This is a genomic window from Cellvibrio sp. ARAG 10.3 (genome assembly GCF_051846955.1).
GTDB lineage: Bacteria > Pseudomonadota > Gammaproteobacteria > Pseudomonadales > Cellvibrionaceae > Cellvibrio.
In genome coordinates, this window is record NZ_JBPYCU010000016.1 from 57,672 (window position 1) to 113,297 (window position 55,626).

Below are 55,626 nucleotides of genomic sequence, written 5' to 3' on the forward strand. Positions count from 1 at the left end.
CCTTGATGGCAATACCGTGCATATCTGGGCGGTTGGCGACAACGCGCTGCTCATCCGCGTTGCCGTCACCATCTGTGTCACGCAACATGATTACATCACCAACGGAACGGCGCGTCACGTAGATGTCGCCGTTCTGCGCTACCGCCATCATACGCGGATTGATTAAATCGCTCGCAAATACACTGACCTCGAAGCCCCGTGGCACACGAATTTTATGCAGATTGTTATTTACTTCGACTTGCTTCGGTTCCAGTACATGCCCAATAACCGTTACGTCTGCTGCCTCAGGATTTTCCAATTGCTGCGACACTGGCTTAAAAGCTTGTGCACTATTGATGATAGAAAAATTAATGCATCCGATAGCGCATAGATATAAAACCCGGTTCATCATCCTCACTCCCGTCTTAGCGGTACAACATCAAGAAAATGTATTACACGATTGTGTCTTGCGCGCGATCAACATTGCACTGCAAAGCCTGTGCCTGTCGTTAAATTGCATTGTGCTGCACCTAACGAAGCGACAATATGGCACCTACTTTTTAATAACCGGAAAAAATAAAACGTTTGCGGTTGCGCTTGTTGCAGGACGTATTTTTTATTCTGTAATTCTTACAGGCGCCTTGTAAAAAACTAGGAATAAATTATCGGAATTGGCGCATAGGCTATCAAAAGGAACGGTAGATTTATGGGTATAAGGTGCTTTCGTTGTGGTATAGCGATTGCAATGAGCAATTTCCCACCGAGTGACTTTCTCTCAAGTGACTTTCTCTTAATAGAAATTTTCGAGGACCACTGCATGAGTATCAAATTATTTGACAACCGTGGAACACCCCTGGATCGCCAGAAATTTACCTGGCGAGAATTAGCCATTAAACCTCTGAGCAAATTGGACGACGATGCATTTACCCGCGTACGGGTGATACTGATGAATGGTATTGAACAGCAGGTGAATCGCTTTCAACATATGTGCGGACAATTCAACGGACAACTCCGCCTGCCATTGGCAGAAATTCGCCGCGTTGAACATCACCAGCAAACCATGATCAACTGGCTGATCGGTTCAGATCACTCTCCGCTGGAAACCACCATAGGTTACGAGCAAGTCGCTATCGAAGTGACAGCCGCCATCGCCCAACAGGAACCGGACGAATACCTGGCGCAAACTTACCGCTACGGTTTATTGGAAGATTTTGATCATATGTATCGCTACTCGGCACTGATGGATCGTGTGGAGGGGAAAGACGCCAATAATATTTTGCAGAGTTACACCGATATCTTACCCGGACGACCCACCATTGATGAGCACCGCGCACCGGAGGACGACCTGCGTGACCACTACGATCACAAAGCAACGTTTCCCGTATCAAAGCTCAATGCCCTGACCATTTTTTCCGGTGAATATCAGACGCGTGACTACTATATGAATATCGGACCCACCTTCAGCGATCCGGTAGCGCGCGCATTGTATGCGGAAATTGCTTCTATTGAAGAACAGCACGTTACCCAGTACGGATCTATCATTGATCCCAACGAAACCTGGCTGGAAAAATGGTTGCTGTACGAAGCGAATGAAGTTTACAACTACTACAGTTGCGTTGCGTCTGAGACCAATCCGCGCATCAAGGCTATCTGGGAACGTTTTCTTGACTATGAGCTGGGCCATTTACATATCGTGACCGAACTCTTTAAAAAATACGAGCGGCGCGACCCTGCTGAAGTACTTCCTGATGCCCTGCCTGATCCTATTGCGTTTGAAAGCCAACGGGATTTTGTACGCCAGGTACTCACTGAAGAAATCAACCTGCGCTCCGTCGGCCCTAATTACGTTGATAAGAGCCAGGAAAGCCAGAAGTCTAAAAACTACCGCGACCACATGAACTCCACCGGCTCGCCATCAGAGATGGTAGCGGAACAATACCGTTGGCAACCCGGCACTGAACTGAGCAAAAAAATCGCCTGATAATCTTTCACATTAAGAGGATTTTTTTATGGACCCGAATACCAAGATGGGCAGCAATAAAACTGGCATCGACATGTCTCCCATACTCAGCAAGCAAATGATTGAAGGCAGCAAAAAACTTCAACTCGACGGGGAAGATGGTTATACCAACCTGACATTACTGGAACAATTTTATCTTGATAATGACGATCCCCTCGGCTCTGTGCCCATGCCAGGCAGCGTCAAAGGTGTGGTGAAATCCGCCGCCAAGATGCTTACCGGACATCATCCCGAAGTCTTTCTCAACAAATTAGGCGAACGCCTGGCCTTTGAGCGAAGCGGCGTCAGGATTTATGAACAGCTGATCCTGAAATGTGAGCATATGGCGGCAAACGCCATGGATGGACTGAAATTACCTATCGAAAAATTGCAGGAATTTCATGATCAGGAAGCGGAGCATTTTTACCTGCTGGTGGAGTGTATGGAAACCCTTGGTGGAGACCCGACGGCGCAAACACCGGACGCGGATGCCTCCGGCGTAGCGGCATCCGGATTGATGAAAGTGATCATGGATCCACGCACATCAATCAGTCAAAGCCTGGAAGCCATGTTATCGATTGAATTAACGGACAACGCAGCCTGGGAGTTACTGATTAAACTCGCTGAAGACATGGGACTGGAGGAAATGGCGGACAAATTTCGTCATGCCTTGCAGCAGGAAAACCTGCATCTGGAGCAGGTAAAGCAATGGTATGAAGAAAGCGTACGTTCGCAAGGCACTATGCGTTTGTCCTAGGGACGGAATCAATAACATGCGCAATACTTCGCGTTCGCGCTGGGGCGGTGTTCTCATCGGTATAGGTTTGATGACCGCCGTCGATGAAATTATCTTTCACCAGCTATTGGGGTGGCATCATTTTTACGATGGTGCTACTCCCGCCCTAGGCTTACTTTCTGATGGACTCCTGCATGCCGGTGAAATCATCGCCTTGGTGAGCGGATTTTTTGTGCTATTGGAATTGCGTCACCAACGCGCGTTACATGTTACTTTCGCCTGGGCTGGTGGATTTTTGGGTGCTGGAGGTTTTCAGTTATTCGATGGAACTATAAACCATAAGCTCCTGCGCTTGCATCAGATTCGTTATGATGTGCCCCTGCTGCCCTACGACATTTTCTGGAATCTCTCCGCGGTAATATTGATCCTGATCGGCTTGTGGCTACTAAGTCGTGCGCGCAAGCCCATCTTGAAAGTTTGATTTTCCACCATGCACGCAGCTGAAACCCACACATTAATTACTTCAATCTCCTGGCTGCTGCTATCGTTGGTTACGCTTCTTTACTACCTGGCCGCACGTCGCCATCGCTCAATCCGTTTTTTGCGGCGCCTGCCGTTATTTGTTGCCGGTTCCGCGCTTATGATGCTGGCGTTCTCTCCCCCCATCATGGCTTGGGCTCACCATGATATTCGCGGCCACATGGTGCAACACTTGTCCTGGGAATGTTCGCGCCGCTCGCCTGGGTCCTCGCATCACCCATGACGCTGGCTTTGTATTCTTTACCGGTTCGCTATGCGCGGTGGAGCAGTAACCTGTTACATCATTCCTTCTTTTTCTATTTGACGCACCCGATTACCGCCACGCTGTTAAACATCGGCGGAATGTATCTCCTTTACGCCACGCCACTCTATCAAGCCAGTCTGAATAATTTGGCATTGCATCTGATGATCCACGTGCATTTTATTTTCGCGGGCTATCTGTATTGTTGGTCCATCGCCGGATGCGAACCCAGCTTTCATCCTTTCTCCTTCAAGATGCGTTTAACGGTTCTGTTGTTGGGGATTGCCGCTCATAGTTACCTCGCCAAGCTGATGTACATCAACCTCTGGCCGAGCCTGCCTTTTTATTCGAGTGATTCCGCTGACAACATACAAACCGCCGCAAAAATTATGTATTACGGGGGTGACCTGGCTGAAGGCTTACTGGCGATGGCGCTGTTTAACGTCTGGCTGAACCACCGGAAGCGCCTGGTGAAATGTTCCAAGTCAAACATCCTGTCGTCTGCCTGAGACGCACGACAAACAACTCGTTTACTCCCTTACAGGCTTAACAGATCGGCTCGCCTATAGAGAGCTAACCTTCCCGAAGCGGCTTTGGATGATACAAAGGCTCAGGCACTTCTTCTGTCTCCTCGCCCGTTAGCGCTGTGTTCTTTCCTTTTCTCTGTGCAGCCTTTAATGGATGCTCCGGATTGTTGATAAATAATTCCCTTGGCCCCTCGTCCTGAATATCGTCTCGCTTGGGATTACGTTGTGGATCATCGGCGAAAGTCCGTTGCACTTTTGCTTCATCACGCTCTTCTTTCATCGTTCTTCTCCTGTCTTTTATTAAATGCTTTCCTTCAGACCTCTGTTTTTCCAGATAGTGGCATGTCAGGTTGGCGCCTTTAATTTCATAACATGCTTGTTAAATTTTCTTCAATATATTTTATAAAATAAACTTGCGTGACAGTTCGCTGCTTTTTGTGACCTTGTCTCTATATAAATTCCTTAATTGATTAACTTTGTTACTCACCCAACAGATGCGAACCCTCCACTTGAGCCTATTATCAACTTTGTTCACGACGACACCAAAGATCACTTGCGCGTGACGAACTGAAACCATCTGATCAAACCAGGAGACGTAACATGGCCCACACACCGGCAGAAAATTTATTGGACTGGCTTCGCGATGCTCATGCGATGGAAGAACAGGCGGAAAAAATGCTTAAAGGACAAGCGGAGCGGTTGGAGCACTATCCCAAATTAAAAGCCAGGATTGAACAGCATATTGAAGAAACTTACGGCCAACAAAAATTGCTTCGCTCGTGTATTGAACGGCTCGGCAGCAGCCCATCCACGGTTAAGGATTTATCAGCCAAACTGGTTGCTTTCGGGCAATCGGTATCAGGCATGATGGTTAGCGACGAAGTGGTAAAAGGTGCGATGAGCGGTTATGTCTTTGAACATATGGAAATTGCCTCTTATACGGTATTGATTGCGGCAGCTAAAGCCGTGGGCGATATAGAAACCCAGCGAGCTTGCGAGCAGATATTACCCCAGGAAGTTGCCATGGCTGAATGGTTAAAAGAAAACCTGCCGGAATTAACCCAGGCATTTTTGTCGCGCTCAGCCGCCGACGACAAAACAGCGAAACGTTAATCAAAAATCGACAATTACAGATCAATAGGCGTATGTAATCGGCCCAGGGGAGCTGCGCGTTTATATGACGGAGCATAGTGAATCCGCCTCCATCTGGGTGGGCCTGGGCCGAGCCATCGGCGGCGCGATTATTTTCAGCTTGCCCATGATGATGACGATGGAGATGTGGTGGATCGGTTTTTATATTGATCCACTACGCCTTATTTTTCTGATCCTGCTGAGCCTGCCACTCTTTTACCGCATTTCCACCATGGTAGGTTTTCGCAAGAGCAAAACCGTCGGGGATAATATCATTGATGTGCTGGTCTCCTATGCCGTAGCATTTTTTACCACAGCGATTGTTCTATTTGTTTTGGGCGTGATTAAAGTGGATACCGATCCGGGCTCCGCTTACTCCATATTATTGTTACAGGCAGTACCGGGCAGCCTGGGTGCATTGCTCGCCAGAAATATTGTGGGCGAAAGCAGTGAAGCGCCCGAAGATGAAGGGCGCAATTACAAGGATGATCTGACCATCCTCGCCACCGGTGCACTGTTTTTAGCGTTTAACCTGGCACCGACAGAAGAGATGGTACTGCTATCCTACAAGATGACCAGTTGGCACTCTCTGTCACTCCTGGCCTTGACCTTGTTGGTGATGCATGCCTTTGCTATCGCCAGTTCTCATTGCACGTCAGCTGAATTAAAACGGGGCATTACGCATTGGATAATATTTGTCAGGATCACCTCCACCGGGTATCTGATCGCATTTACTATCAGTTTTTTTATGTTGTGGGTGTTTGGCAGTATTGATGATCAAAGTTTTTACAACACGATCAAGGGTGTTGTTGTATTGGGTTTTCCCGCCGGGGTTGGTGCAGCAGCATCTCGCCTGATTTTATAAGCACACCAGGAATGGTTATGAAAAACCTTGAGCAGAAAACCAGTGATACACAGACTCCACTATGGGAAAAATTATTGGGCATCCTTGGATTATTGTTGGTGCTAACGGGTTTTATTTATCTCGGGTGGATGGCAATTCACCAGGATGCAGCCGCACCGGATGTTTCGTTCAACATCACCAGAATAAGTCAAATCAGCGATGGCTTTCTGGTAGAGGTGGAAGTCATCAACAAGAGTTCACAGAGTCTGGCGGCGCTTTATCTTGAGGGCAGATTGATAACCGGAGACGGTGAACCGGAAATTAATCACGCGCAGGTAGATTATCTGCCGTCGCGCTCCAAAGGCCACACCGGTTTCTTCTTTTCCCGTGATCCACGCGCTGGCACGCTTGAATTCAAACCATCCGGATATCAGGAACCATGAGTAAACCCCACACCGCCGGTCCAACCTCCGCCGAGGTCATGCAAAAGTCTGCTATACAGTGCGGAAAACCCTATCCGATGGGCGCAACCGCCGATAAAGACGGTATTAATTTCGCTATTTTTTCAGCCCATGCGACCAAGGTTGAAGTGTGCCTGTTTGATAAAAAAGGCGAGCGAGAAGAAAGACGCTTTGTTCTGCCCGAATATACCGATGAAATCTGGCATGGATACATTCCGGGTATCGGCAGCGGGCAGGTGTATGGTTATCGGGTTTACGGTCCCTATGAACCGGATGCAGGTCATCGGTTTAATCCCAATAAATTATTGCTCGATCCATACGCCAAACAATTGGTGGGTCAACTGCAATGGACTGACGAAATATTTGGTTACATCCTGGGTTCCGCCGATGCGGACCTCAGCTTTGATGAACGCGACAGCGCGCCTTTTGTCCCCAAGGCACAAGTCATCAGCGACACCTTTAAATGGCACGACCACAAACGAAAAAAAACACCCTGGGACGAAACCATTCTTTACGAAATGCATATACGCGGTATCAGCATGCAACACCCAAGCGTACCGCAAGATCAGCGCGGCACCTTTGCCGGATTGGATAAACCCATCCTTGATCACATTTGCTCCCTGGGCGTGACCAGTATTGAATTATTACCCATCCACAGTTTTATTACTGAGCAATATTTGCTTGATAAAGGCTTATCCAATTATTGGGGCTACAATACCCTGGCATTCTTTGCGCCACATCGCGGCTATTCAGCGAGTGACGATATCAACGAGTTAAAATCCATGATCAACCGCATACATGCGGCAGGCCTGGAGATTATTCTTGATGTGGTATATAACCACACAGCGGAAGGCAGTGAGTTGGGGCCTACGCTTTCACTGCGCGGTATTGATAACGCGACTTTCTACCGTCTCAGCCCGGAAAACAAACGTTACTACATCAACAATACCGGTACCGGTAATACACTGGATTTGAATCATCCCGGAGTGCTGCGGATGGTGACCGACTCGATGCGCTACTGGGCCACCGAGATGCATATCGACGGTTTTCGTTTTGACCTGGGCACCATCCTCGCCCGCGATGAGCAGGACGGTTTTGATGAACGACATGGCTTTCATTTGGCCTGCCGCCAGGACCCGATCATCAATCAACTGAAATTAATTACCGAACCCTGGGATATTGCCGAAGGCGGTTATCAGGTCGGCGCCTTTCCGCCGGGCTGGTCGGAATGGAATGATCGCTTTCGCAATAATCTGCGCGCGTTCTGGCGCGGCGACGATGCGCAACTGACGCAATTGGTGAGTCATTTATCTGCATCCGGTGACCTCTTCAATCATCGCGGTCGCAAGCCTTATGCGTCCATCAATTTTGTCACCGCGCATGATGGTTTCACCTTGCGCGATCTCGTGTCCTACGAACATAAACACAACGAGGCCAATGCTAACGACAACCAGGATGGAGCAGACAATAACTTATCCGGCAATTACGGCTGCGAAGGCCCCACCGACGACCCGGAAATTCGTGCATTACGTCTGCGCCAATGCTGCAATATCCTGGGCACACTGTTGTTAGCCCAGGGAACACCGATGTTACTTGCCGGCGATGAGCTGGGCCACACACAACAAGGCAATAACAACGCCTACTGCCAGGATAACGACATAAGCTGGATCAATTGGGATCTCGACGAAGAACAACGCACGCTGCTGGCTTTTACCCAACGGCTTATTACCCTGCGCCGTCACTTTGCCGCGCTGCGTCACAGCCACTTTTTTACCGGCGAGCGCAATACTCACCTAGGCGTAAAAGATGTGACCTGGCTCGCTCCATCCGCCCGGGAAATGGCAGAAGAGGAATGGCAAGATAACGCAGCGCGTTGCGTGGGCATGTTGATTGATGGCAGAGCCTTACGCTCAGACCCTTGCGACGAAGTGTTGCTGTTAATCCTGAATGCCCATACCGATGCAATAACCTTCACCCTGCCCGAGGTCCCTGGCGGCACTGGCTGGTCCTGCCTGCTTGATACCCATCGACCCCACCACGACACAGAACCCGCCTATCAAATTGGCCACCCCTTTCTGGTTACCCAGCGGTCCTTATTGTTGTTTGAATTGCAAAAACACAGTTGACCGGTTGCACCCTCTTAGCGAGACGGAGCGAGCGACAAACAACAGATCGCCAGCGCTTTTTTGGATATGATTCCGATAGATTTGCCTTTACCTCTAACCACAACGAGGGATCAGATGAATAATCTTCCACCTGCCGATCCGGGTTCCCAAGGGCGTATTGCGGGCATGCTGCAATGGCTGGGCAGCCATGAACTGCCTGTATTGCTGGCGTTCTGTACCATCCTCGCGTCCTTATGGGGTTTTGCTGAACTGGCCGAAGAGGTTATCGAGGGCGATACTCACGAATTTGATCAGGCGTTATTGTTGAGCATGCGCAACCCCGCTGACCTCAGCGATCCCATAGGGCCCGGCTGGGTCGAAGAGATTGGCCGGGACATCACTGCCCTGGGCGGCAATGCGGTGTTGACCTTGCTGACGCTGGCCGTGGTGGGTTATCTACTACTGGATGGAAAACGTCGCATGGCCCTGGTGTTGGTGGTCGCTACGCTAGGTGCTCTCGGCGTCAGCACACTGCTGAAAAATACGATTGATCGGGAGCGACCTGACCTGGTCCCCCACCACACCCAGGTTTATACCGCCAGCTTCCCCAGTGGCCATTCCATGCTATCGGCCAGCACCTATCTCACCATGGGTGCGCTGCTCGCGCGCGTGCAACGCCGCAAACGGATGAAAGCATATATCTTGCTGGTGGCTATTATTGCCACTTTACTGGTGGGGTTAAGCAGAATTTACCTTGGCGTCCACTGGCCGACGGACGTGCTGGCCGGCTGGACCGCGGGGGCTGCCTGGGCTATTGGCTGCTGGTTATTGGCGCGCTGGCTGCAGCGGCGCCACGAGGTGGAAGATGAAGACTCTGCGTAGCCCGATCACCCACGGGGAATTGGGTCCGTGTTGCTGCGAGCGGGATATATGACAAACACATTGCGCACCGCCTTATTGATTGTAAATCCCAACAGCCGATCCGGCAGTGATGCCGACATACAGGAGGGCATCGCATTGCTGGAAGCCGCCGGCATCCAGCTTATCAACACCACCTCCAACAGCGCCGAACAAACCCGGCGGCTCATTGTTGAACATTGCCGCACGATCGATCTGGTTATCCTTGGTGGTGGCGACGGCACCATCAGTTCAGCTGCACCGACGCTTTATCAGCATCAGTTGCCTTTCGCCATCCTGCCACTGGGTACTGCTAATGATCTGGCCCGTTCGCTGGGGATGAGTGGTGATTTGCTGGAAGCTTTTCAATTGATTGTGAAGAACCATCGCAGCCGCATGAATCTCGGCGTGGTGAACGGCCATTATTTTTTTAATGCCGCCAACATCGGCCTCGGTGTTCGGGTAACTCACGAGCTGACCCCGGAGATAAAAAAACAATGGGGGGTATTCAGTTATCTGGCTGCCGTGTTTGCAGCATTGAAAAAAAATCGTAAATTTCGTGCAACGATCCGTGTGGATGGCAAGCCCTATAAAGTCAGTTCCATTCAGTTGGCGGTTGGCAATGGTCGTTACTATGGCGGTGGTAATGTAATTGATGAATACTCCACCATTGACGACGGCAAATTGTGTTTGTACAGCGTTCCCCCACTAACCCTTTGGGAACTCTTGACACTGGCCCCCTTACTGCGTAACGGTAAGCAACGTTTAACCGACAAAATTTTTACCGCGTCAGGACAACACATTGAGATCAACACCTCGCGGTTGCGCGAAATCCATGCCGACGGTGAACCTGTCAGCATCACGCCCGCGTTGTTTGAGGTCATTCCGGAAGCACTGGAAGTGATTCGGCCGCAACCGGATGAGGTTATCCCCTAAGCTTAAAAGCAGGTCTGCGCAAAGACCCGAATGGAGCAACACCATGAATTTATTACGCACCGACAAAGAAGTGGCACTGAACGATCTGCTGGTAGCCAGCCGGGAGACAGCAGATCATTATCAGGACGCGCTTGAATATCTTGATGATCATCCGATAACCCCGGCACTGCGCGACATTATGCAAGAGCGGTTGAGTGTGATTGAACGCATTGAACAAGCCATTCGCGCCTTGGGTGATTTACCCTCAATGCCCGACCCGGATCGGGAAACCGGGGAGATGCTCCTTCATCATGTAACAGCAGCCCTCTCGTCGGATTCAGCCACCGAAATTCTTGAGCAACGCATCAAGGCGGAGCGGCATTTGCTGGCGCTTTTAAAAGCGTGTAGCGATGTCGGCCTGGACAGCGACCAGCCCCAACTACTGCAAGAGATGGCGCAGCAGGTTCATCGGGTTATTACCCGTCTTGAACAATTGGAAGCGTGATGTCGCTACAACGTTTTATGGCCAGATTAAGTGTGATCAGTATTGCCGTCAGTGCATTTGCACTGGGATTTATCGCCAGTGAATACCGTCACAGCTTGACTGATGCCGCACCTCAACCTCAGGTATCGACACCACCGCCCGCCCCGGTAAGCTTTTCTGAACCGCTCAGACTTTCAAACCAACCGACCCTACCCGAAGCAACAACACACGCTGCGTTTTCCTGGGAGCGAATCGAGCAATTAATGTCCCTCGCGCGTTTTGAGGAAGCCATTGCATTGCTGCAGGATTACCTGGCAGAAACACCGACCTCTGCACGCGCCTGGTTTCTGCTGGCGCAATCCTATGAAAAAATCGACAACCACGAAGCCTCACTGGAAGCCTGGTTTCGTTATCTGGACTACGAGGTGGATGCCTTAAAATTTGAACAGGCCATCGCCTATGTTCGCCGCTATCTCATGCAACTTTATCAAAAGCCCACTATGGTCAGTGGAAATGTTCAATGGCTGTTGACGCAACTGAACGAATTGTTGGAATTCAATACCAATGATGCGGAGCTGCATGTGATACTCGCCTCGCTTTACGCGAAACTGCAAGATAATTATCAAGCTCAGTATCACGCCATGATGGCCGTCAATGATCCGGCCATGCAGCAGCGCGCGGAGGATATCCTGGCAGAGTTAAATGGCACCGCCCTGCCCGATGAGCTCAGTATTCCACTGGTGCGTTTCGGTAACCAGTATCTGGTGAATGTCACCCTCGAAGGGTATCCGGCACGGCTTTTGTTGGATACCGGCGCCTCACTGAGCGGTGTATCCAATGTCTACACCGCCAAATATCCCTCCCTCATCAAGTCAACCAAACCGATTCGCCTGAATACCGCGAGCGGAACAGTCGACAGTGTGTTGTTTACCGTTGATAGCTTACGCATTGATGAATTGGCGTTTCACCAGCATATTCTGGCGTTACTCCCCATGCACAACATGACTGAGTTTGATGGTCTACTCGGCGTGGATATCCTCGGTCGGTTTGACTTTGTGATTGACCAAAATGCCGCCGTCCTCCGCCTACAGGCGCGCCAAAAATAATATCTCTCCCTCAGGCTATGCCAGTTTTGGCAGAAGCTTAGAACCACAAAGCCTAAGACAGGCTTTGACAAACCAGACGACTGGTCATATATTTTCTCACATGAGCAAACGTGAACTGAAAAAAGACCATCTCCTCGACGCCGGCTTACAAGTCATGGCGACCCGCGGATATAACGGCACCAGTATCAAGGATATTGTTGATGCTGCGGATGTTCCCAAAGGGTCTTTTTATACCTACTTCAAAAGCAAGGAAGATTTTGCCGTAGAAGCTCTGGAAAAGGTGACCGAGGAACGGATTCAGCACAATCGTCACCTGCTCGGCAACCGCAGTATTCCCCCACTGGAGCGTCTCAACCGTTTTTTTATCGACAATATCGGTGAATGCGACCAAGGCATTAAAGGTGGATGCTTTATCGGCAACATGTGCCAGGAAATGTCCGACTCCAGCGAGGTGATTCGCTTGAAAGTCCGGCAAATGCTGCGTAACAACACCCAGGCTATTGAAGATGTACTGGAAGAAGCACGCCTGGATGGCAGCCTTAACAGTCCTATTGCCTCGGCTGTTCTGGCGGAATTTTTATTTAATGCCTGGGAAGGTACCTTGATGCGCATGAAGGCTTCAAAGTGTCGCGAGCCCATGAATGCTTTCCTTATGCTACTGCCAGAAATCCTTGGCAAACGCGCCTGACGGGTAAATTTTTTACTCGATTTTAAAGACGACCAGTCAATTGTAAGCCGCACTTATGGCAGTTGAATGTCAGCACGTCTGAATCAACACCTAAATCTGCGGCTTTATGTGTGCGGTTTTTTACAGACGACCGGTCATCTAACAGAACATCCAGATCTTTAGAAGTAGCTGCAGGTCTACCGTAAGAGCCGGCAGCTGCGCAGTAACCGAAGGAATTGATGATGAAGAGATTTATACGACTCACAATCAACACCGTCACTTGGGGATTAGCCGCTTTACCGCTTCTGGTGTCTGCCCAGGAAATTGACTACAACCAGCTACAGATCGCCACGCTGATCGAGGAAGAAAAGCGTCCTTATCAAGAAGTCGTGGTACTGCCCTACAAAGAGCCGCTGAAATCCAGTTGGGCATTGGCCATTGATAACGACATTTTTGCACTCGGCGGGCGGGATCAGGATTACACCTACGGCTTCAACTTCACCTACTCCGGACGCAAAGCGCAAGAACTGTGGTTTTCTCTGGATAAACCCTTAAGCGCACTTGATTACTTGTTTGGCGTGGATGACCAGTCCGAGCAAAATATCGATAACCACAGCATCGAAGTCGGCTTGTTTGGGTTTACGCCGGAAGATATCAGTGTTGCCGCCGCAAACCCTGAGGACCGGCCTTACGCGAGCCTGATCTACTGGTCCAATTCTCGCGAGCAAATGGATTTGAACAGCAACGTGTCCTGGAAGACGACCCTCACTGTGGGTGCACTGGGTTTAAATCTGGTCGGTGAATTTCAAAACACCATCCACGACAAACTCAATGGCAACGAAGCTGTGGGTTGGGATAACCAGATCAGTGAAGGCGGGGAATTAACAGCGCGTTATGCGATTGCAAGGCAACAATACCTGGGCAATTTATTCGGCAATATGGAAGTGAAGAGCACTCTGCAAGCATCGGTTGGCTATCTCACGGAAGCGAGCTGGAGCCTGAGTTTTCGCGATGGTAAATACCACACGCCTTGGTCCTCCTTTAATCCAGAGTTGGCGAGTTACGGGGAAAAATCTACCTATAACACCAGCTCAAGGGCCATCCGGGAACATTACTTTTGGGCGGGAATGGCCGTCAAAGCGCGTGCTTACAATGTCTTTTTACAAGGGCAATTCCGCGATAGCCCAGTGACTTACGACCACAACGAGTTAAACCCGATTGTGTTCGAGGCTTGGCTGGGCTACACAATCGCCTTTGCCGAAGGCTACCGGTTGAGCTACGTGCTGCGCGGGCATAGTTCGGAGATCAAACAGGGAGCGGGCGATCGTAACCTGATGTGGGGCGGGATTATCCTGGCCAAAACCTTTGACTGACCGGGCTTCTTATTGATGCAAGTGCTGCGTAGCACTTGCCATTCCATCATTTTCCTTATCGTTAACCTTGCTGTCGAATTTCCTAATGCCCATTCGACTATTCAGCGTAGTGCAGCATTAATCAGGGTCCAGTAACCGTGGCCCGCTGCCTTCCGTCGACAATTCATCCCATGGATTACGCAACGGGCAATCGCGCAGCGATAAACAACCGCAGCCGATACATTTGTTTAATTGATCGCGCAGTTGCGTGAGTCGCTGGATACGTTCATTCAGCTCCTGCCGCCATTGGGCAGATAAACGCCGCCAATCGGCGGCCGTGGGTGCACGTTCATCTGGTAGGGTCTGTAAGGCATCCCGAATGGCAGCCAGCGGAATACCGGTGCGTTGCGCAACCTTGATGAGCGCAACACGCCGCAACACATCGCGATGATAACGCCGCTGATTGCCGGCATTGCGCCAACTTTTAATGAGCCCTTTGGATTCATAAAAATGAATAGCAGAAACCGCTACACCGCTTCGGTCCGCCACCTCGCCCACGCTCAATTCCTGACGAATGTGTTGCGGATTAACCTTTGTCATTTTTTGTTTCACCTATTGACCTTAAGTTAACTTGAGGTTTTAGCATTCCCATCACCATAACGCAATCGAGGGAAAACCATGCTGACACATATTGACACACTGCCCCACCATAATCCGTTGACCGATGAGCACTCTGGCATGATCAAGGCTATTGAAGATATCTTCCGCAGCCAGGCGCTGGCATTTAATCCCGGGGCCTTAACAAACTCGGCTAGTAAAAAGCGTTCTATTACACGGTTACCGGTATCCATGCTGCGGCAATCGGAAAGCCGCATGCATTACGAATTACTCAGTGTCGTGCCGATTAAAGAGAGCCTTGCGGTAGTCAAAATTCTGCAAACGCCGCTGGATAGCGATGGGCGACGGATGGAAGAAGCCACTACTACGCCAATGATGGTGATCGCCAAATCCGGCGACGAATGGGAGATGGTCGGCTTGCCGCTACCGCGCCATTGCTTGTTGTACGCAGGCAACAAGGAGTAGATTGACATGGGCAATAAACCACTGGAAATTAACCGCAACAGGGCTCATTGCCGATACATACATCAACATAAGGAGGTCGTGTGCAAGCGATCATCTCGGTAAATAATCTCACCAAAACCTACGCCTCCGGCTTTAAGGCGCTTAACAAGGTTAACCTCGATATCCGCCGCGGCGAGATCTTCGCCTTACTCGGCCCGAATGGTGCGGGTAAGACCACATTGATCAGTATTATCTGCGGCATCGTCAATCCAGGTGACGGCCAGGTATTGGCTGACGGCCACGATATTGTTCACGATTATCGCGCGGCGCGCGCGAAGATCGGCCTCGTGCCACAGGAGCTATCCGTCAGCATGTTTGAAAGCGTGTGGGACACGGTCAAGTTCAGTCGCGGCCTGTTTGGTAAAGCCCCCAATAATGCCTGGCTGGAAAAGGTGCTAAAGGACCTTTCGCTGTGGGACAAAAAAGACAGCAAGATCATGGCACTCTCCGGGGGCATGAAGCGACGCGTGTTAATCGCTAAAGCCCTGGCCCATGAGCCCCAGATTTTATTCCTCGACGAACCCACAGCCGGTGTCGATGTGGAATTGCGGCGCGACATGTGGGAAATGATTCGGGGCCTGCGAGACGACGGCGTCACCATTATCCTCACAACCCATTACATTGAAGAAGCGGAAGAAATGGCCGACCGTATCGGTGTTATCAACAAGGGCGAAATTATCCTGGTAGAGGATAAAACGACTCTGATGCAAAAACTTGGCAAAAAGCAGTTGTCTCTGCAATTGCAGCATCCATTGACTGCCATTCCTGCCACACTTTCCTCTTACCAGCTCGAGTTGAGCGCCGATGGAAACCAACTGATTTATACCTTCGACAGTCAACAGGAAGCAGACATCGCCGGTCTGCTGCGACAACTGAATGCATTGGGCATTGAGTTCAAGGATTTACAAACAAGCCAGAGCTCTCTGGAAGACATCTTTGTCAATTTGGTGGGAGGAAACGCATGAACATCCATGCCATAAAAGCCATTTATATTTTTGAATTAGCGCGCACCTGGCGAACCTTGATGCAAAGTATTGCATCGCCAGTGCTCTCCACATCGCTATATTTTATTGTGTTCGGCTCCGCTATCGGCTCGCGCATGGTTGAAATTGATGGGATCAGTTACGGTGCGTTTATTGTGCCGGGTTTAATTATGCTGTCACTGTTAACGGAAAGCATCTCAAACGCCTCCTTCGGTATTTATATGCCGAAATTTACTGGCACGATGTATGAAATTCTGTCTGCACCGATTTCGGCGATGGAGATTGTGGTCGGCTTCGTCGGCGCCGCCGCTACCAAATCCATCATACTCGGCCTGATTATCCTTGCCACCGCACGCCTGTTTGTCGACTTCACCATTGTTCATCCTGTCTGGATGCTGGGCTTCCTGGTATTGACCTCCGTTACCTTCAGTTTATTTGGTTTTATTATCGGGGTATGGGCGGATGGTTTTGAAAAACTGCAAGTCATCCCGATGATGATTGTGACTCCCCTGACATTTTTAGGCGGAAGTTTTTATTCCATTCACATGCTGCCACCACTATGGCAAACCATTACGCTATTTAATCCCGTGGTGTATCTGATCAGCGGCTTCCGCTGGAGCTTTTACGGTGTTGCAGATGTTAATGTGGGGATCAGCCTGGGAATGATTTTATTGTTTATGTTGTTGTGCTTGTTTTTGGTGTGGTTGATTTTTAAGACGGGGTATAAGGTTAAGGCGTGATACAAAAAAGGTGCATCGAATGATGCACCTTTTTTGTCGATAATACCTTATCTCGTATCGATCCGGTTACATCCGATAATTTACACCCAAAACAACACGCGGTTCTTGTGATGTGTAAGTCATTGTTTGACCTGCATATCCCAAATAACTGGTTTGCTCTTCACCAGTGATATTGATCGCCTCTGCCGTGAAGGAGAAATTCTCGTTGAAATCATAGGTGACATTCGCATCCCACTGGCCGTAATCGTCGAAGAATTCAGACGCACCATTCTCCAGACCAAGCACCCCAAAAGTTGAACGGAATGGAGAAAGGTATTCATCACGCCAGGTATATGCAATACGCGCACTGATTGAATCGTTTTCATAAAAACCAATCAAGTTGAAAGCATGCTCCGAAATACCGGGCAAACCAAGGTCACTGTGGGTCGAGGAAGATACGTCCGCAGTACTATCTGAAAAGGTATAGTTAAAGGTTGCTCCGAAACCATTTTCAAATGCTTTTTGCGCTGTAAGTTCGAGACCTTTTACACTACCACCGGACCCGTTCACCGTGCGACTTACACTGCCCAGATTTCCGCCGTCCGGACCGGTATCAACACCAAATTCCAGACGCGTTTCACCAGCGAGGAATGAATCAACCGCCTTAACAAAAGCACCGGCAGAAACCAACCCTAAATCATCAAAATACCATTCATACGCGACATCTGCCTGAGTGGCGCGATAGGGATCAAGACCGGGGTTACCAGAAGAACCGCCGGTAAACCGGAAGTATGTACCAAAATCCGGATCATCTTCACGCGTAAAGTTTTTCGCAAAACCTTTACCTAAGGTCTGTAAATCAGGCCGTGCGATAACACGCGATGCCGAGAAACGCAGTTTAGTTTCTTCCGTGGTATCAAGCACAAAGTTTAAGCTGGGCAACACGTCCCAATATTCTTTAGTCTTAACGGTAAATACATTATCGTCGAGCAAAACACCCTGACTGTTCCAGCTGTCTGTTGCGATGGACCACAAGGATGACTCCGGCGTTGTTTCAGCAGATGATACTTCGACTTCGGTTTGCACAACCCGCACACCAATGTTCAAGGTGTAAGGGACGTTATCACCTTCAAAATCAGCTTCACCGTAGAATGCGGTTGTGGATTCTTTTACATTCCACGATTCCAGGGGTACCTGAAACCATTGTCCAGGGGTGTTCGGTGTGATGGCATCAATCCAGCCTTCAACATCGGCAGCTATTTTGTTTGCATCTTCCATCATTACATTGGATTGATACCCACCGGAAGGGAAGAAGTTATTCAGCGCAACGGAACGATCAGGATTCATGAGATAGGTTTCCCACGGAATCACACCCGGCGAACCACCCCAGCGATTAAAATGGTTATTAGTAGCTGTGTCATGAGGGGCATCCTGATCGCCAGTACGGATAGCGGGGCCGTACAAAGCTTCGGCCATATTGATGCCACTGGATGTGGTAAGTTCAAACGCTTTTAAGCCGATGGCAGCATCCATGAAGTAGCCCCAGGGCCCGAAAGGCTGGTTGTCATCCAGGCCATCACCGTCGATGTCACATTCGCGGCCAGCTACGATTCCGCCATTACCACAAAGATCGTGATAAATCGCTTCCTGGATACCTGCTCCACCTAAGCCAGGATTAACACTCGGGTCAAAGGTACTGGCGGCAATCAGGTTGCCGTTTTCGTCGTAACGGTTCGGTGTCATCGCGCCTTCGGTTCTGCTGAAATCACTCAAATAACGCAGTTCGCGGAAATCAGCTTCATCTTCCGCGTAGCGGAAACCAAAGGTAATTTTTTTCAAGTGACCGACTTCAATATCGTATTCAACATCACCACGAACAGCAAAGGACTCTTGCTCAATGTCAGCACCCAGAGCCCAATGTGATTTATAAGTGAGGAACGAAGGATCATTCAACCAAGCCGGATTAGCAAAGGCAAAGGAAGGACGCGAGCCACTATTGAAACTGAACGAACGACTGGCAGTTCCCGTACCGACGTTTGCATTTGAGTGAGACCAGCCATTATCAGTTTCTCCGCTCCAAGTGGTCATTGCGTAGGGAGAAAACCGCGTATCGCTGTAGCCTGCACGCTGCTCCAATTCGGATTCTGCGTAAGCTACATCACCGCTGAAACGCAACTTGCCGCCATTATCATGCTTGAATCGTAAGGCGAAGTTATCAGCCGTGCCCTCACTGACTTCACCTGCTGAGTTGGTTTCTGCTCCAGGAACATTAAAGGTTGCAGATTTAACAATACCGATGGGATTGCTATTATCAATGACGAACGGCTGGCTTTCATCAATACCCGCAGCACCATCAGTATTCATGGGATGCTTCACCGAATATTGACGATTCTTTACCTCCAGTTCTGAATGGAACCAATCCAACCCCAGTTGCATCGCATCGGTAACATTCCACTGTAAGTTTAATGACGCACCGATACGCTCACGCTCAGCTTCGCTGTCAGTAACGTAAAACATACCCGGCGCAAAATAGGACTGACCCGCAGAACACATTATGGTTTCTGGATCAAAAGTTCCGCCTTCTGTACACCTGACAGCAGTATTCTCCCGGGAAAAGCTTTGGATAGAATCGTTATGAACAGTTTTCTTACTGGCACTTACAGAAAGAATCGCTGCGAATTTGTCATCCCAGTTATTTCCCAATACCAGGAAGCCTGAGGGCTGGGCGTCTTCCGCATCCAAGCCATAATCACCTTTAATATTGGCAGCGACCAATGGTTCTCTAAGATCAAATGCATCGCGGGTTTTTAAATTAACAACCCCACCTAAACCACCTTCTACTACCGACGCTTTCGGTGTTTTATAAACCTCAACACCCCCCAACAACTCGGATGGAATACCTTCGAGCGAACTATCGAATTCCTGCTTGGCTTCGCCCAATTGAAAATATTCCATTCCGGAAATAAATGTGCCGCCGTTAAGCAATGTAATGTTTTGGTCCAGCCCGCGGATACGAACTTTTGTACCTTCACCATTATTACGGTCGATCTGAATACCCGGTAAACGCTGTAGCGACTCCGCTATGTTTTGATCGGGCATCTTACCGATATCGTCCGCCGTAATGGCCTCGACTAATTGACTTGAGTTTCTCTTGACATCAATTGAACGCTCTAGAGAACCTTTGATTCCGCGCACTAATACCTCTTCCATCACTCCGGAATCGGTACCTTGCGCTAAAGCAAAACCACTAAAACCGGTCATCGCGGCTATGGTCGTCGCCATAATTTTTTTCTTGAAGTTTATTGTTTGATTCATGGAGCTCTCCTTTATTATTGGTAGGAATTATTTTCCCGGATTACGCACGCTTAACAGCAATGGGAAAGCTGATTAAGCGAGTTCACCTTCTGGGAGAAGGTAAATTCTCAAGTCCGAATAAGGGCCGGACAAACTTCATTATTTGTAACTCTCACCACTGCCCGATTCATCGTCAGTCGGGCTCATCACATGGCGAAAATCATCAGGCAGCGCTGACAGCGCTGTCACTTCAGTCAACAATAAGAAGGTGCGTAAGATAGCGTCCTGCCGTATTTATATTATTAATCTGTATAAAAATATTTTATGCAATAAGAAGCAGATATGAAACCGGTTACTCTGTGGCGCAGTATTAACTCACGCAGCTACTTTGTCAACGTTTTGTAAAATATAGCTTTGCAAACAACATGTTAAGTGCAAAGCGAGAGGAATAGCTTTAGCCAGGCACCCAGAAGGAAAAAGGCGATTGAGTAAACGATTACACGAAGAGATAAAAGGTTTTTAGCAAGGGTAAGAAGAAACACAGAGATATAGAAAGCCATTCATAGTCGCCAAATGGCCCACTACAGAAGAGGCTACAAGCGTTGTAATCCAACTTGGTGAATCTTATTAGTCAGAAACGGTTTGGTCCGGAAGAATTTAGTTCAAACCTGAGCTGATAAACACCTTTAAAAGCCGGTAATTATCAGATCAGGTCTCAGCTAGTACTGCCAATTGCATACTCGATTTCAGCGTGGCGCTCTGCAATATTGATTAACAAATTCTTGATGGGTTGGGAATTTACTTACTGCATCAGCAATCGTATTACGCGTATTGGTTAGATGGCTAACCAGCTCTTCATCCGACATCGTTTTAAATATCGAGTGATAGTGTTTAGGCATAATTCCCTGCCCCAGCATGACGTGCAACCATGAATCAAGCCTGAACAATTCGCGTTCTCCTTGAAAAGCAAAGGCATTTTCCCTGAACAGCTCAATACGGTGGGACAATGAATCCGGAATATCCATATATTTACAGTAGCGCCAAAACTCACTGTCCTCGCGAGCTGTGGCATGATAATGCAATATAATAAAGTCACGGATATTTTCGAGCTCAGCAATAGACTGCTGGTTATATTCATCGACTAAAGATTGAGTGACACCGTGAAACGGAAATAATCGCATCAATCTAACGATGCCGATCATAAACGTATAAATACTGGTTGACTCCAAAGGCTCAACAAAGCCACTGGAAAGCCCTAAAGCAACGCAATTTCGGTTCCAAAAAACTTTGCGTCGCCCCGTTTTATATTTAATGATTCTGGGCTCAGTTAATACTTTTCCTTGAACATTATTTAAAAGGTGCTGCCTTGCTTGATCATCAGACATAAAAGCGTCGCAAAAAACATTTCCGTTACCAACCCGATGTTGTAAAGGTATATGCCATTGCCAGCCTGCCTGGTGAGCTGTACAGGTAACATAGGGCCTGGCAGGCTCAACCGATTCAGTCTGCACGGGAATAGCGCTGTTACACGGCAACCAATGCGACCAATCTTCGTAAGGTGTTTTTAGGGTTTTATCAATCAACAGTCCAGCAAACCCAGTGCAGTCAATAAATAAATCTCCGTCAACAATTTCTCCTGATTCCAGCTGCAGCGCTTTGATGTCACCATCGGGGTGCTGCAGTACGTGTTGAATCTTACCTTCAATACGTTTAGCCCCTAATTTCTCACTAAATTGTCGCAAATATTGTGCGTAACGAGTGGCATCCAGGTGATAGGCGAAGTTAATCTTGCCGCTTTTTGATATGGAAAATTTATTCGCTTTCGCGGCCTGCACTTCTAAGCTATATTCTCCAAATTCCGCATTTATTCCTTTGCTTTTACCATGCAACCAAAAGTGTTGAAAACCAGCGAGATAACTACTTTGCCCCGTGGAGCCAAAGGGGTGAATGTAATGATCGCCAACCTGCCCCCAATTTTTAAATGAAATGCCGAGCTTAAAGACTGCCTCTGTGGCACGCATAAACTCTTGCTCGTCGATCCCTAACAGTGAATGAAACGTTCTCATGGGTGGAATAGTGGCCTCACCCACACCGACCGTGCCGATTTGATCAGACTCGACCAGCACCACATCCAACAATTTTCCAAGTTGCTTGGACAACGCTGCTGCCGCTACCCACCCAGCAGTACCGCCGCCTGTTATTACTACTTTTTTTACATTATTATTTTTCAAAGCTGGTCACTCACATTTCATTAATGATTGTTCAGCATAGATAATTCAATCTAGCGGTTCAACTTATTCAGAAGCAGAGCTCGTAATATCTTGCCTTTTGCTGCATCAATTTTCCCAAGATATCCTCGCGCTTGTTCGGGTAAGTGCTCACCTGCCCTTCCAGCGTCACCGAAGATGTAATAATCGAAAATATGTTTCCACGCCAGTTTTTCATGCTCAGGTTTATCGCGTAAGCTTAACAGTGCGTGATATAAAACATTTATTGCTGGCCCCATGTGTTTCGCAGAATTACTCCACCAATAATTGACCAACACATTGAATGGCTTTTGGCCCTCAACCTGATGCCACCACATGCTTGGGAGGTACAGAGCATCACCCGCCTCCAGCTCAGCGATTTGGCCATGCTTTATTGCTTCAGCGAACTTGGGGTATTTTGTGAAGTCAGGGTTAGAGAAATCAACCATGCTCAATGCCTGCCCGCCGGGAGTGGGCGACAAGGGCCCGGGGTAAAGATTAGCGATTTGATCGGGCGGGAAAAGTGTAAACTTACGCTTGCCTACCACACAGCAAGCTAAATTATCGGGAGCATCATAGTGACAACATGCGGTTGTACGATTTCCAATCCAAATACTTATACGGAGATCTTCAAGAGGATAATCTGCGATTGGCCTCGGGATAACAATGTCATTTTCGTTTCTAAAGCCGGGAAAGTGTGTATCAATAACATTTGATGCAATGTAGTAAGAAGTAGGGCTTTTCTCGGTCAAGCCTGCTTGTATAAGATCGAGGACCTCATCAATTTTCATTTGCCGGGTCTGGTAATTTAGCTGAGTACCCTGGGCATCGTAGAAAAAGCGCCCCTGTATTTCAGGTTGACCAATACAGGCGACTGAAGGGCGGCCATTATAATGAGACTTTAAGTAATCAATTGCACTGCTGTCTGATTTTCGCCCTTGCTCTACGAGCTTCCATTGGTTCACAAGTCCTTTAAGGATCACTGGTGTTTTAGACGAAAAAACGCTCTCATCTAACGTTTTATTTTCGTAATCAGTAATTACTGTGGTTTTAGTCGCAATCGTTGACATAATTAATTTTCTTAAACTTGGTTATAGCTATTTTGACATTACTATTTTTTGCTCTTTTTGATTTCTGTCAACTTGCGGATATTTGTCATAGACGTGATTACAGCGTAAGCCAAAGGTAAAAAGCCGAGCTTATTTAGCTTTTCCAATTGATCACCACCAAGCGCAATGAGTTTTTCCTCATTAATCGTGTAATTTCCGACTAGCCGATGCTTCTCACCATTATGTAAATCTATTTCGATATTAACAGGTTCAATTAAATCCAATTCCGAGAACAATTTAAACATTACATCTTGTATGGCTACGCCTTCGTGAATAATTTTTAAAATGCTCGCAATATGCTCCAGGTATGGACTATTGCCGCCATGCTCCAAAAATAGCGGATAACCATCGTCGTGGCCCACTTTGGCGTGGTCTAAATCGATATGAACTACCGGAGTATTGGTTTTGCCTGAATCTTGAGACTGTCGGCCGATTAAAAAGGGGCCCTTGGCAATAGCCGCAGGAATGTAATTCGCTGCCCATCCCGTGCGCAGACCGGGGTCTAAAAAAAGATTTTCACCTTGGCTTAGGCCTAACAGCGCCACGGCTTGGTATTTTTTCGTATCTGAATTCTGCTTGAATAAAATAGGGTACTCTTTTTGTAACTCAACAAACTCTGTTGGGAAAACCAAGGCATTGCTGACACTGTCCCCATACTCAGCACCAAAACGGGTAATCACTTTGAGGTTTTGATGCGCAACATTATTTAGTAATACGTTATTTGCCATTGTTTTATCACTAGACCTTCAAAAAATCATTTGACGTTAATGGAGAGGTGGAGACTGGTAACTCTATCTGCCGGGTTCAATCGACGGAAGTTAAAAAGCCGCTTTGCAGCGGCTTTTTAACTTATCAGAGATAAGGTGCTTTAACTAAATACAAAACATATTTAATTAAAAAGTATAACGTGCACCTATTTGATAGCGAGGACCGAGGTCACGCAAACTCTCCATCATGGCGGAGTTACGTTGATGTGTACGACTGTCTTCACCCGTCACGTTGAGGCCTTCGACAGAAAGCGACAGCGCGTCGGTAACCGCGTAACTAACGTTAAAGTCGATTTGCGAATAAGCCTCAACATACAATGGGTTATTCCCGGCGCCTCTACCCGCCCCAGAAATGTACTTATCACGCCAGTTATATGCGATACGAGCCTGCAAGCGATCATTCTCGTACATGCCCACAAGGTTGGCGGTATCACTTAAGCCAGCCAAATAAAACTGAGAAACACTTGGATCACCTAAGTTATCAAAGCCTACATCACCACGAACAATCGTGTAGTTAGCTTGGACACCAAAACCAGTGTCACCAAAGAAGTGCTGTACAGCAAGTTCAACACCATGAATTTTGGCTTCTCTACCATTATTTGGAACGGCCGTTCTGAACGTATATGTGGGATCACTGGCATTAGAGACAACATCCCTGGCAGCTCCGTCTTGGATCCAAAGGTTTTGATCCGTCGTTCCCGCGTAATCAACATCGCCAAATTCAGCAATCCAAGCTGCGGAATCCCTTCCCCCATCAGCAATAAACTCGTTGAACGCGATCATGTTGTGCAAGTTTTCATCGGTAACTGGAATACCACGGGCTTCGAGATCAGCGACCGCTGTTTCCGCACGAGGACCTGCTGTAGGATTCCGGATATCAAGCAACTCACGCATTTGTTGCTCGGAGCCAATAAAATTGAACACGTTTTTCTCGAACAGACCAACAGATGCATAGCTGGCATCGTCGTAATACCATTCTAACGACAAATCAAAGTTAGTCGACTCTAGAGGCAATAGAGCTGGGTTTGAGGCAGCCGCTGAAGGTGATGCACCCAACAACGTTGAACCGCCACCTGCACCAAAGTCTCTGAATGATACACCCAAGTCAGTCAGACCCGCTCTGGCAATCGTTTTACTGAATGAGAAGCGGCTAACTAAATCATCGGAAATATTGAGCGTAAAGTCGAAGCTAGGCAGTAGGTTGTCATAGCTGGCTTCAGCACCTATCAAACTTGCTGGAACAGAAGGATCCACCTGAATGGTGATGTCATTATCACTTGCCCAAATAGTTCTATAACCAGCTGATAGAGAGCTCGATGTGACATCGGTAGTCTCATAGCGTAAGCCAGCTAAGATGCTAAACGGCATATCGCCTAAATCACCACCTACCGCAAACTGGAAGTAAGCGGCTAGCATTTCTTCTTTTACACGATTGTCAGCCGTCTGGTTCATAGTCGCTGGCGCAACGTTGCTGTAGTCCCACGACCTGCCATTAAAGCTGTTGGTGCCCGTAGGATTATCGATAACATACTGGTACAGATCAGCAGCGTTAGCTCTAAAGCCATAAGCATTGGTCATGATGGGAGAGTAATCATCAAACTCGCCATGTAGATCAAAAGGCTGAACCAGATCGCCGAACTCACCAGGATAATTCGCGTCCCAGCCACCTAACGATTGGTCTTGCGCAGCGTAGTTAACTGTGTGAGATTCCATGTCCCGGGATTCGATACCGAAATCAAAGCGACCGTTATTGCTAAATTCAAAGCTCCCATCAAGTTTAACCTGGGTAACAGTCGATAACTGATCGGCGGTGCTCAGGTTGAGCATGGTTGAACCAACATCGCCAGCATCAACCATGCCGTTTTGGTTTGCCCCACGTCCAGGTATGGCGTCGTTATATTGGTTGAGATAGGTTGGCAAATCCCCGCCATACCACCACTCCCGCGAAACAACGGTAGGCGCGCCCAAGGCCACGCGTACCTGCCCGGTAGCACGACCGGTGGCATCGGCCGGCCCAGTACCACGGCTGTGCATTTCTGAGTCATGTACGTCCAGAGCTAGGCTTAGCGCGTCGTTGACTTGATACGCAAGGTTTAAACCAAAAGACTCCAGGGTATGGGTGTGCTCATTCCACTGCTGCTCAAACCCTTCATCTCTAGCCGCACCAGCTCTATCGAAGTAGTTCTCCCTAACATAGAGTGGGATGGCAACTGCGCTGTCATCGAACTCAACTTCCCGAATGAAGCCTTGCTGTTGCATCCACTGTCCGGATTGACCCAAATGCGTTTGAATTTCATTTTCAGCAAAGGTGTAGTCTGCGGTGGCTGTAAAATCTTCTGTAGGAGCAAACTGAACGGTTAGCTGCGCATTATCGCGGGTACGCTGAGTATCGGAAAATTCATAGCGGAGATCATCAGGGCGAGCGAACAACTGCCCGTCTTCTGGCGGATTAATTATCTCAGCATCAGGGCTCTGCCATAGTCCATTTTCTGCAACATCGTCACTATCCCATACACCGACGTTCCAGCCATTGATAAAGGCGCCGGTCATACCTGAGTCACGCTGTTGATGGCTAACGCTCAACCCAACACCGAACGTGGAGTCATCATTAGCCCAGCTGAACAGACCTGACAACTCAGGAGTAACATCATCACCAAAACGGTTGGTGGTATCGTGAACTGCTTTGGCACCTATACTTCCGGTAAAACCATCAGCATTATCTAATGGTCGAGCGGTTTTGATGTTGATTGTCGCACCAATACCACCAGTGGTGATACTGGCTTTACCGGTTTTGTAGACTTCTACGCCGCTAATACCTTCTGAAGCGAGGTTACCAAAGTCAAAGGCACGTGAACCGCCGCCACCGCCATTAGCGGTTTGCGCAGCCGGCATGGTACGACCATTCAGGGTCACCATATTGTTGCCCGCACCGAAACCACGCACGGTAACTTCTGCACCTTCACCGTTATTACGGCTGATAGATACACCGGTAATACGTTGCAGAGATTCGGCGAGATTGGTATCGGGGAATTTACCGATATCTTCTGCATTGATCGCATCAACAACACCCGCGGAATTGCGCTTGATGTCCATCGACGCTTCCAAGCTCGCACGAATACCTGTTACTACAACCTCTTCAATAGCGTCTTGCGCAAGCGCAACGCCGCTGAGGCCAGTTAAAGAGGTAGATGCAATAGCAGTGACGAGCAGTTTTTTCTTGAAGCTTTGTGTTTTATACATGGAGCTCTCCTTTATTATCATCAGGAATTATTCCGGTACCACGTCTCGCCCGACACAAGCACCATAGGATAGGCGTTATATCGCGCAAGTTTCACCTTCGGGGAGAAGATGAATTCTTTCCGGGAATGCAGGCGCCCGGCGGTGCTGTGTTAACTATTTTTCTTATTGAAGCGACCCCTTTTCTTATTGAGGGAACCTCGCATGGCTTTACCCTCTCAGGGTCTTTATGTAAGCCAGGCTCGCGTCGCTTGGTGCAGCAAAACTACTCTTTAATGACAGCGCTGTCAACGGTGCCATTGTATGAAATCCACAATCCTTGCATGAGGCTTTTAATGCATATTATCTCTCTGACTATAAGATAAAAAATGCCCTTTGCAAAGATGAAAATACATCACCAGTAAAAAAATATCATCTTATTATTGTGTTAATGACCATTTCGCTTGTTAAGAACATTTATCATAACGAATTGCAATTAGATAGGAGGATAGCAGACGTTTTCAATTAAAATCGAAAATGTTGAACTATGCGTCAAATTTTTCTTTACAAATCCTTAATCACCCATTGTCCAAATAAATCGTGTCAGTAGCGCAAATCAAATAGCAATGATTTTCATTTGCGAAATAATGGAATTGAATTTCACAATCGGTTTCGCTGTCCTTATTAACTGATGCCTTCGATCAATTAACTAATTGCCCAATCACAAAGTAATGCTATGACAACCCATGCCATCACAGCTTTTACCCCTCGCCGCCTGCTGGGTATCGTCATTCTGGCAGGCGGCGCGCTCGCCCTGGGCCATGAGTTATGGCTCACCATGGTATTCCATGACCCACGCGTTGCAGATGCGCTGCTGGCTGGTTTGATGGCTGCCGGTGCGACTACGGCCGGCACCTTACCGGTGCTTTTTTCGCGCCGTTTATCCGAAAAAATTATTGATACTTTATTAGGTTTTGGTGCGGGTGTGATGTTGGCCGCAACGGCTTTTTCTCTCATTATCCCGGCTCTTGAATCAGCAAAACTTCTGGGTTTCTCAGCCTGGCAAGCGAGTACAGTTACCGGCTCGGGAATCTTGATCGGCGGCGCTTTTTTATTGTTGATTGATCATCTCTTGCCTCACGAACATTTCATCAAAGGTCCGGAAGGTGTGTCGGCGCAAACCTTGCGACGCACCTGGTTGTTTGTATTTGCTATTTGTTTGCATAACTTGCCTGAAGGTTTAGCAATTGGTGTGGCGTTCGGTGGTAGCGATGCACTCGGTGCCGCAGCCCTGGCAGCCGGGATTTCAGTTCAAGATGTGCCGGAAGGTTTGGTTGTGGCGGTCGCGCTGGTGGCTGTCGGCTATTCGCGCCTGCGGGCAATTTTGATTGGTTGCGCCTCCGGGTTAATCGAGCCTGTCGGTGCAGTATTAGGTGCGTCCGTCGTGTCCATGTCCGTGCAGCTGTTGCCGTGGGGCTTGGCTCTAGCCGCTGGTGCGATGCTATTTGTCATCAGCCATGAAATTATTCCAGAGTCGCATCGCAAAGGGCATGAACGTTATGCAACGGGTGGTTTAATGCTTGGATTTGTTGTGATGATGGCATTGGATACTGCCTTGGGATAATAAAAAAACCCGCACAGTAGGCGGGCTTCTCTCGCAAATTATTTTTCGATGCGTTGATGATGATCGCGCTGATGCTAGCCTAACGCAGCATCGACGATCGTTTGCGCTTCACTAAGAATATCGCGCAGGTGCGATTCACCTTTAAAGCTTTCACCATAAATTTTATAGATATCCTCAGTGCCAGAGGGTCGCGCTGCAAACCAGCCATTTTCCGTTACCACTTTCAGGCCGCCGATGGATGCGTTGTTACCCGGCGCTTTGGTCAAAATTGCCGTGATGGCTTCGCCGGCGAGAGAGGTCGAGGTAATTTGTTCTGGCGAGAGCTTGGCTAGTTTGGCTTTTTGCTCCGCATTGGCGACTGCCTGGATGCGATCAGCAACCGGTTCGCCGTATTTTTGCGTCAAGTGTCGATAACAGTCGCCAGGGTCGCGCCCCGTGCGCGCAATGATTTCCGCAGACAATAATGCCGGTGCTAAACCGTCTTTATCCGTTGTCCATACCCGGCCATCGCGGCGCAAGAACGAGGCACCCGCACTTTCTTCGCCACCGAAACCGAGGGAACCGTCCTGCAAACCTTGCGCGAACCATTTAAATCCTACCGGCACTTCCAAAACCTTGCGGCCGATTCCCGCACTCACGCGATCAATCATTTGGCTGCTCACCAGGGTTTTACCTACTGCGGCTTCCTTGCTCCAATCCGGGCGATGCTGAAATAAATAATCGATTGCAACCGAGAGATAATGATTAGGTGGCATTAAACCCACACTACTGGTAACGATGCCATGGCGGTCGTGATCGGTATCACAAGCAAACGCGATATCAAAACGATCCTTTAAGCCAATCAATCCGTTCATGGCGTAAGGCGAGGATGGGTCCATCCGAATTTTTCCGTCCCAATCCACGGTCATAAAACGGAATGTTGCATCAACGTGTTGATTCAACACATCGAGATCAAGCCGATAGCGTTCTGCAATTGCGCCCCAGTAATTGACACCTGCGCCACCGAGCGGATCGACCCCCATACGGACGCCGGCACTGCGTATAGCATCCATATCGATGACATTGCCCAGGTCATTGACATAATTATTGAGGAAATCATAGCTGTGCGTTGTGGACGCACGCCGTGCACGTTCAAACGGTATACGCTTTACCCCTTGCAAACCTTGTTGCAGAAAATGATTGGCTTGCTTTTCTATCCAACCGGTAACCGCTGTATCCGCCGGGCCACCATTCGTCGGATTGTATTTAAAGCCACCGCCATTCGGTGGGTTGTGAGACGGTGTAATCACAATGCCATCGGCCAGGCCGGTTGTGCGCCCCTGGTTATACACCAGGATGGCCTGCGAAATTGCCGGGGTAGGCACATATTCACCGCCGGCAGATAACATCACCTCGACCTCGTTGGCAGCGAGAACTTCCAGCGCACTCACAAACGCCGGCTCGGACAACGCATGGCTATCAATGCCAATAAACAAGGGGCCGTTAACACCCTGCTCTTTTCGATACAAGCAAATGGCCTGGGTAATCGCCAGGACATGATATTCGTTAAAGGTTTTATCAAAAGAGGACCCGCGATGGCCCGAGGTACCAAACGCAACGCCCTGGCCGGGGACCGACACATCGGGTATTTCGCTGTAATAAGCGGTGACCAGTTTGGATACATTAACCAGAATTTCCGGTGGTGCGATATGTCCAGCCAAGGGACTGATCTTCATAGTTGATTCACTCAAGTGATGCTCCTTTTGTTATCGATGCATAACCATCCTAAATGATGGTGCAATATTATCTATTCGTTAACTAACACAAATTGATCATAGCTGTTAGAACCCGGAACTTTTTTGATCCGGCGCAAATCTGCTCGGTTAAACCACGCTAGACTAACGAGAAGCACGTATTTTACGCGCTTTCCTCCAAGGTAATCCAAGACGCTATTGAAGCATTGCAGGAGCGGTTCAGTGGAATTCAAAGACTATTACCAGATCCTTGGCGTAACCAAAACGGCCACGGCGGACGATATAAAAAAAGCGTATCGCAAACTCGCGCGTAAATATCACCCGGACGTCAGTAAGGAGGCCGACGCAGAAAAACATATGCGCGACATCAACGAAGCCCGCGACGTTCTGAGCGACCCGGAAAAACGCGCCGCTTATGATCAGGTAGGCCAAGGTTATCGGCCCGGTCAGGAGTTTCATCCTCCGCCCAACTGGGACCGCGATAACTGGGACGCCGGCTATGAATACAGCGGGCGCGGCTTCAGCGGCGCAGATACCGCCGATTTCAGTGATTTTTTTGCCAACCTCTTCGGTCAGGGTCGGCGTACCGGTGGTTTTCGGGAGCGCGGCAGTGATCGCCACGCCAAGATTCAGATCGATCTCGCCGATACCTACCAGGGCGCCACCAAAACAATCACGCTACAAACTCACCATGTCGATGAGCGGGGCCGCACGTCATTGAACGAACACAGCCTGAAGGTGCAATCCCCAAAGGCGTAAAAGAAGGTCAGCATATTCGTCTGAGCGGCAAAGGCAATCCCGGTGTGGGCGGCGGCGGTACCGGCGACTTGTACCTGGAGATTCATTTCAAACCAGACCCGCATTATCGCGTCGACGGAACCGATGTGTATGCCAGCCTACCCGTCACGCCCTGGGAAGCGGCCCTGGGAGCGGTGATTGAAGCACCGACACCATCCGGCACGGTGAAATTAACCATCCCCCCAAATTCACAGGCCGGACGCAAATTACGCTTGAAAGGTCGCGGTATTCCGGCTGATGAACCGGGAGATTTATACATGGAGCTGGCCGTCGTTTTACCTTCGGCTGACACCAGGAAAGCACAGCAGCTCTACGAGACTATGGCGAAGGAACTCAATTTTAATCCACGCAAATAGGAGCGCCTGACATTGAGTAACTCTGACACCTTACACGGCACATTAATTGATGAAATGACACTGACTTGCGAAGAACTGGCGCGCGCCTGCTGCGTCGAGCCACAGTGGGTCATCGAACATATTGAAACCGGCGTGCTCGGAAGAAGTGCGCGTTATATCGAGAGCTATCGCTTCACCAGTTATGATCTTAAACGCGCACGGCGCATGTACCAATTAGAGCGCGATTTTGATGCGGTACCGGAACTGGCGGCCATTGTGGTAGACCTGATGGAAGAATTGGAACAGCTAAGAAAAAAACAAGATTAATGTGACTGGATACAGCTTGTCAGGTGTTACCAGAGTTTTAAGCTATCCGCGTGATACAAGCCCGCGAGTCATTCGCGGGCTTCTGATTGAGCCATATATTAAAACAACAGCATGAGCACGGCATAACTCGATGCGCCGCAACCAAATGCAATAAAACTGCTTTTATTTTCTTCCGGTAGTTCTTCTTTCAATACATTCAACACCACCCCACCGGCAACGAACGCAAATATAACAGCGATCAGCGGTTCCGGTAGTTTTACCATCAGGCCCATCACCCAGCCAAACACTATTGCTGCAGTCAACAGCCAACGGCCCACATCGTGATAAGTGTTTTTGTGATGCTGGCGTAGAGCAAAGTCATTGACCACAAAATGCAGTCCCATTGCCACAGCAAAAAAACTCATCGCCCAGGCTTCCTGCTCTTCACGATGAACCAGCAAATAACCAATCAGTGCGTTATAAATGATAAATGATCCGATATGGAGCCAAAATACACCCCTGCTCGCTTGTGTTTCACTTGGTGTTTGGAACGCCCTGGTGGCGTCGCGTCTTGATGATTTCACTAAACGCTCAAGACCATAAAAAATAATCAACCCCACCAGAGACACCAGATACGCGTGATGCTCCATCCATGCGAATATGGGTTCGCTCTCATTAATCGTTGTTTGAGCCGCAGCCAGCTCAGGGAAGATGTGCATAAACACATAAGATACGGCCACACCACCCGCAAAGGAGAGCCATTTACTGCGTGGAATCGCAGGCTGATCCAGCAGCAACCCGGCGAAGAGATGAATAATGACAAAGATTATGACAATGGACGCTTGCAGCCATAGCATCTTGGTAATTCCTTTATCGAATTCGACAAATTTACCTTGAGACGCAGAGAGGACAGAAGTGTTCCTTTTGTTGGGGCTTTGTGTAGTGGCTTTTTGTAGAGCCGGCGGGCAGCATGCGTTGAGAAAAAGTGGCGCAATTTTTTTGCTATTCTTGATGTAAGCAGATATAAATACCGACAAACTCAACACATCTATGCTATAGGCAACGAGTCAATGGTTGATCCCATCTTTAACATCAACGATGTCATTCTCATCCTTACCATTGGATTAAGCTTGATCCTCGCGTTATTCCAACCGATTCTTCCATCGCGCGGCAAATCGACCAGAATTCTGCTTGCTACCTTTTTCCTGTGTCTGACATTTGCGGATATTGGTGTCCTGCTGATCTGGAATGAATACATACCCCGAAATCAGACGATCTCCGTGCTGGTGCCCTATTTTTACTGTGCCGCCTTATTATTGCGCGCACCACTGTTGATGCTCTACGTGCGCAGTATTACTGAAGAAAATTTTCGCCTGAAACGCATTTATCTGGTGCACTTGCTACCCATGATCAGCGCCATGGTGATTATCGCCGTGTTTGATATCGACATTGACCGCCTCAAGCTTGACACCTTCGGTATGGATCGCCTGCTGTACCATGTTATCGATGGCTTGTGGTATTCACTGAAGATTATCCCGTTGGCTTATTTTATTGCGGCGACTCTGACCGTGCGCAACTATCACAAGATGCTCAAGCAACAACATTCAGAATTGAACGAAACCGCGCTGTGGTGGTTGTACTACCTGACATTGGGGTTTGTATTTGCCGGCGTGTGGACACTGACACTCAGTGTATTGGCCTACCTCTACCGATTGCCGCTGGGGGTCACCGATAACTACCTCAATTTTGTACTGCTGATTGCGCTGTTTTACTACAGTGTTTCCCACGCGCAATACCTCACGACCACCAGGGATGATGATGAAGACAACCGCCAACCGGACGCGCCGGTGGATACCAAACCGCTGGATTCAACCATTCGCAAGATCATGGAAGGCATTAATGTTCAAAAGCTGTACCTGAACCAGAGTATCAACGTCGAGCAGTTTTCAGAAAAAATCGGTGTCCCTTACCGCGATGTGTCTTTTGCGATTAACAAAGCCTTTGGCACGAATTTTTTTGAGTTTATTAACTCCTATCGCATTGAAGAATCCAAGCGATACCTGAGTGATGAAAAATATATCGATATGACGATCATGGAGATCCTGTTGGAATCAGGGTTTAACAGCAAGTCGTCCTTCCAGCGTTTTTTCAAGCGCTTTACCGGCACTTCGCCCACCGAATTCCGGCGCGACGCACTGCAAAAACAATTACCCGACAAGGATTAACAGGCAATACCGGCGGCGTGTAATAAAGATATCGCTGGTTGAAGTTGCGCTTCATAGTAGCGCCATTGGCCGACAGACTTGGCAGAGATGGGTTGACGAACCTGCACCGCACTGGCAGTCGCAACAGGATGGCGATTCTGCTCAATATCAATACAGTTTTCCTGCCATTCCAGTCCGCAGAAATCCAGGAGTTTGCGAACCTCCGTTTCCGGCTGAGCTACTAGATTTTCATAGCACAGGGAATAACAGTGGTCAGGAAGGAAGCTCAAACAATCATTCATAAAGCGCCGGAATTGAATATAGAACCTCGCAGTTTCCTGCACACTTAATGTGTACACAAAAGTCGTATCATCAAAACTGAACAGCTGACGATAATTACTCATAATCGTGTCCAGCGGATGGCGATCGAGGATAATGATCTTCGCATGGGGCAAGGCCCGCGCGATCACGCCGGTATAGAGCGCGTTCAAAGGCAGTTTATCGACCAGAATATCTCTATCGCCTTTTAAATATTCTGTACTTTCGCAATATTGCTTACCGATTTCATACCCACTATCACCGGACAATTGGCTGAAAAAATCCGGGTCAATAAATTCGATACGGTTCAAGGCAATCTGCTTTTTCAGTGCAATAGAAAAATTGTACAGCTCGCCGCCAGTGGCGACACGGCTATGACTGGATAGAATTCTCTCTACCAGCGTGGTTCCGGTCCTGGGCATACCCACCACAAAGATACGCCCGCGTTCACCGTAGCCGGCAGCGTGATTGGCCCACCCGGATACCAGATCATCGCGCAAGGCGGAGAAAAGATGATCGTAGGCTGCAAAATCATAAGCCTCGCGAGCCTGTTTCTTTTGCTTGGCGGCATCGAGTACAGCGTAGGCCGCCTGGAAATTTTTCAGCGCCTCGTATTCTTTGGATAAAGCATGAGCAACACAGAGCGTGTCATCCGCGTCCTGCGTGGTGTCGAGCAGTTGGCTTAACCGCTCAATATGATGGTTATCCTCGGTGATCTCACCCAGGCTGGTTAGCGCAGCGTGAGCCTTGACGTAACCAGGTTTGAGCTCGATGGCTTTTTCATAAGCCTGCCGCGCGCCCTCGAAATCGCCACAGAATTTCAGGGTCGATGCCAGATTGAAATAGGTGCCCGGTTGGGCACCGCCCAGAGCAATCACTTTGGCAAAGTACGAAGACGCTTTCTGGTAACGATTCAGGCGATTAAAAGTAACCGCCATGATGTCGTAAGTTTCCAATGAATGCCCTTCAAGTTGCTCGGCAAGTGACAACAGTCGCAAGGCTTCCACGGTATCACCGGATAACACTAACGCGCGCGCAACGTAGGTTGTAATAACGGGATTGCGTGGGGCCAGCCGGTATGCGATCCCAAGCCACTCTGCTTCCTTTTGAAAATTTTTATGGTCGTAAGCAATGCGACTTATTAAAAACAGCGCATCGAGATGCTCAGGATGTTCAGCCAGAAACGCCGTCAACAGGTGATAGGCCTGCTGGTAATCGCCGTGAACGATAGCATGACGCGCAACGTCAATAGCTGATAAGCCGTTGGAATTTGACATCAACACAACCTCTGTACTCAAACAACAAAACCACAGCGTGGCCATCACGCTGTGGTTGTACTGCGACAATAATACCGCGACATACGCTGGAAAATTATTCCACCTGAATGACACGGCTGGTTTTTTCACCCAGCCGACTTCTCATCAAGATGTTAGCCACGCCCTGCTCCAGCTCCAGATATTGCGGATACGCTTGCCACTGCTTGCCGCCGTCCAGACTGTATTCAATCGCCAGCCCTGGCAGGCTGGTATTGGCAAGCAGAAGGCCTTTTTCCCGCACCGCGCCAGGCGGAGGCAAATAAAAATCAATCCCCGCGTGGTCCAGCTTCGGTAATTCTTTTTTAACCAGCGTGTGAACAAATTGCCGCCATTCTTCCCGGCGTGCTACACCGTCGGGCTTGTCCGACTCCCAGGGTGCTTTGTACCACGCACGTTCGGCCATAACCAGAAGTCGCGGAAAAATCATCTCCTGGAATTGCGCTGATGTGCGTACGGTCTCCGACCAGAGCTGCCCTTGCATACCGAGAATATTTTCCGGCTTTTTTAATGGCACATGAACGCGCCCAACCAGCGCATTCAGGTTATCAATAGCAGCACCGGTAAAGGTTTTATCGGCATTCGCGTATAAATTGTCGGGCATGAAGCCAAAGACTTTGGACAAGTCTGAGTAGCGTGTGGCCCAATGATAACCTCGCTCGCCGGCATGCGCTTCGTAGGGGTGGTCAAAATATAAATGGGTCGCTGATGAAATCACCACACCGTAGCCGGCATTAGCCAAACGGTAGGCGCGGTCAGACAAGCCCGACTCCCAAATATTATCCCAGGCATTGGCAATAACCTGACGATTTTCCAGACGCTCCCGTACAAAAACATTGTTGGGATCATACATCAAACCATCTTCCCAGCCGGCGAGTTCAAGGCCGCGTTTACTGGTTATCTGCGATAGCTTGCGCACGAAGTAAGGTTTAAGATCCGCCACGCCCATGACCTCATTGTCGTTGCTGGCAAACATCGCCTGGCAGGCAGGCGATTGCGTCCAGGAACCCACACCCACTTCATCGCCCCCCATATGAAAGATCGTCAGTTTCTGGCCAGCGGAACGATACATTTGTTGCAATTCATAAATGACTTTTTCGGCAAAATGGTAGGTCGATGGCAAGCACACATTGATGGCATTATCTGAGTAGGACTGCACCGTCAGGTACTGCGATTTATCATCAGGGTCGGACAATAAATATTGCTGCGCCGCTTCCACCTTACCGGCACGTTTTAATTTTTTATAACGTGCTTCCATGGCTTTTACGGCGGCGCGGGCGTGGCCGGGCATGTCTATTTCGGGAATAACCTCGATATGCCGCTGAGCCGCAAAGCGAATGATCTCGACAAAATCCGCTGTTGTTAAAAAGCCATTGCCGGCCGCTTGTGCATCAGGACCATTACCCAATTGTGTCAGCAGGCATTTTTCTTCAGCGAGATCAAAACAGCGAAGAGCACCGACCTCGGTCAACTCAGGCAGGCCGGGGATCTCAATGCGCCATCCCTCATCGTCCGTCAGATGAAGATGCAGCTTGTTGAGCTTGTAACGCCCCATCTGCTCAATCAATGACAAAATCGCCTGCTTGCCGTGAAAGTTGCGTGCGATGTCGTAGTGCATACCCCGCCAATCATACCGGGGCTCATCAAACACCCGCACCGCTGGCAGTGCGTGCTGTGCTTTTTGTTCGGCAGGAAACAAACTCATCAGGCTTTGTATGCCGTAAAAAATACCGCGACTGTCGCGCGCCGAAATCACAATGCGCGATCCCGTAATATCCAGCTCGTAAGCGCCGTCGACGTCAGACGCTGCACCCAGGTTCAGTTCTATCTGCCGTTCTTTTTTTACTGACGACGAGATATTCATCTGAACACCCGCATCCGCAAGCCGCGCGCGGAGGTAATCCACCTCAAACCGTAAACCGCCTTGTTCAACGATAGACCAACGGTTATCAACCCGTGTTTCGCCGCTGCTGTATTTGATTGTCTTGGGTGTCGGGATAATCCTGTGTACAGTGCCCGGTGCATCCTGATTATTGATCGCCAGGTTTGCCTGATAACGACTGGTGGACGTGACCACACCGTATTGGTCTTCAGGCTGATTAAAACGCAGATATTGTTCCGGGCGAGTAAAGGGCCTGACAAACGCCGTCAAATCTTCGGTGTCGGTGTTGGCAAACACAGCAGAGCTGCCGTCCGCCAAGGCGATAAATGCACGAGGCATAAAATCGCTGTAGCTACTGATATGCGCCCGTGCCCGATAATGGATTTGCAGCGACTCGCCGGGTTTCAATCCTTTGAATGCCGTGGTAGGTGAAACTTCATGGAGATCACCCTGAATACGCGTAATCGTAAAATCTTTATTGTCCGTAGCAAGTATTCTGCGCACGGAGTGAATATAGATCTTCCAATTTGACACACCCGCAGGCAGCGTGACATCCGACGTATTGTGAAGATGTATGGCTGCCTGGAACTCGCCTTCTTTACCAAAATTACTGATGACTGAGTATTCCAGCCTCGCGTCTTTCCCAAAGATTGATAGCGCTTCCGATGTCAGATTCACCGCCCAACTTTTATTCGCACTGACACTCGCACTCACGCTCATAACCAGCATGATTGCGAGCAGAAAAATTCTATACATGCAAAACCTCACCTATACCCTACAGAGGTCGGGCTCCACCTGAAAATATCCAATCCATCAAGGCCTCGTGAAATACTTCTGGTGGCACCCAACGTTTATCTATTGCGCGCTCAGGTTGCCATAAGCTTCCAGTTCAAACAGGGAGAACCCCCATTGCGGCAAGGCTTTTTGCGTACCATAGATGCGCACATAACGACCTGTGCCTGATAGCCCGGTCTGGTCGTTAACCAGTGCATTGTTGCCGGTGACGGAGCGCAGGGTGGTCCAGCTGCTGCCATTGCTGGACACCTGAATCTGATAAGCAATCGCGTAGGCGGCTTCCCAGGTTAATTTCACACGATTAATGTTGTAGCTGGCTCCGAGGTCGACCTGAATCCATTGATTGCCAGAATACGCACTGGCCCAGCGGGAGCTGGTGGTCTTGCCATCGGCAATACGATACGGCTCATAACCTGCCGCAATAAAAGACGATGCAGTCACGGGTTTATTTAACGCGAGATTCTGCGTACTGGTACCGCCGCAACTCGCGGCAGGAGACACCGTAGCAACCGCAGAGGTAAAGCTGGTGGGATTATTCGCGTCGTAGCTGATCACGCGCGCCGCATAGTCGCCGTAGTCCTGATTGCGCAGACTGGTCAGGGTAAGCGATGCGGTTTTTGAGCCATAGACATGAGCGTTATCACTCAGGCAAACCCCGTCTTTCATCCAGCAATAATTTTTGGCGGATGCCGAACTCGCTACCGATAAGGTAACGGAATCGCTTATACATGCCTGTTGATTAACAGGATTCGCCGTAATGTGATTGGGTTTGCCCACATTGATATCGGCAAAATGGTTGTACAAAAACCAGGTTGGTCCCATCACGTCCAGATTATTTTTCCAGGTCGCCGACAAGGCGTTATAACCATTGATCCAGGTTTTGTAGGCTTGATCGTTAGGGTGGGTCTCCAACCAAGGCCCCATAAAATAAGACGTAGGATCACCAGTATTGGCTGGTCCTTCATTGGAAAATATCGGCGCGATACGCACTTTACGGTTTGCGCCGGCCAGGTACTGAAGCCGTTCAATACCGTAGTTAATAATGTCAACATCGGTTTTTCGATAAAAATGGACCAGTATCCGATCTGCCGTATTGCCTAAGGCAACCCCTTCCGCTTCTGTAATCCAGCCGATATAAATTTCGCTTTCCAGATTGTGCGTCGCACCCAGCGTATTGAAATAATTAAGAATGCTGATAGCGTTATTAAACGCGGCGGCGCGGTTGGCTTCATTCCAGAATTCATACTCCAGATTCAATACATCAATACGTTCATTGGCAGCGTGGGTATTGTTGTAGGCAACCACCATATCCGCCGATTCCGCAGCACCCAAGGCTGCACCAATCTGATGAATGCCGTAATCCGCCCGTGCGCGTGAAATCAAGGACGCCAACTGACTCGCACGCGTGGATGTCACATCCATACCTTCGAGGTTGTACAGGATCAGATAGTTAACGCCGTTGTTGCGCGCGAAGTTCAACAGCGCATTTTCTTTAGTCGTATTACCCAGAATACCGGTTGTACCGTAACCTACAGCAACGTACATACCATTAATGCTGGTGCAATTGTCACCGGCATAAGCAGAGGGCGCTTGTGCTACCACGCTGCTACTTAATACAAAAACACAGCACAGGATTTTTATGTTGAGCAACCATGACGAGAGTTTATTTTTCATAGCCAATTCTCTTATCGAATGAAATGTATAGACCGGGCCGAACCTACATCACGAAGCGAAGCTAATACGGAAAAAAGCCCGACCGAAGTCGGGCAAGCTTTTGAGGGACTGGGTTTAAAACTTGGCACGAACGCCGAAGGTGTAGAGCGCACCGGTATCTTCAAAACCGATAAACTGGTTTTCATAACGCCCATACCTGCTCACGGTTTCGCCGGTCACGTTACTGCCTTCAACAAAAAAGGTAATACCGTTCAGCAACGCGTAGCTGGCACTGACATCAATTGCACCGTATTCGTCGTAGTGAACCGGCTCATTGCTGGGACCGTTGAATACACGCCCCAGAAAGGGCGTGCGGTAGTTGTAGGCAACGCGCAACTGCAAACCGTCTTTGTCATAAAACAGCGTGGCATTTCCTGTGTCGCTGATACCGGGCAAGGCAAAGGTTTCTGTTGAGCCCGCCGCACTTAACGAGGCACTGCTATTCACAAAGGTGTAGTTGGCAGCCACACCGAAACCGTTATCAAAGACGTGCGCCCAGTTCAGCTCCGTGCCCTCGATGGTTGCGGATTCACCGTTTTGCGGACGCGTCACCATAAAGGTTCGCCATTCGGGATCTTCTACCTCAATACCTTCAAAGACCTCCGGCAAACTCATGGTCACGATGAAGTCTTCAATCTCTTTGCGATAAAGCGCCACCGAAAATAAATTGGAATCGCCATAATAATATTCGAAAGACACATCATAATTGCGCGACACAAACGGCTTCAGGTTCGGGTTGTTACCCCGCGCGGTACGCGTTGATATGGTGGTTGTACTGTAAGACGTGTAAGGAGCCAAAGCTGTCAAGGTGGGACGCGTCAAGGTTTCACTCGCCGCCGCACGAATATAAAAATCATCCGTCACTTCCAGGCGCGCATTCAGCGAAGGCAACCAATTGTCGTACTCGTTATCCAGCGCAACGGGCGTGCCCGCTTCATCCGCAAATTGCTGTACCAGCCAAGGCGACGGCGGTTGACCCGGCTCTGAAATTTCACGCTCCAGACCAATCAATACCTGCGAGGTGCCGGTAGAAGTCAGCTCGGTAGCGGTGTAACGCACACCGCCGGAAACATACAACGGCATATCCATCACCACAAAATCAGACGCGGCTTCCAGATAAAAAGACGTTACATCTTCTTCAATCACATAGGAGTCGTTGGACTTCACCGCATCCCAACTGCTGCCGTTAGCAATAAACGCTTCTTTCGATGCGATACCTGCCGGTGTGTCGGCCCGCGTGCGGCCATCGATGTTTTCCGCCATCCAATTGCGATAAGCAACGGGATCAATCATATAAACATCGCCATCCAGCCCACCGAAGACATCGCCGGGGCTGTACACGCCGGTCACGATACTGTTGTAATCAATTTCCTGCTGGGTCGCGAGGCCGTGATACATACGGCGAATCAAATCGGGTGTTGCCCAGTACTCGGTGGCTTTTTCAGCAACGGTATTATTTGCACCAAAACGCACCGCGCTCAGGAAAGCATCCTCAAGCGGTTTCCATTCAACATCCACTTTAAATTCGTGGTTTTGGGCTTTGTTGTAGATACCATCGTTCGAGGTAATCCGCGCGCGCAAGTCCTGCATATTCGCACTGCCCATCTCCGGCACGACTGCCGCCGGGTCAGCGTATTCAATGCTGGGGATGCCGCCGTTGGACGTCAGCAAGTAACCCGGGCGGTCGAGGAATTCCAGGATGTACATGCGATCCAGACCGCGGTTATCGAGGATTGCATCCGACACCGACACATCCGCCGTCAGTCGCCATTCGTCGGTGATATTCCACTCGGCATTCAAGCCGCCGACGGTAGATTCCGTGGGCCGCTCGGTGGTGGTCAGCGCGTGGGCATAACCGGTGATGTTGTAACCTTCGTCATAGCCGTGATTGATCACGTTATAGAAGCCGTGTTCATCCACCTGATTCAATGGCGACAAGGTCGGCGCCCAGAGGTAAGAACCGGTCCAGTATTGCGCGGTGGACGTGTCGTATTTGGAGTGGATAACATCCGCCGTCAGCACCAGGTTATCGGTCGGGCGCATCTGGAAAACCAGATTACCGCCGATGCGCTCGCGGGTTTCATGGGTCACACCACGGTACAAGCTCTGTATGCGGTAGGTATCTTCTTCCAGGCCATCGCCGGAATACGCATAGCCACCGCCCCAGCCCTGCGATGGATTGGTAAACGTCAGAAACGGTTCTTCTGTGGTTTTGGAAATGTGTTCGTTGGTGACGGTGAATTTGTCGGTGGAACGCTCCTGATAGGTCACCGAGGCCAGCACGCCAAACATCTCATCGTTAAAGGTATTGCTGACGATAAACGAACCCTGCGGGCTGGTATCGCCGCTGTTCTCTTCGTACATACCTTTGATGCTGCCCGCAAAATGGAAGCCATCGAAATCGAACGGACGCGCGGTAACAATGTTGATGGTGCCGCCGAGCCCGCCCTCTTTCAGACCGGCATTGGACGTCTTGAACACATCCACCGTGCGCACCAGTTCAGAGGCGATAGTGTCAAAGCTGAACGCCCGCTCCTCGTTCTCACTCGCGGGTGTCCGCCCGTTAATCAGCACCGCACTGAAATCCGGCCCGAGGCCGCGAATACTGACAAAGCGCCCTTCCCCGCCCGCGCGATCAATCGCCACGCCGGGCACGCGCTGGAGCGAATCCGCCACGTTATTGTCCGGAAATTTACCGAAATCCTCGGCGGAGATGCTGTCTGACACCAACTCTGAATTACGCTTTTTATCCACACTGCGGCTCAAACTGCCCGCAATACCGGTCACGATGACCTCTTCCAATAAATTCGCTTCCGCGGGCTCAGTGGTCTGAGCCTGGGCCTGGAGATTGGCCATGGATGCCATAGCGGTAAGTACAGCTACCGACAAGGTCGACTTTCTAAACATACACTGCCCTCCTCCGGACAATTGCATTTTTTCAATGCTTAAAATTGTTCTGGGTAACGCTAAAATGCCATTACCTAGCTGTGGTGCAGAACCCCTGACCGAACAAACCACAAATGAAGTTCATGACACGCAGCAAGATCATTACCAAGGTGGGAAAAAGCGTCGACTCACTTTGACGGAAGTATGAAAAATGACCCGGAGCAGTTTTGTTGCATAAGTGAACCTTTAGGTAAGCTTTTGATTTTTAAGTGTATTTTAATGGGGGCGAGACATTAGGGCGTATAGCGGATTATGGCATTCACGATGAATGTGGATAAAGCAATACCTCGGTCCACCATCGTTTCGGAGCACCTTTTTGTCGCCAAAAGTATGCCTCCTTCACACCCGGTTCCGGCAGCTTGTGATAATCTCCGCGCCTGACTCCATCTACATTCATAAGGACTTGCCCCATGAGCCAACCCGCTTCTCTTGTTAATAAACGCTCCACCGTCTTAACCGCCAACGACGCAAAAAAGTTTGTCTTCTTCTCCGGCATGACCAAAGGCGCAAGCGGCCGCCCCATAAAGATCAACGCCAGCTTACTGCCCCATTTCATCTCCCTCGTTGACCCAAAGACCCACGATGGCCAAGCTGTCATCCACCACATCCAGGGCCTACGCGCCACCGCCGGTCAAGCCAGCAGTATGCAGAATATCAACAATGCTTTTGAGCACATGGACCGCGTGAAGAACGTGCAGATTTGCTACAAGATTTTGCAGCTGGATACGGGGAGCCCGGTGACGGTTTATATAACGGATATTCGGGCGGCTTATGTGGGGGATGGGAAGAAGGCTGGGCTTTATAACGCAACGAAATCGGGCTCAATCGCGGATGTCAAAGAGGCGAAGGGACCGATGATCTCAAGTCCAAAAGCCGTAATTAACGGAGTTTCGCCCTCCTTTATCCGGGCAGGCGTAAATGCGCTGGAAGTAAGTGCTTCCAGTTCGGTGGCTCTGTTCTACAACCCGGCACATGTCGTTAACGAACTTGGGAGTTGGCGAAACACCGCCCGCCAGGCAACTAACGCGAATTCCGCCGCGATGGCCCTTGCCGAGGTGCTGATGAAAAATCAGAAAAATCGCACCTCTACGCTCAACTGGTACATTGAGGGTGAAGGTACGAATCTGTTGGCCAAAGCTCTGGAAAAAATCTCCGGCGAGCTCACCCAGCAAAAATTTCGGTTCGTTAATCCAACGGGGGATGTTGTATCCACTATCAAGCAACTCAAACAAAAGAAGGCTCAGTTTGTTACTGAAAGCGACCTTATTTCATACAGTGGCAAGCGAGCTTCAGCAGTAGCCATTTCCAGTCAATTGCATCGCCTGGCATCCAGCATCGCCGTTGAAAAGGGCAAGCACGGTTTTGATCAACGAGAAAAAAATACCAAGAAAATGATCGCGGACCACTCGCGTGGTGGCTCAGCCATGGCCGGGGCAAATAATATGCTTAAAGCTGGCCAAACGACCTTTGTAGATATGCTGAAACAAGTCCAAGGGGTATTCTAAATGATCATGCAGATTCTTAGCCCGGATTATCAGAATTGCCCCTTAATTGTTTATAGCCTCGACGGAGTCGAACTCGTGTTGCGCTTGCCACAGCACGATGGTGACTACAGTCCGACGCTAGCAGCAAGCGACGTCGACATCCTCGACAGCACGCTCTATGAACAGGGAAGACAGCCGAATTATCATTATTTGATGTTAATTGAAAATTCCTGGACATATCGCTTTGCAAACTCGCCTATAGATGCCGGTCACATTATATTTAGCATGGCGGTAACGCATTGCAAAAATGAAGAGAATAAATCGTACAACCTCCTCAATAAAAAATCATTTTCTGAGTGGATACTTGATCGTTTGCAACAACACTATGGAGCACTTATTGAAGAAGAGATTTTAGAGTTAAAACTTAACGAACTTCCGATAATAGAAGAAGAGATGTGGCAGTACCCCAAAATTCCAGCGGAATTAACTTTCTTTGAGAAGGATGGTGGGCATTGGTGTTGCGGCTGGACCGGGCACCCCAGTATTGGCCAGCTCGATCCTTTTATCAGGTTCCCTATCAACAAATCTCATGCTGTGGAAATTGGAATTAGATTCGGCGGGTTTAATCAGGAATACTTTGACTCAAAGGAAGCTGTCGACGAAATAAAAAAAGCTTTGTTACTGGAGTTTCTTAGTCACATCCATGTCACCTATCCCTCAGAGTTGCTGGATGAAATGAGAGGAACCCCGGCATAGCGCCAGGAGTCTTGATATGGAAATTATCAGGCCTGATTACCAATACTCTCCCTTGGTTGTCTACAGCCTAGGTGGTGTGGAGCTGGTTTTCCGGCTTCCACAGCATTATGGCAATTATCCCCCTGTGGTCGCTGCAAGCGATATCAACATACATGATCATGATCTGTATCAAGGTTGCCTTCCGCTTCTTCGTTACTTACCGCTGATTGAAAATTCCTGGATGTATCGCTTCAAGGACTCTCCTATTGATGCATGCTCGGTAACTTTGTATATCGCGGTAGTTCGTTGTGACGATGAACTCCAGAAAAAATATGATTTTCTTAACCAGGAATCATTTTCTCGATGGGTTATTGATGCAATACAACAGCACTATGGAACGCTGATCGAAGAAGAGCTACTAGAGCTTAAGATGAATGATCTTCCGGTGATCGAGGAAGAGATGTGGCAATTTCCAAAAGAAACTGCCGATTTGGAGTTCTTCCAGAAATGTGGAGTAAATTGGTGCTGTGGTTGGACTGGGCATCCTAGCATGGGAAGCCTCGATCCATTTATCCGGTTGCCGTTAGCTAATGAATATGCATTGGAAATCGTATTTAGTTTTGGTGGTTTTAATCCCAACTATTTTGAGTCTATTGAACTTGTGGAGAAAATCAAAGAAGAGCTTGTGCAAGAGTTTCTTGAGCACGTTCATATCAACTATTCCCCCGAAACTTTAGCGGAAATCAGTTAGTAACAATCCAGCTTTCAGATCAACAATCGAGCGAGGAACTGCCCATCTTGCGATGGGCGAGGTAGAGACAAGCGGGATGCACTCGGCACATCCATGTGCCTCGCCCTGCGGGCGGCTTCGCCGTGCAAAACGGCTATCCTGCCGTTTTGTGAACCGCGCTTTAAGAACGATCCCGCCAATAATCTGCAGCAGAAAATGAAAAACCCCGCCTATCTTGCGATAGGCGGGGTTTTTCATTTTATTTGGTGGAGCTAAGCGGGATCGAACCGCTGACCTCAACACTGCCAGAAAAGTGGCCCGCGGAGCACATCTTATAGCAAATACCTATCGATAAAAAGCGACTTAATCGGTAGGAGGATAGCCAAATGGCTAAAATTTATGCAGTTATTGGCACAAAAGGCGGTACCGGCAAGACCAGCACATCAGTCAACCTGGCTTCGATCTTCGCGGACATGAACCAGAAGGTTCTGCTGATCGACACGGACCCCGCTCAAAATTTGAGCAAATACTTTAATATCCCATTCCCCGCTGAAGCCGGCCTAACGCGGTTGGTCACTAAGGCCGACCCCACCGGTTGTATCTCCCAAACCGGCTTCCCAAATCTCGATATCATCCTAAATGATGACGCCAAAGGTGATAAAGGCGGACCGATCCTGCCCTTTTTGCGAGAAAGCTCCAGTCATATTATCTATCTCAACCTCGCTCTTCAGACCCTGAATGGGGAGTATGACTACATCATTATTGATACGCAGGGGGCAGGAGGATTGGTTCAGGAGGCCGTCATCCTGGCGGCAGATGAGCTCATCAGCCCCGTCATCCCAAACTACCTAGACAGCACCGAGTTCATCACCGGAACGGTGGGCCTCCTACGCTCATTACTTCCCGCGCCTGGAATGAAGACAACGATTGCGGGTAAACCTCTGCCCCCTTGCAATGCAGTCATTAATAAGATGGGCCGTACCAGAGACGCACGGGACGTGGTCGAGCATCTGCGAAAAGAGTTCGATCAAGCCGGGGACGGTCTAGTGCGCGTATTGAATACGATCATCCCCGACCTGGCCGTTTACAACAAAGCTGCCGGCGCCTCAGAACCCGCTCACCACTTCGAGCCTGCCCGCCCATCCTATTCGCCCAGCGCGAAAGAAACCATGGTTAACCTCGCCTATGAGCTCCAACCAAAGCTCATCGGCACCGCTCCATTATGGGAGGTGTAGTCAATGGGCCACCAGAAGCTATCAATCAAAGTTCTAGCGAGCCGCCATCGGCACGCCCTGAATTTTCACCGTCCAAAAGAAAGAGGCACGTTTGCGAGAGCGTGTTTTTATTCCGCTTACCGTTGTTCCCGCGTTGCATTGCAAGCCGGCATTTTAGAAACGAATGGGGCTCCAACCGGGTTCTTCGGTGAGGCGTACCAAGCCTTGAAAGATAGAGGTTCGATCACGGAGGAGCCAAATGCTTAAGTTTAAGAAATTTCCCCGTGCCGCTTATAGAGATAACCGTTTCCACCGGTGGGCTAGTCGATTTGATGAACAGCTATTCGCTTGCGACTTTATTGAGTTCAGACACGGAGAATCACTTGCGATCGTTGTGCCAATAGGCTTCTACAACATGTATGAAGACGAGTTCGCCGGGCTGCGACCCGGGTTGTCGTTCGCGGGCAATCAATTTCGTGACCAAGCAGCACAATTGGCAATCGCTGATCAATCCCAGACGTTTCCCCTAACACCCGCTCAGCTGGAAGCGACAATACGCCAACTCTACGAGCGCTGGGTTAGCGAAGAAGCAGCGGATCTACTCAGACGGACTCAAGCGATTGGATTGAACATCAATAGCCGTAGCGTGCAACGCCTCAGAAACCAGATTGGGGGCATCGCCGCATGACGGACCAAAAACACCGGGAAAAATCCATGACGACTAAACGTAAAGCTAAAACTATCGATCTTAGCGAACGCCTTAATCGCCAGGCGAGGCAGGCAGAAATCTTATCTAGCGATCCAGCAGTGCCTACACGCATAACAGTCACGCTTGATGAATTGACCCCATACGACAGAAACCCTCGCCAGACGCGAAACCCGAAGTACGAAGAGATTAAAGAATCCATTCGTCACCGCGGACTTGATCATGCACCAAATATTACCCGGCGTAGTGCCGGTGAGCCGTACATGATCAAGGATGGTGGTAATACCCGACTCGAAATCTTGAATGAGTTATATCAGGAGACGGGTGACGAAAAATTCCATCGCATTGATTGTATGTTCCATCCTTGGGTCGACGAAGAGGATGCGATTGCAGGGCACCTGGTCGAAAATGACATGCGCGGCGGAATGCTGTTGATCGAGCGCGCGCTTGCTGCAAAAACGTGGAAAGCCATGCTGGATGAGAAAGTGAGTGAACCCATTTCTCTGAGGCAAGCCGCCGAAGCGATGACAGCACGTGGATGGAAAATGGATGCTGGCAATCTGTCAGTATTAATTTTCTCAGCTGAAGCACTTTTGCCATTAATTCCAGATGCATTGTGGGCGGGCGCCGGTAACCCTGTCGTTAAGAAAATCCGGTCGCTGGAAAAAGCCTACAAAGATTATTGGGAGTCGATTGAATCAGTTAGCCCAGAACCCCCTAAGGAATCCCGGCAATCCATCTGGCCGCGCACTCTGTCCGAGTGCGACGATATACAGTTTGATTTTGACTCTTTTAGAGACCTAGTAGATCTGCGTATCGGCGATGCACTGGATGTCAGCTTTAACACCGTGCGTGCCGAAGTGGATGCAATCCTGGCAGGTGGAAAACCTTCCGGTATCAAACCGGCTAACCCACTCTATGGGCGAGACAGGCTTGATGCAGCCAAACCTAGTGCAACGGAAAATACTAACAACGAAACCTTTGAACAGGTCGGCGGTTCAACATTCGCTGCTCCCTCTCAAGGTGCGACGTTAACCTCAGGGAGAACGACTGAAGTTGAAACTGCTACTCTTCCTGGGCCGAACGAAAATACATCTCACACGCCGCCGCCAGAGAATAACCCAACAGTTCACAAAACCAAGAAATCCAACCCCACCATCGAAGTCTATCGGGACCAAGCGTATCGCGCCGCTTTGGAACTCATGACAAAACTGGGGTTGGACCCGTTCATCGAGAAGATTGATGACGGGCTGGGTTTTCTAGTCATGCCGGTTCACAACGCACAAATGCTCAAAGGAAACCATCGCCGTTACTACGTGTACCTCGTAAATCTCTTCGTCATTACCTGCACGAATTGCGTGGAGCCGGCAGCACAGGAGAAGGCTTTCGCGCATTTGCCATTTTCTGTCGACACTTACCTGGATCACGTCTATCACGAACGTGATCCTAACGTTTCAGGACATGCCGTTCAGATGATGGTGAAAGATCTATTTGCATTGCAGTGGATGCGATCGTCTCCACATGCTGTTGGCAATCGCAATCATTCTGAAGCGATTCTTCTTTCACTCATTTCACAGATCGAATTCGCGGTCGCGGGCCTGCGTCATTTAACCAACGATGATGTGGGCCAGCTGTTCCAATGAATTAAAAAGAGTAACTCCGGGAGGCAAGAACACTGTGGGCCATGAAAATAGAACATCCACCAAATTATTGTATGCATTGAATCGTGAAGCGATTTGTGTTGCTGCATCCGCCGCACAACGATCCGATTTTTATTTGCTCCAGAGACTTGGCATCGATGAAAACTGTGTACCGCTATTGAAACGTATCGGTATCCACGAGCTGGATCGATTAAGAGATTTCCAGGCAAGTATTGTAGATATCCACTTTAACTCGCAGACGCTTACACAATTGCTCGGGCACTTACAGCGGGAAACGCAACAAGAAGAGCTGGTTGATCGGGCAATACGCCTGGGCCTACGCCAGCCTATGTTGCGCGCTCTTGCCGGTATATCCAGACGTGAATTTGAGCAGCGCCGCGCGATGCTGAAGATGCCCCCGGGCGAACCAGGCAGAATCGAATCATTGAACGAGCGCGACGAGCTGCGTGTTCTCAACCTTTGGCTTGCCCTCAAGAAAGATGAACCTGAACTCAACGATCTTGAACGGTTGTGCCGCGTTGCTGAAGAAACGACACTGTCCGCCGACCGGATCTGGAACGCCGTAATGGAAGGTATCTGATGGTCGACAATTCAGCGCTTACAAATATGAATCCTATGCAGATCAATCGGCAGATCGACGTTGCGGCCAGAAATTTACTGATACAACGTCGTCAGCATAAGGATGCCGATAGTGAAAGCGGAATGGGCGTTATCTTTACCGGCAACTTTCAACATGCGATGCCGCATAACTTGTTGTTCGATCCAATCCTTACGCCCGCTGATAAAACACTCTGGTTGATCATTCGTGCCAATATCATCAATCCACAAGCACCGGGATACATCCCCTCGCGTGACGAATTGTCCATTGCTATGGGCTGTTCAGCACCAACGATAAGTCGCGCGAGAGCCACGCTACGCATCGGTCGTTGGATGACATTCCTCAGGACTGTCAGGGACGATCAGCAGCGTTTCGTGGGCGACATTTATCTCTTACACGAAGAACCACTGAGCATTGCAGACACACTGGCGTTGGATGAAGGCTATGTCCGTTTTCTGGAAGACCAAACGCAAGGATCAAGTGCCTCCAAGAACAATCGCCAGCTTGCGGCTAGGGTTCTCGCGGATATTGACCGCTTGCAATCGTCGCCCGTCAGCCCGACGCAACGGGAATTAATGGAACAGCGATTAACGGTCGCAAGCACTTTGCCGTCAACAGACCCCCGCAACTCGCTGTCGTTTGCATTCCGCGGTGGCGATTCTGAACTGCAAGGGGACGCCAGAACGAGCCAGAGTAAAAATTTTACTCCGGCTTTTTCGACAATTCCGACGGAAAGTGCGGCAGAAGCCCCTGTTTTGGCTAGTCACAGTAAGATTTTTGCTACGGATGACGCGACCCAGAGTAAAAATTTTTCTATGGGTCGAAACAGCCAAGAAAAAAATTTTTCTCTGGACAGTAGTAGTTGTAGTAGTAGTTATATTAATAATAAATATATATCTACGCGTGCGCGTGAAGCGGATCTCACCGCGATGGATCGCAGTACACCGTCAGCGTTGTCACCTGGTGAACTGGCAAATCTCGGCCCAGCCGGCACGCTGCAACGACACCGTCTCGATTTTCTGGTTACTCCAGAATCCCGGTCACAGATTTACGTCTGGGGATTTCATATCGCCCACATCCCCGTTATTGCTAGGAAAATCCTGCGCTTACCTCTCGCTGGACAGCGTGAAGTCGCGTACCAATTGTTTGGTCGTCTTGTTGCTAGTCAACACGGCAAGACCGACCCGATCCAGAACCTTGTCGGTTTCACCCACTCGCTGATTACGCGCTACGAAACCGGAAACTTTTCGCTAGACGAATGGGGCGTACAAGCCAGGGAGGTCATTGAAGATCGTATGCCGTGGTATTTGCTGAAAAGTGAAGCGACCGATGCGATTCGATGACGGTCAGTTTGGGTGCCATAAGTTACAGCACTCGGGAGTGAATCAGGTGTTGTAAGTTACAACACTCAGGAAGTGAATCAGGTGCTGGAAGCTCCAGCACTCAGGAAGTGAATCAGGTGCTTGAAGTTCCAGCACTCAGGAAGTGAATCAAGCGCTGTAAGTGGTAGCACCCGGGGCGCGAGGTAGGTGTTGTAAGTTACAACACTCACGAAGTGGATCAGGTGCAGTCAGCGGCAGCACTCGGGGAGTGAATCAGGTGTTGTAAGTTACAACACTCAGGAAGTGGATCACGTGATGGAGGTTCCATCATTCAGGAGTGAGTCGGGTGCGGTTACTAATCGCACTTGGGAAGTGGATCAAGTGAGGGAAGCTCCCTCAGCCCGGAAAGTGAATCAGGTGATGCAAGTTCCATCACTCAGAAAGTGGAGCAAGTGAGGAAAGTCACCTCGCTCCGGAAAGTGCATCAGGTGTTGGGGCCTACAACACTCGAAAAGTAGATCCGGTGTGGGCGGTTACCGCACCCGGAAACCGGATTTGGAGACGGCTGTATGCAAATCGGTGATTTATCCGAAGAAGAAATTGCGTTGATCGATACGCACCGAAAAGCTGAAGCGGCGAGGAAAGCGGCGACGGATTTCCATCGCAAGGCTCTCTTTGTTGCGCACGATTTTGAAGAGTGGTCTGTGCGCAGCGACGAAAGGCTGACCATCTCAACATTCATTAACACCTTTGGGTATCAGGACAAAGATGGGTGGGAAATGTACGAGACGGTGAAACGAATCAACGAGGCTGCATGGCCATTGAGATGTACCGTAAACAGCATTGAACAAGCTCCGAAGCAAGAGACATTTCCCACGAAGGAAGATGCTTCCAATTTGAATCTGGCTGATCGCTTTGTAAAAGTTATTGCGTTGCTGGATGGACTCAGCAGAGAAGAAATATCTTGCCTACTCGCGAATATCGAAGACTGCTGGTGCAGCTACAGAAGTCATGAGCGGGCTGCGACGATTCAGGCGATGTAAGTTATATCGCTGTGAAATCACCGAAAGATCTGGCAATAGCACTACGGTGGAGGAAACCATGGCACATACGAATGAACGAATTCTTGAAAAGATTAAAAAGTGCTTGCGGCTGGCAGCATCGAGTGATGGCAACGAGGCTGCAACAGCATTGCGTCAAGCGCAGGCACTAATGCGTGAACATCAACTGGATATGAATGCGGTTGAGCTATCCGACGTCGACTCAGTTTATGCAAAAGCTGGATGGGGTCAGGAGCCGCCCATGTATTTTTCTGACTTGGTGCAATTGATTCGATTCACATTCGGAGTCGATGCTGTTTTTCACGTGAAACAGGGGAAGACGGATGAAGTGGAATATATCGGCATTGGAAGCCAGGCGGAACTTGCAGCCTACGCCCACGATGTGCTTCGTCGTCAGCTGGTACGGGATCGATCGGACTATTTAAAAACCCTTAAACGATTCAAGCGCGCAAACAAAACACGTCGCGCTGATTTATTTGCAGAGCAATGGGTTCGTTCGGTTCGCCATACGGTCGTGGCCTTTGCGCAAACCGAAGAACAAAAGCAATTGATCACTCGATACAAGAAAACACGTTACGAAAACTTAGAAACAGTTAATCCTCGGACGCACGACTACCTGGAGCGTGATTATGACGCGGCACGCGCTGGCTATGCGGCCGGAAGAGATGTACGCCTGCATCGCGCCGCTGGATACGATCAATGTGATTTGCTGGAGTGCAATGTATGAGCGCTGAGACAAAACAAGACGTCGCGCAGCCGCCGGTGAGTCTGCCGCGACAGATGCGGGACATTGCGTTGGACCTCTCACAACAAACTTGTAACGCGAACGCGCAGTTTGCGCGTGGATATTGTCGTGGTGGTGCAGTAGCGTTGATGCTGGTCGCGGACATGCTTGATCAAAATGACGCAGACCTGATTGATATTGAATCCCATTTTCTGACTGTGCTGGCAAGTCCACGGCTCCAACAAGAGATCTGCGACAGCGCATTTTAGACATAATTTTATTGAACCAGAGGAACCCGACATGAGTGAAGACGTAAACGAGTATGGAGCAGATTTGCTGGATGACATGGAAGAGGATGCGCCAGTCAATCGGCTCAACAATTCTCATCCCGATGGAGCGGATACGATCGTCTCGCCCCGCTCTGTCCGGGACAGACCCGGTCGATTGACGACGGAAGGAAATATCACACTCCACACGCGACAAGCGCACAAGCTGTTTTATGGGCGTCGCGCTGAGCCACAAAAGAAAATATTCCCTGTTGTTGGCCTGGTTCGATTTGCTTCAAACGTGGGTTCGATCTGGGCGGCCAGTGAAGCGGATGATCCGTATGCTGACCTGGCCTTGATCGAAATCGAACACGAATTTGAGGATGCCGAGAAAGTACTCGCACAATACGCCAAGTCACTCGACAATTTGTTGGCGAATGAGGTTGATGGGATCAATGTGTCGGTGATGCATTCCGCAAAGCCGGTTGTCCTGGATCTGCAATTCTTTTCACCGTGGTCGTATCAGGGCGCTCGCTTGCTGGCGAAGTACGACAAACTGGTGTTGAAATGTCTGACCGCAAAACACGTGGGTTTGATGTTCGACGAAGACTGGGAGCGCGTAGTTGTACGAAGCGGAACGCGAATTCGTGCGATGTTTCAACGCAGCCAGTTTTGGCGGGCGACTGGTGTGACCAGGAATGATATTGCTGCAAATAATCAAGTTGCCCAACGTGCGGAAGAAATTTATGCGAAACACCTGCAGCAGATGTTGGTGATGCCTGACGATGTGTTGCGTGGCGAAAAACGTGCGAGGATGGCTCCAAAAGTGAAGCCGGCACAGCCATTGGAGCAGCACGGGTGAGTATGGCGCAGACCATGTCGGAACCTTTGTGTGTGAACGGTTTGAAATCAGGACGGTAATATGGCGGTCATCTCTTTAAAGGGCCTTTTAATGGATAAGGGGACGGCGCCGAGCGTCCCGCGCTGGCGGCGGATTGTTGCGGGGCAGATGAACTCGGTGGCTCAGCTTATGGAAGCCGTTACGGCAGACTTCAGTGAAAATTGCACCAGCCCATGGGTGAGGCTCAACGCGGTGAAAGTGAAGACAGCGCCCTACTCCATAAGTAACACGCAGGTGCAAAACTTTCGCATGGACTTGCGCTGGCGCCTGACAGCATTGGGTGGGGATGTGACAGGATTGGGGGAATGGACAGCATGCGATTTGCTTGCAGATCGCGACGATGAACGCGGGCAGCAATTGAAAATGTTGTGGCAACTTATTGAGCGGGAAACACCCACAATGGCGCAACAGCTGCGCGTGTATGACGCGATCCGGCAGCGACTTCGCAGTGAGTACGTCATCTACTGGCGCATCATCGTCGCGCTGAACGACATCGCTGATAACGCGTCATGGATATTCGATCCGGAGTCAGCGCCGATTGTGTCCCAGGCGCGGGCCAAGTTACAAAAGCTGACCGAAAAGCAACGAATCGAGATAGAGATTTAGTGTGTGCGACACCAGTGCGTCACATCATTCCCGGACAGGATAGAAAAACGCGTACAGGTGTTACACAGAAAACCGGATGCAACCGTGTGTTGCATCGGTACAATACGTTTGACTGCTGTAGTTTCCCGGCTGCTGTAGTTCCCTCCCCAACAGCGGGGCCCAGGATGTTTTGGCCCCGCTATCTTTTTCAAACTGTCGCAACAATGTGTCA

49 protein-coding genes (1 of these 49 cut by a window edge) are annotated in these 55,626 nt (G+C 49.4%); 35 read left to right on the forward strand and 14 right to left on the reverse strand.

The annotated features are described in order from the left end of the window. A protein-coding gene (locus tag ACSV5M_RS17300; protein WP_439177678.1) for a YbhB/YbcL family Raf kinase inhibitor-like protein crosses the window boundary here: on the reverse strand, positions 1-391 show its 5' portion. It extends 1,430 nt beyond the left edge of the window; the window shows 391 of its 1,821 coding nt (coding positions 1-391); its start codon is at positions 389-391; the stop codon falls past the left edge of the window. Positions 392-796: 405 nt separating this feature from the next. On the opposite strand from ACSV5M_RS17300, the gene ACSV5M_RS17305 reads away from it, so the two are divergent. The 4 genes from ACSV5M_RS17305 (at position 797) to ACSV5M_RS17320 (ending at position 4,004) form a co-directional block, all read left to right on the forward strand. After that, positions 797-1,960 carry a hypothetical protein gene (locus ACSV5M_RS17305; RefSeq protein WP_439177680.1) on the forward strand — a complete coding sequence of 388 codons (1,164 nt, stop codon included), beginning with the start codon at positions 797-799 and terminating at the stop codon, positions 1,958-1,960. Between the two features lie 28 nt (positions 1,961-1,988). Then, positions 1,989-2,735: a ferritin-like domain-containing protein gene (locus tag ACSV5M_RS17310; protein ID WP_439177682.1), complete on the forward strand. Its 747-nt coding sequence runs from the start codon at positions 1,989-1,991 to the stop codon at positions 2,733-2,735. A gap of 16 nt (positions 2,736-2,751) precedes the next feature. Next, a complete protein-coding gene (locus ACSV5M_RS17315; protein WP_439177684.1) occupies positions 2,752-3,195 on the forward strand; it encodes a DUF2243 domain-containing protein in 444 nt (147 codons plus the stop codon). 236 nt (positions 3,196-3,431) lie between these two features. Then, positions 3,432-4,004: a cytochrome c oxidase assembly protein gene (locus tag ACSV5M_RS17320; protein WP_439177748.1), complete on the forward strand. Its 573-nt coding sequence runs from the start codon at positions 3,432-3,434 to the stop codon at positions 4,002-4,004. Between the two features lie 64 nt (positions 4,005-4,068). Here the strand turns inward: ACSV5M_RS17320 and ACSV5M_RS17325 are convergent, their stop codons facing one another. Further along, the gene (locus ACSV5M_RS17325; protein ID WP_439177685.1) at positions 4,069-4,302 is read right to left on the reverse strand and encodes a hypothetical protein; all 234 of its coding nucleotides are present in this window, start codon (positions 4,300-4,302) and stop codon (positions 4,069-4,071) included. Between the two features lie 320 nt (positions 4,303-4,622). On the opposite strand from ACSV5M_RS17325, the gene ACSV5M_RS17330 reads away from it, so the two are divergent. The 10 genes from ACSV5M_RS17330 to ACSV5M_RS17375 all read left to right on the forward strand — a co-directional run bounded on the left by ACSV5M_RS17330 (position 4,623) and on the right by ACSV5M_RS17375 (position 14,005). Continuing rightward, the gene (locus ACSV5M_RS17330; RefSeq protein WP_439177686.1) at positions 4,623-5,135 is read left to right on the forward strand and encodes a ferritin-like domain-containing protein; all 513 of its coding nucleotides are present in this window, start codon (positions 4,623-4,625) and stop codon (positions 5,133-5,135) included. 64 nt (positions 5,136-5,199) lie between these two features. After that, a complete protein-coding gene (locus ACSV5M_RS17335; RefSeq protein ID WP_439177688.1) occupies positions 5,200-6,018 on the forward strand; it encodes a TIGR02587 family membrane protein in 819 nt (272 codons plus the stop codon). Between the two features lie 17 nt (positions 6,019-6,035). Further along, a complete protein-coding gene (locus ACSV5M_RS17340) occupies positions 6,036-6,440 on the forward strand; it encodes a hypothetical protein (RefSeq protein ID WP_439177690.1) in 405 nt (134 codons plus the stop codon). Beyond that, positions 6,437-8,584, forward strand: coding sequence for a glycogen debranching protein GlgX (gene glgX, locus ACSV5M_RS17345; protein ID WP_439177691.1), 2,148 nt, complete (start codon positions 6,437-6,439; stop codon positions 8,582-8,584). The genes ACSV5M_RS17340 and glgX overlap by 4 nt, the downstream gene beginning before the upstream one ends. A 114-nt stretch (positions 8,585-8,698) precedes the next feature. After that, the gene (locus ACSV5M_RS17350; RefSeq protein WP_439177692.1) at positions 8,699-9,445 is read left to right on the forward strand and encodes a phosphatase PAP2 family protein; all 747 of its coding nucleotides are present in this window, start codon (positions 8,699-8,701) and stop codon (positions 9,443-9,445) included. A gap of 48 nt (positions 9,446-9,493) precedes the next feature. Next, complete coding sequence (locus ACSV5M_RS17355) at positions 9,494-10,396, forward strand: lipid kinase (protein WP_439177693.1); 903 nt, start codon at positions 9,494-9,496, stop codon at positions 10,394-10,396. A 43-nt stretch (positions 10,397-10,439) separates the two neighbouring features. Next, on the forward strand, positions 10,440-10,880 hold the full coding sequence (locus tag ACSV5M_RS17360; protein WP_439177694.1) for a hypothetical protein: 441 nt from the start codon (positions 10,440-10,442) through the stop codon (positions 10,878-10,880). Beyond that, complete coding sequence (locus tag ACSV5M_RS17365) at positions 10,880-11,965, forward strand: aspartyl protease family protein (RefSeq protein WP_439177695.1); 1,086 nt, start codon at positions 10,880-10,882, stop codon at positions 11,963-11,965. Before ACSV5M_RS17360 ends, ACSV5M_RS17365 begins: the two co-directional genes overlap by 1 nt. Positions 11,966-12,065: 100 nt before the next feature. Next, positions 12,066-12,653, forward strand: a complete 588-nt coding sequence (locus ACSV5M_RS17370; RefSeq protein WP_439177697.1) for a TetR/AcrR family transcriptional regulator — start codon at positions 12,066-12,068, stop codon at positions 12,651-12,653. A 221-nt stretch (positions 12,654-12,874) separates the two neighbouring features. Then, complete coding sequence (locus tag ACSV5M_RS17375) at positions 12,875-14,005, forward strand: lipid A deacylase LpxR family protein (protein ID WP_439177699.1); 1,131 nt, start codon at positions 12,875-12,877, stop codon at positions 14,003-14,005. 117 nt (positions 14,006-14,122) lie between these two features. On the opposite strand, the gene soxR is transcribed toward ACSV5M_RS17375, so the two are convergent. After that, positions 14,123-14,584 (reverse strand): redox-sensitive transcriptional activator SoxR, encoded by a 462-nt coding sequence (gene soxR / locus ACSV5M_RS17380; protein WP_439177700.1) that lies wholly within the window; start codon positions 14,582-14,584, stop codon positions 14,123-14,125. A 78-nt stretch (positions 14,585-14,662) separates the two neighbouring features. Between soxR and ACSV5M_RS17385 the strand changes: the two genes are divergently transcribed. The 3 genes from ACSV5M_RS17385 to ACSV5M_RS17395 all read left to right on the forward strand — a co-directional run bounded on the left by ACSV5M_RS17385 (position 14,663) and on the right by ACSV5M_RS17395 (position 16,829). Continuing rightward, positions 14,663-15,067, forward strand: a complete 405-nt coding sequence (locus ACSV5M_RS17385; RefSeq protein ID WP_439177701.1) for a hypothetical protein — start codon at positions 14,663-14,665, stop codon at positions 15,065-15,067. Between the two features lie 80 nt (positions 15,068-15,147). Continuing rightward, positions 15,148-16,071 carry an ABC transporter ATP-binding protein gene (locus ACSV5M_RS17390; RefSeq protein ID WP_439177702.1) on the forward strand — a complete coding sequence of 308 codons (924 nt, stop codon included), beginning with the start codon at positions 15,148-15,150 and terminating at the stop codon, positions 16,069-16,071. Beyond that, positions 16,068-16,829 carry an ABC transporter permease gene (locus ACSV5M_RS17395; RefSeq protein ID WP_439177703.1) on the forward strand — a complete coding sequence of 254 codons (762 nt, stop codon included), beginning with the start codon at positions 16,068-16,070 and terminating at the stop codon, positions 16,827-16,829. The genes ACSV5M_RS17390 and ACSV5M_RS17395 overlap by 4 nt, the downstream gene beginning before the upstream one ends. 66 nt (positions 16,830-16,895) lie before the next feature. On the opposite strand, the gene ACSV5M_RS17400 is transcribed toward ACSV5M_RS17395, so the two are convergent. The 5 genes from ACSV5M_RS17400 to ACSV5M_RS17420 form a co-directional block, all read right to left on the reverse strand. After that, a complete protein-coding gene (locus ACSV5M_RS17400; RefSeq protein WP_439177704.1) occupies positions 16,896-20,123 on the reverse strand; it encodes a TonB-dependent receptor domain-containing protein in 3,228 nt (1,075 codons plus the stop codon). 725 nt (positions 20,124-20,848) lie between these two features. After that, the gene (locus tag ACSV5M_RS17405) at positions 20,849-22,333 is read right to left on the reverse strand and encodes a tryptophan halogenase family protein (RefSeq protein WP_439177706.1); all 1,485 of its coding nucleotides are present in this window, start codon (positions 22,331-22,333) and stop codon (positions 20,849-20,851) included. Between the two features lie 50 nt (positions 22,334-22,383). Then, positions 22,384-23,418, reverse strand: a complete 1,035-nt coding sequence (locus ACSV5M_RS17410; RefSeq protein ID WP_439177708.1) for a cupin-like domain-containing protein — start codon at positions 23,416-23,418, stop codon at positions 22,384-22,386. A 41-nt stretch (positions 23,419-23,459) separates the two neighbouring features. Then, a complete protein-coding gene (locus ACSV5M_RS17415; RefSeq protein WP_439177710.1) occupies positions 23,460-24,185 on the reverse strand; it encodes a SapC family protein in 726 nt (241 codons plus the stop codon). 165 nt (positions 24,186-24,350) lie between these two features. Then, the gene (locus ACSV5M_RS17420) at positions 24,351-27,464 is read right to left on the reverse strand and encodes a TonB-dependent receptor (RefSeq protein WP_439177712.1); all 3,114 of its coding nucleotides are present in this window, start codon (positions 27,462-27,464) and stop codon (positions 24,351-24,353) included. A 712-nt stretch (positions 27,465-28,176) separates the two neighbouring features. On the opposite strand from ACSV5M_RS17420, the gene ACSV5M_RS17425 reads away from it, so the two are divergent. Continuing rightward, positions 28,177-29,064 carry a ZIP family metal transporter gene (locus ACSV5M_RS17425; RefSeq protein WP_439177714.1) on the forward strand — a complete coding sequence of 296 codons (888 nt, stop codon included), beginning with the start codon at positions 28,177-28,179 and terminating at the stop codon, positions 29,062-29,064. 74 nt (positions 29,065-29,138) lie between these two features. Here the strand turns inward: ACSV5M_RS17425 and pgm are convergent, their stop codons facing one another. Beyond that, entirely contained in the window at positions 29,139-30,794 is a 1,656-nt protein-coding gene (gene pgm, locus ACSV5M_RS17430) for a phosphoglucomutase (alpha-D-glucose-1,6-bisphosphate-dependent) (RefSeq protein WP_439177715.1), read from the reverse strand. A 225-nt stretch (positions 30,795-31,019) separates the two neighbouring features. Here pgm and ACSV5M_RS17435 point away from each other — a divergent pair, with 225 nt between their 5' ends. From ACSV5M_RS17435 to ACSV5M_RS17445, 3 genes are read left to right on the forward strand one after another with little or no spacing between them, the layout of a single operon-like run. Continuing rightward, entirely contained in the window at positions 31,020-31,556 is a 537-nt protein-coding gene (locus ACSV5M_RS17435; protein ID WP_439177716.1) for a DnaJ domain-containing protein, read from the forward strand. Between the two features lie 20 nt (positions 31,557-31,576). Then, on the forward strand, positions 31,577-31,951 hold the full coding sequence (locus tag ACSV5M_RS17440; protein WP_439177750.1) for a DnaJ C-terminal domain-containing protein: 375 nt from the start codon (positions 31,577-31,579) through the stop codon (positions 31,949-31,951). A gap of 12 nt (positions 31,952-31,963) precedes the next feature. Continuing rightward, positions 31,964-32,257, forward strand: a complete 294-nt coding sequence (locus tag ACSV5M_RS17445) for a chaperone modulator CbpM (protein ID WP_439177718.1) — start codon at positions 31,964-31,966, stop codon at positions 32,255-32,257. A gap of 98 nt (positions 32,258-32,355) precedes the next feature. Here the strand turns inward: ACSV5M_RS17445 and ACSV5M_RS17450 are convergent, their stop codons facing one another. Next, complete coding sequence (locus tag ACSV5M_RS17450) at positions 32,356-33,273, reverse strand: hypothetical protein (RefSeq protein ID WP_439177719.1); 918 nt, start codon at positions 33,271-33,273, stop codon at positions 32,356-32,358. A gap of 33 nt (positions 33,274-33,306) precedes the next feature. On the opposite strand from ACSV5M_RS17450, the gene ACSV5M_RS17455 reads away from it, so the two are divergent. Continuing rightward, on the forward strand, positions 33,307-34,461 hold the full coding sequence (locus tag ACSV5M_RS17455) for a helix-turn-helix domain-containing protein (RefSeq protein ID WP_439177720.1): 1,155 nt from the start codon (positions 33,307-33,309) through the stop codon (positions 34,459-34,461). On the opposite strand, the gene ACSV5M_RS17460 is transcribed toward ACSV5M_RS17455, so the two are convergent. From ACSV5M_RS17460 to ACSV5M_RS17475, 4 genes are all read right to left on the reverse strand, one after another. Then, a complete protein-coding gene (locus tag ACSV5M_RS17460) occupies positions 34,458-36,035 on the reverse strand; it encodes a tetratricopeptide repeat-containing sulfotransferase family protein (RefSeq protein WP_439177722.1) in 1,578 nt (525 codons plus the stop codon). The two genes, ACSV5M_RS17455 and ACSV5M_RS17460, sit on opposite strands and share 4 nt — an antisense overlap. A 94-nt stretch (positions 36,036-36,129) precedes the next feature. Beyond that, on the reverse strand, positions 36,130-38,709 hold the full coding sequence (locus ACSV5M_RS17465; RefSeq protein WP_439177723.1) for a family 20 glycosylhydrolase: 2,580 nt from the start codon (positions 38,707-38,709) through the stop codon (positions 36,130-36,132). Between the two features lie 99 nt (positions 38,710-38,808). Beyond that, positions 38,809-40,422, reverse strand: a complete 1,614-nt coding sequence (locus tag ACSV5M_RS17470) for a discoidin domain-containing protein (protein ID WP_439177724.1) — start codon at positions 40,420-40,422, stop codon at positions 38,809-38,811. A gap of 114 nt (positions 40,423-40,536) precedes the next feature. Beyond that, positions 40,537-43,368, reverse strand: a complete 2,832-nt coding sequence (locus tag ACSV5M_RS17475; RefSeq protein ID WP_439177725.1) for a TonB-dependent receptor — start codon at positions 43,366-43,368, stop codon at positions 40,537-40,539. A 449-nt stretch (positions 43,369-43,817) separates the two neighbouring features. Here ACSV5M_RS17475 and ACSV5M_RS17480 point away from each other — a divergent pair, with 449 nt between their 5' ends. The 13 genes from ACSV5M_RS17480 (at position 43,818) to ACSV5M_RS17540 (ending at position 55,415) form a co-directional block, all read left to right on the forward strand. Further along, positions 43,818-44,912: a hypothetical protein gene (locus ACSV5M_RS17480; protein WP_439177727.1), complete on the forward strand. Its 1,095-nt coding sequence runs from the start codon at positions 43,818-43,820 to the stop codon at positions 44,910-44,912. Next, positions 44,913-45,647, forward strand: a complete 735-nt coding sequence (locus ACSV5M_RS17485) for a hypothetical protein (protein WP_439177729.1) — start codon at positions 44,913-44,915, stop codon at positions 45,645-45,647. It begins immediately after the preceding gene. A 16-nt stretch (positions 45,648-45,663) separates the two neighbouring features. Continuing rightward, positions 45,664-46,377 carry a hypothetical protein gene (locus ACSV5M_RS17490; protein WP_439177730.1) on the forward strand — a complete coding sequence of 238 codons (714 nt, stop codon included), beginning with the start codon at positions 45,664-45,666 and terminating at the stop codon, positions 46,375-46,377. 365 nt (positions 46,378-46,742) lie between these two features. Continuing rightward, the gene (locus ACSV5M_RS17495) at positions 46,743-47,591 is read left to right on the forward strand and encodes a ParA family protein (RefSeq protein WP_439177732.1); all 849 of its coding nucleotides are present in this window, start codon (positions 46,743-46,745) and stop codon (positions 47,589-47,591) included. Positions 47,592-47,829: 238 nt separating this feature from the next. Continuing rightward, the gene (locus ACSV5M_RS17500; protein WP_439177733.1) at positions 47,830-48,258 is read left to right on the forward strand and encodes a hypothetical protein; all 429 of its coding nucleotides are present in this window, start codon (positions 47,830-47,832) and stop codon (positions 48,256-48,258) included. Positions 48,259-48,284: 26 nt separating this feature from the next. Further along, positions 48,285-49,919, forward strand: a complete 1,635-nt coding sequence (locus ACSV5M_RS17505) for a ParB family protein (RefSeq protein ID WP_439177735.1) — start codon at positions 48,285-48,287, stop codon at positions 49,917-49,919. A 34-nt stretch (positions 49,920-49,953) separates the two neighbouring features. Continuing rightward, complete coding sequence (locus tag ACSV5M_RS17510) at positions 49,954-50,517, forward strand: STY4526/YPO1902 family pathogenicity island replication protein (protein WP_439177737.1); 564 nt, start codon at positions 49,954-49,956, stop codon at positions 50,515-50,517. Then, the gene (locus ACSV5M_RS17515) at positions 50,517-51,878 is read left to right on the forward strand and encodes an STY4528 family pathogenicity island replication protein (protein WP_439177738.1); all 1,362 of its coding nucleotides are present in this window, start codon (positions 50,517-50,519) and stop codon (positions 51,876-51,878) included. The genes ACSV5M_RS17510 and ACSV5M_RS17515 overlap by 1 nt, the downstream gene beginning before the upstream one ends. Positions 51,879-52,426: 548 nt before the next feature. After that, positions 52,427-52,900, forward strand: a complete 474-nt coding sequence (locus ACSV5M_RS17520) for a hypothetical protein (RefSeq protein WP_439177739.1) — start codon at positions 52,427-52,429, stop codon at positions 52,898-52,900. 58 nt (positions 52,901-52,958) lie between these two features. Beyond that, complete coding sequence (locus ACSV5M_RS17525; protein ID WP_439177741.1) at positions 52,959-53,645, forward strand: DUF2786 domain-containing protein; 687 nt, start codon at positions 52,959-52,961, stop codon at positions 53,643-53,645. Then, entirely contained in the window at positions 53,642-53,911 is a 270-nt protein-coding gene (locus ACSV5M_RS17530; RefSeq protein ID WP_439177742.1) for a hypothetical protein, read from the forward strand. Before ACSV5M_RS17525 ends, ACSV5M_RS17530 begins: the two co-directional genes overlap by 4 nt. A gap of 31 nt (positions 53,912-53,942) precedes the next feature. Beyond that, on the forward strand, positions 53,943-54,770 hold the full coding sequence (locus ACSV5M_RS17535; protein ID WP_439177744.1) for a PFL_4669 family integrating conjugative element protein: 828 nt from the start codon (positions 53,943-53,945) through the stop codon (positions 54,768-54,770). A gap of 90 nt (positions 54,771-54,860) precedes the next feature. Then, the gene (locus ACSV5M_RS17540; RefSeq protein WP_439177746.1) at positions 54,861-55,415 is read left to right on the forward strand and encodes a hypothetical protein; all 555 of its coding nucleotides are present in this window, start codon (positions 54,861-54,863) and stop codon (positions 55,413-55,415) included. The last annotated feature ends 211 nt before the right edge of the window (positions 55,416-55,626 follow it).

Bases quoted from the DNA above. Each gene is read 5' to 3' on its own strand.
- ACSV5M_RS17330 (WP_439177686.1), top strand. From the start codon at position 4,623: ATGGCCCACACACCGGCAGAAAATTTATTGGACTGGCTTCGCGATGCT.
- ACSV5M_RS17520 (WP_439177739.1), top strand. From the start codon at position 52,427: ATGCAAATCGGTGATTTATCCGAAGAAGAAATTGCGTTGATCGATACG.
- glgX (WP_439177691.1), top strand. From the start codon at position 6,437: ATGAGTAAACCCCACACCGCCGGTCCAACCTCCGCCGAGGTCATGCAA.
- ACSV5M_RS17365 (WP_439177695.1), top strand. From the start codon at position 10,880: ATGTCGCTACAACGTTTTATGGCCAGATTAAGTGTGATCAGTATTGCC.
- ACSV5M_RS17470 (WP_439177724.1), bottom strand. From the start codon at position 40,422: ATGAAAAATAAACTCTCGTCATGGTTGCTCAACATAAAAATCCTGTGC.
- ACSV5M_RS17530 (WP_439177742.1), top strand. From the start codon at position 53,642: ATGAGCGCTGAGACAAAACAAGACGTCGCGCAGCCGCCGGTGAGTCTG.
- ACSV5M_RS17420 (WP_439177712.1), bottom strand. From the start codon at position 27,464: ATGTATAAAACACAAAGCTTCAAGAAAAAACTGCTCGTCACTGCTATT.
- ACSV5M_RS17305 (WP_439177680.1), top strand. From the start codon at position 797: ATGAGTATCAAATTATTTGACAACCGTGGAACACCCCTGGATCGCCAG.
- ACSV5M_RS17490 (WP_439177730.1), top strand. From the start codon at position 45,664: ATGGAAATTATCAGGCCTGATTACCAATACTCTCCCTTGGTTGTCTAC.
- ACSV5M_RS17360 (WP_439177694.1), top strand. From the start codon at position 10,440: ATGAATTTATTACGCACCGACAAAGAAGTGGCACTGAACGATCTGCTG.
- ACSV5M_RS17385 (WP_439177701.1), top strand. From the start codon at position 14,663: ATGCTGACACATATTGACACACTGCCCCACCATAATCCGTTGACCGAT.
- ACSV5M_RS17480 (WP_439177727.1), top strand. From the start codon at position 43,818: ATGAGCCAACCCGCTTCTCTTGTTAATAAACGCTCCACCGTCTTAACC.
- ACSV5M_RS17350 (WP_439177692.1), top strand. From the start codon at position 8,699: ATGAATAATCTTCCACCTGCCGATCCGGGTTCCCAAGGGCGTATTGCG.
- ACSV5M_RS17535 (WP_439177744.1), top strand. From the start codon at position 53,943: ATGAGTGAAGACGTAAACGAGTATGGAGCAGATTTGCTGGATGACATG.
- ACSV5M_RS17340 (WP_439177690.1), top strand. From the start codon at position 6,036: ATGAAAAACCTTGAGCAGAAAACCAGTGATACACAGACTCCACTATGG.
- ACSV5M_RS17415 (WP_439177710.1), bottom strand. From the start codon at position 24,185: ATGGCAAATAACGTATTACTAAATAATGTTGCGCATCAAAACCTCAAA.
- ACSV5M_RS17355 (WP_439177693.1), top strand. From the start codon at position 9,494: ATGACAAACACATTGCGCACCGCCTTATTGATTGTAAATCCCAACAGC.
- ACSV5M_RS17315 (WP_439177684.1), top strand. From the start codon at position 2,752: ATGCGCAATACTTCGCGTTCGCGCTGGGGCGGTGTTCTCATCGGTATA.
- ACSV5M_RS17515 (WP_439177738.1), top strand. From the start codon at position 50,517: ATGGTCGACAATTCAGCGCTTACAAATATGAATCCTATGCAGATCAAT.
- ACSV5M_RS17465 (WP_439177723.1), bottom strand. From the start codon at position 38,709: ATGTATAGAATTTTTCTGCTCGCAATCATGCTGGTTATGAGCGTGAGT.
- ACSV5M_RS17455 (WP_439177720.1), top strand. From the start codon at position 33,307: ATGGTTGATCCCATCTTTAACATCAACGATGTCATTCTCATCCTTACC.
- ACSV5M_RS17500 (WP_439177733.1), top strand. From the start codon at position 47,830: ATGCTTAAGTTTAAGAAATTTCCCCGTGCCGCTTATAGAGATAACCGT.
- ACSV5M_RS17505 (WP_439177735.1), top strand. From the start codon at position 48,285: ATGACGACTAAACGTAAAGCTAAAACTATCGATCTTAGCGAACGCCTT.
- ACSV5M_RS17375 (WP_439177699.1), top strand. From the start codon at position 12,875: ATGAAGAGATTTATACGACTCACAATCAACACCGTCACTTGGGGATTA.
- ACSV5M_RS17425 (WP_439177714.1), top strand. From the start codon at position 28,177: ATGACAACCCATGCCATCACAGCTTTTACCCCTCGCCGCCTGCTGGGT.
- ACSV5M_RS17335 (WP_439177688.1), top strand. From the start codon at position 5,200: ATGACGGAGCATAGTGAATCCGCCTCCATCTGGGTGGGCCTGGGCCGA.
- ACSV5M_RS17495 (WP_439177732.1), top strand. From the start codon at position 46,743: ATGGCTAAAATTTATGCAGTTATTGGCACAAAAGGCGGTACCGGCAAG.
- ACSV5M_RS17485 (WP_439177729.1), top strand. From the start codon at position 44,913: ATGATCATGCAGATTCTTAGCCCGGATTATCAGAATTGCCCCTTAATT.
- ACSV5M_RS17310 (WP_439177682.1), top strand. From the start codon at position 1,989: ATGGACCCGAATACCAAGATGGGCAGCAATAAAACTGGCATCGACATG.
- ACSV5M_RS17400 (WP_439177704.1), bottom strand. From the start codon at position 20,123: ATGAATCAAACAATAAACTTCAAGAAAAAAATTATGGCGACGACCATA.
- ACSV5M_RS17475 (WP_439177725.1), bottom strand. From the start codon at position 43,368: ATGTTTAGAAAGTCGACCTTGTCGGTAGCTGTACTTACCGCTATGGCA.
- ACSV5M_RS17410 (WP_439177708.1), bottom strand. From the start codon at position 23,418: ATGTCAACGATTGCGACTAAAACCACAGTAATTACTGATTACGAAAAT.
- ACSV5M_RS17460 (WP_439177722.1), bottom strand. From the start codon at position 36,035: ATGTCAAATTCCAACGGCTTATCAGCTATTGACGTTGCGCGTCATGCT.
- ACSV5M_RS17325 (WP_439177685.1), bottom strand. From the start codon at position 4,302: ATGAAAGAAGAGCGTGATGAAGCAAAAGTGCAACGGACTTTCGCCGAT.
- ACSV5M_RS17525 (WP_439177741.1), top strand. From the start codon at position 52,959: ATGGCACATACGAATGAACGAATTCTTGAAAAGATTAAAAAGTGCTTG.
- ACSV5M_RS17395 (WP_439177703.1), top strand. From the start codon at position 16,068: ATGAACATCCATGCCATAAAAGCCATTTATATTTTTGAATTAGCGCGC.
- soxR (WP_439177700.1), bottom strand. From the start codon at position 14,584: ATGACAAAGGTTAATCCGCAACACATTCGTCAGGAATTGAGCGTGGGC.
- ACSV5M_RS17540 (WP_439177746.1), top strand. From the start codon at position 54,861: ATGGATAAGGGGACGGCGCCGAGCGTCCCGCGCTGGCGGCGGATTGTT.
- ACSV5M_RS17370 (WP_439177697.1), top strand. From the start codon at position 12,066: ATGAGCAAACGTGAACTGAAAAAAGACCATCTCCTCGACGCCGGCTTA.